The sequence below is a fragment of the Microbulbifer sp. S227A genome, assembly GCF_049800935.1.
The window spans coordinates 1-56,833 of the sequence record NZ_JBNAFZ010000017.1; the positions used below are offsets into that span (position 1 = coordinate 1).

General features: G+C 61.6%; 51 protein-coding genes and 1 pseudogene. 31 read left to right on the forward strand and 21 right to left on the reverse strand.

Translation table 11 applies throughout. From position 1 onward, the window contains the following. Window positions 1-108: 108 nt before the first annotated feature. On the forward strand, window positions 109-1,608 hold the full coding sequence (istA, locus tag ACP15R_RS23895) for an IS21 family transposase (RefSeq protein ID WP_139246466.1): 1,500 nt from the start codon (window positions 109-111) through the stop codon (window positions 1,606-1,608). After that, entirely contained in the window at window positions 1,605-2,369 is a 765-nt protein-coding gene (istB, locus tag ACP15R_RS23900; protein WP_058317429.1) for an IS21-like element helper ATPase IstB, read from the forward strand. Before istA ends, istB begins: the two co-directional genes overlap by 4 nt. A 335-nt stretch (window positions 2,370-2,704) precedes the next feature. On the opposite strand, the gene ACP15R_RS23905 is transcribed toward istB, so the two are convergent. After that, window positions 2,705-2,962 carry a hypothetical protein gene (locus ACP15R_RS23905; protein ID WP_424988448.1) on the reverse strand — a complete coding sequence of 86 codons (258 nt, stop codon included), beginning with the start codon at window positions 2,960-2,962 and terminating at the stop codon, window positions 2,705-2,707. Window positions 2,963-3,549: 587 nt separating this feature from the next. On the opposite strand from ACP15R_RS23905, the gene ACP15R_RS23910 reads away from it, so the two are divergent. The 8 genes from ACP15R_RS23910 to ACP15R_RS23945 all read left to right on the forward strand — a co-directional run bounded on the left by ACP15R_RS23910 (window position 3,550) and on the right by ACP15R_RS23945 (window position 12,310). Next, a complete protein-coding gene (locus tag ACP15R_RS23910) occupies window positions 3,550-4,314 on the forward strand; it encodes a FadR/GntR family transcriptional regulator (protein WP_424988449.1) in 765 nt (254 codons plus the stop codon). Window positions 4,315-4,499: 185 nt separating this feature from the next. Continuing rightward, window positions 4,500-5,561: a sugar ABC transporter substrate-binding protein gene (locus tag ACP15R_RS23915; protein ID WP_424988450.1), complete on the forward strand. Its 1,062-nt coding sequence runs from the start codon at window positions 4,500-4,502 to the stop codon at window positions 5,559-5,561. A gap of 11 nt (window positions 5,562-5,572) precedes the next feature. Beyond that, a complete protein-coding gene (locus ACP15R_RS23920) occupies window positions 5,573-6,388 on the forward strand; it encodes an ATP-binding cassette domain-containing protein (protein ID WP_424988451.1) in 816 nt (271 codons plus the stop codon). Next, window positions 6,378-7,595 (forward strand): sugar ABC transporter permease, encoded by a 1,218-nt coding sequence (locus ACP15R_RS23925; RefSeq protein WP_424988452.1) that lies wholly within the window; start codon window positions 6,378-6,380, stop codon window positions 7,593-7,595. Before ACP15R_RS23920 ends, ACP15R_RS23925 begins: the two co-directional genes overlap by 11 nt. A gap of 9 nt (window positions 7,596-7,604) precedes the next feature. Continuing rightward, the gene (locus ACP15R_RS23930) at window positions 7,605-8,066 is read left to right on the forward strand and encodes a hypothetical protein (RefSeq protein ID WP_424988453.1); all 462 of its coding nucleotides are present in this window, start codon (window positions 7,605-7,607) and stop codon (window positions 8,064-8,066) included. Then, window positions 8,063-9,682 (forward strand): GMC family oxidoreductase, encoded by a 1,620-nt coding sequence (locus ACP15R_RS23935; protein ID WP_424988454.1) that lies wholly within the window; start codon window positions 8,063-8,065, stop codon window positions 9,680-9,682. Before ACP15R_RS23930 ends, ACP15R_RS23935 begins: the two co-directional genes overlap by 4 nt. Before the next feature lie 7 nt (window positions 9,683-9,689). Continuing rightward, window positions 9,690-11,150 carry an aldehyde dehydrogenase family protein gene (locus ACP15R_RS23940; protein WP_424988455.1) on the forward strand — a complete coding sequence of 487 codons (1,461 nt, stop codon included), beginning with the start codon at window positions 9,690-9,692 and terminating at the stop codon, window positions 11,148-11,150. After that, a complete protein-coding gene (locus ACP15R_RS23945) occupies window positions 11,147-12,310 on the forward strand; it encodes a mandelate racemase/muconate lactonizing enzyme family protein (protein ID WP_424988456.1) in 1,164 nt (387 codons plus the stop codon). The genes ACP15R_RS23940 and ACP15R_RS23945 overlap by 4 nt, the downstream gene beginning before the upstream one ends. 66 nt (window positions 12,311-12,376) lie before the next feature. Here the strand turns inward: ACP15R_RS23945 and ACP15R_RS23950 are convergent, their stop codons facing one another. After that, the gene (locus ACP15R_RS23950) at window positions 12,377-12,889 is read right to left on the reverse strand and encodes a MarR family winged helix-turn-helix transcriptional regulator (RefSeq protein ID WP_424988457.1); all 513 of its coding nucleotides are present in this window, start codon (window positions 12,887-12,889) and stop codon (window positions 12,377-12,379) included. A gap of 126 nt (window positions 12,890-13,015) precedes the next feature. Here ACP15R_RS23950 and ACP15R_RS23955 point away from each other — a divergent pair, with 126 nt between their 5' ends. From ACP15R_RS23955 to ACP15R_RS23975, 5 genes are all read left to right on the forward strand, one after another. After that, on the forward strand, window positions 13,016-14,284 hold the full coding sequence (locus tag ACP15R_RS23955; protein ID WP_424988458.1) for a cytochrome P450: 1,269 nt from the start codon (window positions 13,016-13,018) through the stop codon (window positions 14,282-14,284). 31 nt (window positions 14,285-14,315) lie between these two features. Continuing rightward, window positions 14,316-14,639 carry a 2Fe-2S iron-sulfur cluster-binding protein gene (locus tag ACP15R_RS23960; protein ID WP_424988459.1) on the forward strand — a complete coding sequence of 108 codons (324 nt, stop codon included), beginning with the start codon at window positions 14,316-14,318 and terminating at the stop codon, window positions 14,637-14,639. A 14-nt stretch (window positions 14,640-14,653) separates the two neighbouring features. Continuing rightward, complete coding sequence (locus tag ACP15R_RS23965) at window positions 14,654-15,880, forward strand: NAD(P)/FAD-dependent oxidoreductase (protein ID WP_424988460.1); 1,227 nt, start codon at window positions 14,654-14,656, stop codon at window positions 15,878-15,880. Window positions 15,881-16,053: 173 nt separating this feature from the next. Next, entirely contained in the window at window positions 16,054-17,583 is a 1,530-nt protein-coding gene (locus ACP15R_RS23970; RefSeq protein WP_424988461.1) for a sulfatase-like hydrolase/transferase, read from the forward strand. Between the two features lie 3 nt (window positions 17,584-17,586). Beyond that, a complete protein-coding gene (locus tag ACP15R_RS23975; RefSeq protein ID WP_424988462.1) occupies window positions 17,587-18,735 on the forward strand; it encodes an alpha-hydroxy acid oxidase in 1,149 nt (382 codons plus the stop codon). Window positions 18,736-18,784: 49 nt separating this feature from the next. On the opposite strand, the gene ACP15R_RS23980 is transcribed toward ACP15R_RS23975, so the two are convergent. After that, window positions 18,785-19,531, reverse strand: coding sequence for a MarR family winged helix-turn-helix transcriptional regulator (locus ACP15R_RS23980; RefSeq protein WP_424988463.1), 747 nt, complete (start codon window positions 19,529-19,531; stop codon window positions 18,785-18,787). Here ACP15R_RS23980 and ACP15R_RS23985 point away from each other — a divergent pair. The 4 genes from ACP15R_RS23985 to ACP15R_RS24000 all read left to right on the forward strand — a co-directional run bounded on the left by ACP15R_RS23985 (window position 19,488) and on the right by ACP15R_RS24000 (window position 26,045). Next, the gene (locus ACP15R_RS23985) at window positions 19,488-20,444 is read left to right on the forward strand and encodes a tripartite tricarboxylate transporter substrate-binding protein (RefSeq protein ID WP_424988464.1); all 957 of its coding nucleotides are present in this window, start codon (window positions 19,488-19,490) and stop codon (window positions 20,442-20,444) included. The genes ACP15R_RS23980 and ACP15R_RS23985 overlap by 44 nt on opposite strands. A 56-nt stretch (window positions 20,445-20,500) precedes the next feature. After that, window positions 20,501-21,073 (forward strand): hypothetical protein, encoded by a 573-nt coding sequence (locus ACP15R_RS23990; RefSeq protein WP_424988465.1) that lies wholly within the window; start codon window positions 20,501-20,503, stop codon window positions 21,071-21,073. A 1-nt stretch (window position 21,074) separates the two neighbouring features. Next, window positions 21,075-22,694 carry a tripartite tricarboxylate transporter permease gene (locus ACP15R_RS23995; RefSeq protein WP_424988466.1) on the forward strand — a complete coding sequence of 540 codons (1,620 nt, stop codon included), beginning with the start codon at window positions 21,075-21,077 and terminating at the stop codon, window positions 22,692-22,694. Between the two features lie 120 nt (window positions 22,695-22,814). Further along, entirely contained in the window at window positions 22,815-26,045 is a 3,231-nt protein-coding gene (locus ACP15R_RS24000; RefSeq protein ID WP_424988467.1) for a reductive dehalogenase, read from the forward strand. A gap of 54 nt (window positions 26,046-26,099) precedes the next feature. Here ACP15R_RS24000 and ACP15R_RS24005 read toward each other — a convergent pair whose 3' ends face one another. From ACP15R_RS24005 to ACP15R_RS24035, 7 genes and pseudogenes are all read right to left on the reverse strand, one after another. Further along, entirely contained in the window at window positions 26,100-27,077 is a 978-nt protein-coding gene (locus ACP15R_RS24005; RefSeq protein ID WP_424988468.1) for a methylenetetrahydrofolate reductase, read from the reverse strand. Continuing rightward, complete coding sequence (locus tag ACP15R_RS24010) at window positions 27,074-27,541, reverse strand: methylenetetrahydrofolate reductase C-terminal domain-containing protein (protein WP_424988469.1); 468 nt, start codon at window positions 27,539-27,541, stop codon at window positions 27,074-27,076. The genes ACP15R_RS24005 and ACP15R_RS24010 overlap by 4 nt, the downstream gene beginning before the upstream one ends. 79 nt (window positions 27,542-27,620) lie before the next feature. Continuing rightward, a pseudogene (locus ACP15R_RS24015) lies at window positions 27,621-27,907 on the reverse strand (formyltransferase family protein); the annotation flags it as partial. Then, a complete protein-coding gene (locus ACP15R_RS24020; protein ID WP_424988470.1) occupies window positions 27,880-28,011 on the reverse strand; it encodes a hypothetical protein in 132 nt (43 codons plus the stop codon). The pseudogene ACP15R_RS24015 and the gene ACP15R_RS24020, both read right to left, overlap by 28 nt. A gap of 110 nt (window positions 28,012-28,121) precedes the next feature. After that, a complete protein-coding gene (locus tag ACP15R_RS24025; RefSeq protein WP_424988471.1) occupies window positions 28,122-29,474 on the reverse strand; it encodes a hypothetical protein in 1,353 nt (450 codons plus the stop codon). A gap of 94 nt (window positions 29,475-29,568) precedes the next feature. Beyond that, window positions 29,569-30,354 carry a helix-turn-helix transcriptional regulator gene (locus ACP15R_RS24030; RefSeq protein ID WP_424988472.1) on the reverse strand — a complete coding sequence of 262 codons (786 nt, stop codon included), beginning with the start codon at window positions 30,352-30,354 and terminating at the stop codon, window positions 29,569-29,571. A gap of 272 nt (window positions 30,355-30,626) precedes the next feature. Then, window positions 30,627-31,172 (reverse strand): TetR/AcrR family transcriptional regulator, encoded by a 546-nt coding sequence (locus ACP15R_RS24035; protein WP_424988473.1) that lies wholly within the window; start codon window positions 31,170-31,172, stop codon window positions 30,627-30,629. Between the two features lie 69 nt (window positions 31,173-31,241). Here ACP15R_RS24035 and ACP15R_RS24040 point away from each other — a divergent pair, with 69 nt between their 5' ends. The 3 genes from ACP15R_RS24040 to ACP15R_RS24050 are packed head-to-tail and all read left to right on the forward strand — an operon-like array spanning window position 31,242 to window position 34,043. Then, window positions 31,242-32,288, forward strand: coding sequence for an alcohol dehydrogenase family protein (locus ACP15R_RS24040; RefSeq protein WP_424988474.1), 1,047 nt, complete (start codon window positions 31,242-31,244; stop codon window positions 32,286-32,288). Beyond that, complete coding sequence (locus tag ACP15R_RS24045) at window positions 32,285-33,628, forward strand: MmgE/PrpD family protein (RefSeq protein ID WP_424988476.1); 1,344 nt, start codon at window positions 32,285-32,287, stop codon at window positions 33,626-33,628. Before ACP15R_RS24040 ends, ACP15R_RS24045 begins: the two co-directional genes overlap by 4 nt. A gap of 1 nt (window position 33,629) precedes the next feature. Continuing rightward, window positions 33,630-34,043, forward strand: coding sequence for a hypothetical protein (locus ACP15R_RS24050; RefSeq protein WP_424988477.1), 414 nt, complete (start codon window positions 33,630-33,632; stop codon window positions 34,041-34,043). A gap of 20 nt (window positions 34,044-34,063) precedes the next feature. On the opposite strand, the gene ACP15R_RS24055 is transcribed toward ACP15R_RS24050, so the two are convergent. After that, window positions 34,064-34,972, reverse strand: coding sequence for a LysR substrate-binding domain-containing protein (locus ACP15R_RS24055; protein WP_424988478.1), 909 nt, complete (start codon window positions 34,970-34,972; stop codon window positions 34,064-34,066). A gap of 94 nt (window positions 34,973-35,066) precedes the next feature. Between ACP15R_RS24055 and ACP15R_RS24060 the strand changes: the two genes are divergently transcribed. The 3 genes from ACP15R_RS24060 to ACP15R_RS24070 all read left to right on the forward strand — a co-directional run bounded on the left by ACP15R_RS24060 (window position 35,067) and on the right by ACP15R_RS24070 (window position 40,124). Next, a complete protein-coding gene (locus tag ACP15R_RS24060; protein WP_424988479.1) occupies window positions 35,067-36,587 on the forward strand; it encodes a trimethylamine methyltransferase family protein in 1,521 nt (506 codons plus the stop codon). Window positions 36,588-36,649: 62 nt separating this feature from the next. Further along, window positions 36,650-39,118 carry a GcvT family protein gene (locus ACP15R_RS24065; RefSeq protein ID WP_424988480.1) on the forward strand — a complete coding sequence of 823 codons (2,469 nt, stop codon included), beginning with the start codon at window positions 36,650-36,652 and terminating at the stop codon, window positions 39,116-39,118. Between the two features lie 16 nt (window positions 39,119-39,134). Next, window positions 39,135-40,124: a GlxA family transcriptional regulator gene (locus tag ACP15R_RS24070; protein WP_424988481.1), complete on the forward strand. Its 990-nt coding sequence runs from the start codon at window positions 39,135-39,137 to the stop codon at window positions 40,122-40,124. A 28-nt stretch (window positions 40,125-40,152) separates the two neighbouring features. On the opposite strand, the gene ACP15R_RS24075 is transcribed toward ACP15R_RS24070, so the two are convergent. The 10 genes from ACP15R_RS24075 to ACP15R_RS24120 all read right to left on the reverse strand — a co-directional run bounded on the left by ACP15R_RS24075 (window position 40,153) and on the right by ACP15R_RS24120 (window position 50,540). Continuing rightward, complete coding sequence (locus ACP15R_RS24075) at window positions 40,153-41,622, reverse strand: class I adenylate-forming enzyme family protein (protein ID WP_424988482.1); 1,470 nt, start codon at window positions 41,620-41,622, stop codon at window positions 40,153-40,155. Between the two features lie 165 nt (window positions 41,623-41,787). Beyond that, window positions 41,788-42,384 (reverse strand): TetR/AcrR family transcriptional regulator, encoded by a 597-nt coding sequence (locus tag ACP15R_RS24080; protein WP_424988483.1) that lies wholly within the window; start codon window positions 42,382-42,384, stop codon window positions 41,788-41,790. Beyond that, entirely contained in the window at window positions 42,381-43,250 is an 870-nt protein-coding gene (locus ACP15R_RS24085) for an alpha/beta fold hydrolase (protein WP_424988484.1), read from the reverse strand. The genes ACP15R_RS24080 and ACP15R_RS24085 overlap by 4 nt, the downstream gene beginning before the upstream one ends. After that, complete coding sequence (locus ACP15R_RS24090; protein ID WP_424988485.1) at window positions 43,157-44,215, reverse strand: branched-chain amino acid ABC transporter permease; 1,059 nt, start codon at window positions 44,213-44,215, stop codon at window positions 43,157-43,159. The genes ACP15R_RS24085 and ACP15R_RS24090 overlap by 94 nt, the downstream gene beginning before the upstream one ends. 1 nt (window position 44,216) lies before the next feature. After that, on the reverse strand, window positions 44,217-45,248 hold the full coding sequence (locus ACP15R_RS24095) for a branched-chain amino acid ABC transporter permease (protein WP_424988486.1): 1,032 nt from the start codon (window positions 45,246-45,248) through the stop codon (window positions 44,217-44,219). Between the two features lies 1 nt (window position 45,249). Beyond that, window positions 45,250-45,972, reverse strand: coding sequence for an ABC transporter ATP-binding protein (locus tag ACP15R_RS24100; protein WP_424988487.1), 723 nt, complete (start codon window positions 45,970-45,972; stop codon window positions 45,250-45,252). Further along, window positions 45,965-46,729 (reverse strand): ABC transporter ATP-binding protein, encoded by a 765-nt coding sequence (locus ACP15R_RS24105; RefSeq protein ID WP_424988488.1) that lies wholly within the window; start codon window positions 46,727-46,729, stop codon window positions 45,965-45,967. The genes ACP15R_RS24100 and ACP15R_RS24105 overlap by 8 nt, the downstream gene beginning before the upstream one ends. Before the next feature lie 62 nt (window positions 46,730-46,791). Further along, window positions 46,792-47,964, reverse strand: a complete 1,173-nt coding sequence (locus tag ACP15R_RS24110) for a substrate-binding domain-containing protein (RefSeq protein ID WP_424988489.1) — start codon at window positions 47,962-47,964, stop codon at window positions 46,792-46,794. Window positions 47,965-48,144: 180 nt separating this feature from the next. Further along, window positions 48,145-49,104 carry an ornithine cyclodeaminase family protein gene (locus ACP15R_RS24115; protein ID WP_424988490.1) on the reverse strand — a complete coding sequence of 320 codons (960 nt, stop codon included), beginning with the start codon at window positions 49,102-49,104 and terminating at the stop codon, window positions 48,145-48,147. A 62-nt stretch (window positions 49,105-49,166) separates the two neighbouring features. Beyond that, window positions 49,167-50,540 carry a YjiH family protein gene (locus ACP15R_RS24120; RefSeq protein ID WP_424988491.1) on the reverse strand — a complete coding sequence of 458 codons (1,374 nt, stop codon included), beginning with the start codon at window positions 50,538-50,540 and terminating at the stop codon, window positions 49,167-49,169. A gap of 608 nt (window positions 50,541-51,148) precedes the next feature. Between ACP15R_RS24120 and ACP15R_RS24125 the strand changes: the two genes are divergently transcribed. The 6 genes from ACP15R_RS24125 to ACP15R_RS24150 all read left to right on the forward strand — a co-directional run bounded on the left by ACP15R_RS24125 (window position 51,149) and on the right by ACP15R_RS24150 (window position 56,788). Continuing rightward, on the forward strand, window positions 51,149-51,790 hold the full coding sequence (locus tag ACP15R_RS24125; protein ID WP_424988492.1) for a cysteine hydrolase: 642 nt from the start codon (window positions 51,149-51,151) through the stop codon (window positions 51,788-51,790). Between the two features lie 170 nt (window positions 51,791-51,960). Further along, complete coding sequence (locus ACP15R_RS24130; protein WP_424988493.1) at window positions 51,961-52,929, forward strand: DMT family transporter; 969 nt, start codon at window positions 51,961-51,963, stop codon at window positions 52,927-52,929. Then, window positions 52,920-53,957 carry an ornithine cyclodeaminase gene (locus ACP15R_RS24135; protein ID WP_424988494.1) on the forward strand — a complete coding sequence of 346 codons (1,038 nt, stop codon included), beginning with the start codon at window positions 52,920-52,922 and terminating at the stop codon, window positions 53,955-53,957. Before ACP15R_RS24130 ends, ACP15R_RS24135 begins: the two co-directional genes overlap by 10 nt. Before the next feature lie 3 nt (window positions 53,958-53,960). Further along, window positions 53,961-55,136 (forward strand): acetylornithine deacetylase, encoded by a 1,176-nt coding sequence (gene argE / locus ACP15R_RS24140; RefSeq protein WP_424988495.1) that lies wholly within the window; start codon window positions 53,961-53,963, stop codon window positions 55,134-55,136. Between the two features lie 4 nt (window positions 55,137-55,140). Next, window positions 55,141-55,452 (forward strand): quaternary ammonium compound efflux SMR transporter SugE, encoded by a 312-nt coding sequence (gene sugE, locus ACP15R_RS24145; protein ID WP_424988496.1) that lies wholly within the window; start codon window positions 55,141-55,143, stop codon window positions 55,450-55,452. A gap of 184 nt (window positions 55,453-55,636) precedes the next feature. Next, entirely contained in the window at window positions 55,637-56,788 is a 1,152-nt protein-coding gene (locus ACP15R_RS24150) for an amidohydrolase (protein ID WP_424988497.1), read from the forward strand. The last annotated feature ends 45 nt before the right edge of the window (window positions 56,789-56,833 follow it).

A 56,833-nucleotide genomic window follows, 5' to 3' on the forward strand; every position in this document is an offset into this window, starting at 1 on the left:
TGTGAACGGCGGAGCAATACTCGGCCACGGTAGCGACGGCATAGTGTTGTCGCGGGCGGCGTAAAAGTCGTCCACTTTTGCCCTTTCGGATTTCGGGAGGGCTTGGGGATATACACCGTGGACTTGTATTTGAAGGTGCGTCACGCTCATTTCCAGGATGGATTGAGCGGGCGTCAGATTGCCCGGGATTTTGGGATCAGCCGGGACAGTGTTGCGAAGATGTTGGCCTATTCGGAACCGCCGGGATATCGGCGGACAGCGCCGATCAGGCGCCCGAAGCTGGATGCGTTCACCAGCCAGATGGACCAATGGCTTGCTGAAGACAGGAGCCGCCCTCGCAAGCAGCGTCACACCGCCAAGCGTATTTTCGAGCGGTTGCGGGACGAGTGCGGTTTTGATGGCAGCTACACCATCGTCAAGGATTACGTTCGAGACCGGAAGCGGACCGGCAAGGAGATGTTCGTGCCGCTGAGCCATCCGCCCGGTCATGCACAGGCCGATTTTGGTGAAGCGCTTGTCGTGATCGGCGGCGTCGAGCAGAAGGCACACTTCTTTGCCCTCGATCTGCCGCACAGCGACGCGTGCTACATCCGGGCCTATCCTGCGGCCAATACCGAGGCGTGGCTTGACGGCCATGTCCATGCCTTTGCGTTCTTCGGCGCGGTTCCCCAGTCGGTTCTTTATGACAATGACCGCTGCCTGGTTGCCCGGATTCTGCCGGATGGCTCCCGGCAAAGAACCCAGCGGTTCAGCGCGATGTTGTCGCATTACGTGATCCGGGACCGCTATGGCCGTCCCGGCAAGGGCAATGACAAAGGGGCCGTGGAGGGGCTGGTCGGCTACGGACGTCGCAACTTCATGGTGCCGATCCCGTCCTTTCCGGACTGGCACGCGTTCAACGCTCACCTGGAAGAGCAGTGCCGCAAGCGCCAGGGTGATGTTCTGCGTGGCCACAAGGTCAGCATCGGGGAACGGCTGAAGGCCGATCTCGCGGCGATGCGGGATTTGCCCGGCACCCCCTTTGAGGCCTGTGAGTTGCAAAGTGGCCAGGTCACATCGACATCGGTGGTGCGTTATCGCGGCAATGATTACTCGGTGCCGGTTGCCTACGGCCACCGTGCGGTCTGGATCAAGGGCTTCGTGACCCGGGTTGTCATCGGCTGCGGCGCCGAGGTGATCGCTGAGCATTCGCGCTCCTATGACACCGGCGACATGGTGTTTGATCCACTGCATTACCTGGCGCTGATCGAACGCAAGATCATGTCCTTCGATCAGGCCGCGCCTCTGCAGGGCTGGGAGTTGCCCGAAGCGTTCAAAACCCTGCGCCGACTGCTGGAAGCCCGGCAGGGAAAGGCCGGCAAGCGCGAGTATGTGCAGGTCCTGCGCCTTCTGGAGCGCTTCGAGATTGACGTGCTGCATCTTGCCGTCAAAGATGCCCTGCGAATGGGAGCGGTCAGCTTCGATGCAATCAAGCACCTGATCTTGTGCAGGGTCGAGCAAAGGCCTCCGAGGCTGGATCTGGATGTCTATCCCTTCCTGCCCAGAACCAACATCACCACCACCTCCGCCGCATCCTACATGAGCCTGCTGGCAGGAGGTGGGGCATGACGGATGCACCCGAACTGCTGCTGGCCCACCATCTCAAAACGCTTCGGCTGCCCACGTTCCTGCGTGAACATGACAAGCAGGCCCGTATCTGCGCCGCTGAAGGCGTAGATCACGTGCGTTACCTGGCCCGGCTGACCGAGCTGGAACTGATCGACCGGGAACGGCGCATGGTGGAACGCCGGATCAAGGCCGCAAAGTTCCCGACCATCAAAAGCCTGGACAGCTTCGACTTCAAGGCGATCCCGTCGCTCAACAAGATGATGGTGCTGGAGCTGGCGCGCTGCGAATGGATCGAACGCAAGGAGAATGTGATCGCGCTCGGTCCCTCCGGCACCGGCAAGACCCATGTCGCCCTCGGGCTGGGACTGGCTGCCTGCCAGAAAGGATTGCCTGTCGCCTTCGTGACCGCCGCAGCCCTCGTGCACGAGATGATGGAGGCCCGCGACGAAAAACGCCTCCTGCAACTCCAGCGCAAACTCGCCAAGGTCAAACTGCTGATCATCGACGAGCTGGGATTCGTCCCCTTGAGCAAAACCGGCGCCGAGCTTCTGTTCGAGCTGATCTCACAGCGCTACGAGCGAGGGTCGACCCTGATCACAAGCAACCTGCCCTTCGAGGAGTGGACCGAAACCTTCGGCACCGAACGCCTGACCGGCGCGCTGCTGGACCGGCTGACACACCACGTCAACATCCTCGAGATGAACGGCGAAAGCTACCGCCTCAATCAAAGCCGCGCCCGCCTCGCCGCCGCTAACAAATGAACCTCACAGAATTGGCCTGACGGCCAATGCGCCTTGGACCGGGCTTGCTATATGAGGGCCGCACGCTCCAAGGCGCTCGCCCCAAACTGGCCGACTTTTGCTCCGCCACAATGGCCGAATTTTACTCCGCCGTTGACAACCGGCTCTGATGATGAAGCTGAGCTATGATCAATCCTATCGCCTGACGCGGCTCAAGGACACGCTTGGAACGACGGTATTGCGCGATGTCAACCTTGGCTGGACCAATCGGGACAACCTCTTGTCAGTCACCGACAGCGTCGTGAGCACGATTTCAGAGAGCTATAGTTACAATCAACGGGAATGGCTGAAAGGAGCTAGAGCGTGTTGCGCCGATTCCGATTCAGGATTCCCATAAGGCTTGATCTGTGTTTGCCTGTCTGTAGGTCAGGGTCAACAATCATCAACTTGGTGATGAAGGGGAAGCCGGCGGCCTCTTGGGTGATTTCACCTTCCCACAGGTTCTGTGTATTCGCGGGTCCGGTTGTGTTGAAAGCCAGGACAATAGCGGACAAACCGCCCAGAATGGATGACCACCTGGATGCCTTGCCCTGGATGAAAGCCAGAATGGTCATGATGTTCCTCCGAGTTGCTGGGGTGGCCGCATGCGTGGGCTGATTGAGGCGGGCGCGCTCTGATGATTTTCGCCGCTTGCCAAGGCTAAGCCGGTTTTGCATCCCAAAATCTATATTCTTCCGGAATATGTACCGAATTTTTAGATCTATGGGCATTATTGGATCCCAAGTTGGTGGTTCTGAGGCAGATGGGACGCAAGCAACAGCGAAAGATGTCTCGCCGCCGACCTGTGCAGAATGCTTGCAAGGTTCACCTGCCTCGGAGCCTTTTTCGCATGCGGTGGGGCGGCGAGCGCGGTGGTCAAGGTCTGCCCATGGTGCGCCGGGGGTGGCGCGGGTGTCTCGTCCGTCAAGTGTGTCGTGGATGCCAGTCGGTGCCCGGACGACGGCCGGACCGAGGTCGAAGGTCGCCTTGCCGACCCGATCCGCCCGAGGGGCCATGAATGAAGATTTCCCCGGGTTTCACGGATCGGGATGGCCTGCAAGGCGGGCGGGGATCGGCATGGTTACCGCTCACTGATCTGCGCCCCGGTCTGAAAGGTTCAAAAATGAGTGGACAGGAAACATCAGATGTTTATCTTAGTCATATGAATGAGATTCTTTACTACGACCTCAAAAACGTGAATGCGTTGACGCCTGGTCTGGCCGCCCAGGTCTGTCGCGAGATCGGACGGCGCATTGTCGGAGGATATTGCCGGGAAGGCGAGCTGATCGAGGATGAGACCAAGCTTGCCGGGAGATACGGGGTCAGCAAGTCGGTCATTCGCGAGGCGGTCAAGCTCTTGGTGGGTAAAGGCTTGCTCGAGGTAAGGCGGGGCAGCGGTACCCGTGTGCGACCGCGCACGAGCTGGGCGTTGTTGGACGATGACGTCCTCGCCTGGCACCTGTCGGTCGATATCAAGCCCGATTTTCTCAGGCAGCTGATGGAAATCCGCCGGGTGATGGAGCCCAAGGCGGCAGCCTGGGCGGCGGAGAACGGAACCAAGGCGCAGCACCAGAAAATCTGTGAGGCGCAGGACCGGATGGAGCGCAGCGGCGCGTCGGCAGAAGATTACGTTGTCGCCGATGCTGAGTTTCACCGCGCGATCTTTCGGGCCGCCAACAACGAAATCCTGCGTTCGATGGAGGGTGTGATCTTTTCGGCGTTGCTCAGTTCGATCCGGCTTACCAATGCGGATCCGCGTGACAATCCACAGTCGATCGAATTCCACCGCGAGGTGCTGGACGCGATCCTGGCGCGCGATGCGGGTACCGCCGAGGAAAAGATGTTTCTGCATCTGGAAAACACAAGCGAACGACTGGGGGCGGCGCTGGAAGACCGCGCGCGCCAGGGAGGAAAAACAAGTTTCTGATACGGACCGGCGGGCGGGGCCTGTCATTCCGATCTGAAAAACGCCGCTGGTTCGAAATGGTGGACGAACAAGTGGCGGTGCCGGGATCTGCGTCAACAACTCACGGCACCAACATGCTCGAACAGCAATTTGCCACCTGATCTTCAGGCGCTGCGAGGCGCCAAAACATCAACGAGGAGGATATGATGTTTTCCCAATATAAAAAAGGCCTTTTGGCCGGTAGCGTTGCGGTGGCGGCGCTAACGAGTGCCGCGCCCGCGATGGCCGCGGACATGGTTGCGCTGCTTCTGCCGGAAAATGTCAATCCCCGCTGGGAACAGCAGGATGCCGCCGCTTTTGTCGCAACGATGCAAGAAATCGCACCTGACGTGAAGGTCGAGGTCTACAACGCCAACAACGACACCTCGGTGCAACAGCGGCAGGCGGAGCAGGCGCTGACACAGGGGGCAAAAGTTCTGGTTGTCATTCCGATCGATGGCGAAAGCTCGGCCATCATTGCCGATACCGCGGCAGAGGAAGGCGTTCCCACGATTGCCTATGATCGCATGATCAATTCGCCCAATACCAAGTTCTGGGTGCAGGCGGACATGTTCGCCACGGGCGCTGCGCAGGCACAGCACGTTGTCGACAACACCAAGCCGGGCGATACGCTGGTTCTGCTCAAGGGTTCGCCGACCGACCCCAATGCCGCCGTGATCCATGCGGGCCAGGTTTCGGTTCTGCAGCCGCTGTTTGACGCGGGCGAGCGGGTTATGGGGTACGAGAACTGGACCCCGGGTTGGGACCCGGCGATTGCGCGCCGCTCGATGGACCAGGCGCTGACCCAGCTGAACAACAATGTGCAGGGCGTGGTGTCTTCGAACGACGGCAATGCCGGTGCTGCCATCGCCGCGATGGAAGAGCAGGGCATGGCCGGCACGGTGCCGGTATCCGGTCTGGATTGCACGGTTCAGGCGCAGCAACTGATGCTTCTGGGCAAGCAGACCCAGTGTGGCTGGCGTCCGCTGCACGAAATGGCTGCTGCTGCCGCCAATGTTTCGGTTCGTCTTCTGAACGGGGATGACTATTCGGATCTGGCGACCGAAGTGGTGCAGAACGGCGTAGGTGCCGATGTCGCGTTCGTCCCGGTCGACAGCTATTCGGCGGTTGGTGCCGAGGGCGTCGGCTATGTGATCGAGAATGATCCGTCGATCACCAGGGACATGGTTTGCCAGGGCGAAGCCGCGGCAACGGGTTTCTGTAGCTGACTGGTCGCACAATGACGTCTGAAAACAATCAGGCGGAGCATCATGCCCCGCCGCCTCACCTGCGCGTGGCCGGAATTCACAAGCATTTTGGCGGCGTACATGCCCTCCGCGGGGTCGATTTCGAAGTGGCGCGCGGCGAGGTCATGGCACTTGTCGGAGACAACGGCGCGGGCAAGTCGACCCTGATGAAAACACTCGCCGGCGCCCATGTCGCCGACGAGGGCGCGTTCTTCCTCGATGGGCAACAGGTGTCGATCCACAGCCCGAATGACGCCACGGATCTCGGGATCCAGATTGTCTATCAGGACCTCGCGCTCTGCGAGAACCTGGACGTGGCGGCCAACCTGTCGCTTGGCGTTGAGCCGGTCAAGCCGGGCTGGACGTTCTTGCCGCGCCTGTTGCGCCCGCTGGATACGCTGGAGATGGAGGTCAAGGCCAAGAAGGCGATTGACCGTCTCGAGGTGCGGACCCTGAAATCGGTGCGCGCCAAGGTCGGCGGGCTGTCCGGCGGTCAGCGACAGGCCATTGCCATCGCGCGGGCCGTTGGCGCCGAAAGCGGCGTCGTGATGCTGGATGAGCCGACCGCCGCCTTGGGTGTGGCGCAGACACGGCAGGTGCTGGAAGTGGTCAAGCGGCTGCGGGAAACCAACCATGCCGTTGTCTATATTTCTCACAACATGCGCGACATTTTCGAAGTTGCCGACCGAATCTGTGTGCTGCGGCATGGCGGCAATGTCGCGACCTACAGAACAGCCGAAACAACCCCGGACGAAATTGTCGTGGCGATGACGCGCGGCCTTGACGATGGATCGAGCAATGCAAGCTGACGCCAGACTTTCTTTCCTCGACCGGTTCCGCGCGATGCGCGAGACCCGGTTCGGTGCCTTCGTGCCGGTACTTCTGGCGCTGGCGGCGATCTGGCTGTATTTCGGTCTGGTCTTGCCGTTCGTCGACTATGCCTTTGGCGATGCTGACGAATTCCGGCTGATTTTTCTCAGCCCCCGCAACATTTACAACCTGTTCATGCAATCGGCCGTGATTGCCACCCTTGCCGTTGGCATCACGATGGTTCTGTTGCTGGGTGATATCGACCTGTCCGCGGCGGCCACGGCCGGGGTTTGCGCCGCGCTTTTGGGGGTGATGCTTCTGGCGGGTGTGCCAGGCTGGCTGGCCTGTCTGATCGTCATGGCCGTGGGTATCGTGATGGGCGCGGCGCAGGGGGTCCTCGTGGCCTATGTCGGCATCCCGTCCTTTGTCGTGACGCTGGCCGGTCTGCTTGGGTATCAGGGCCTGATGCAGAAGATCCTGCCGACCGGGAACCTCAATGTCGGGGACGAGTTCGTGCGGGGAATCGCGCGGGTGCTGATCCCTGACATGTGGGGGGTCGTGCTGGCAGTGGTCTGTGTCGCGGCCTTTGCCTATGTCAACCTGCGCCAGCAGGCGCAGCGCAAGGCGCGCAATCTCGATCTCGAGTCGCCAATGGCACTCTGGGGGCAAGTGATCGTCTTTGGTCTTCTCGTGATCGCCGTCGTGCTGACGTTGAACGCCTATCGCTCGCTGCCGTTGCTGATCGTGCTGTTGATCGGGATCACCGCGCTGTTGGGTTGGGTGACGACCTCGACCCCGTTTGGCCGGTCGCTGTTCGCGGTTGGCGGCAACCAGGAAAGTGCGCGACGGGTTGGTATGAACGTCAAGCGCATCCGCGTGGCGGCCTTCGGGATCGTCGGGTTGATGGCGGCCATCGGCGGCATCTTTGGTGCGTCGCGGTTCGGGTCGGTGTCCTATACGGCCTTTGCCGGGGGGTCGCTGCTGCTCGAGGCGATTGGCGCGGCGGTTATCGGTGGCACGTCGCTGTTTGGCGGGCGCGGCTCGGTCTGGAACGCGATCCTTGGTGCCCTTGTCATCGGTTCGCTGGGCAACGGGCTGGACCTTACCGGTGCCAGCGCGGCGGACAAGCTGATGGTATCGGGGGCGATCCTGCTTCTGGCCGTGGCCATCGACGCGGTGTCGCGGTCCGGTGCGGACGGGCGATAGGAGATCGAGATGGCCAGAGCCTTTGACACCGTTGATCGCGAGCTTCTCGACACGCTTCTCGATCAGCTTATTCCGGCCAATTCCAAGCGCGGCATCCCCGGGGCGGGCGAGTTTGGTGTGGCGGAATTCATCCTTGCTGAATCCGCGGTTGACCCCGCTCTCGGAAGTGCTGTTGCGGCGGTCGCGGGCCATGCCCGCAAGCTGGCGGGCGGTATGTCTCCCGATACGGTCCGCCAGCTGGAACGCGACCTGCCCGAGGCGTTTCAGGAGCTGCTGGCCGCCACATACAAGGGCTATTACAGCCGCCCCGAGGCGCGTGGCTTTGTCGGCGTCGGCACGCAACCCGTACACCCAAAGGGCTATGAGGTTGTCCGGGAAAGCGCCGAATTCATGGCCGATCTGACGGCACCGGTGCGGGCGCGCGGCCCAATCTATCGCGACCCGACAGGCAGGATAGAGGACAAGTCATGAGCCAGGACCCGGTTGACGTTCTGATCATCGGTGCGGGCGCATCGGGCGCTGCCATTGCGTGGTCGCTTCTGGAAACGCGGATGCGCATCCTGTGTCTCGAGCAGGGACCGCATCTGGCGGACACGGACTTTCCCTCGCGCCGTGAGGATTACGAACTGGCGCGCTATGGTGATTTTTCCTGTGATCCCAACGTGCGCGGGTTGAAGCAGGATTACCCGATCAATTCCAGAGACAGCTGCATCACGCCGGTCAACTGGAACGGCGTCGGCGGGTCGACAATGAACTTCCTTGGCCACTGGCCGCGGCTGCGCCCGTCGGATTTCCGCGCCCGGTCGCTGGACGGGGTCGGCGCGGACTGGCCGGTGGACTATCACACGCTGGAACCGTTTTACGAGCTGAACGACCGCAACACCGGCGTGTCCGGACTGGGCGGCAATCCGGCATACCCGCATTATGAACCGGAACTGCCCCCCATCCCCATCGGCAAGCTGGGCCAGACGCTGGCCCGCGGGTTCAACCGCAAGGGCTGGCACTGGTGGCCGTCGGATGTCTCGATCCTGAGCCGCGATCACGATGGCCGGCAGAAATGCGTCAACGCCGGCACCTGCGATCTTGGCTGTGCGGCGGGGGCCAAGGGGGGAACCAATTTCACCTATTGGCCAATGCTGGAAAACGCCGGTGTCGAGCTGCGCACAGGCTGCCGCGTGCGCGAGGTTCTCATTGACCAGGCCACCGGGTTCGCGACGGGTGTCCTGTACCACGGGCCGAACGGGCAGGTGTATGAGCAAAAGGCCGAACTGGTGATCATGGCCAGCAATGGGGTCGGAACGCCGCGCCTGTTGCTGCACTCAAAGTCAAAGCTGTTCCCCGACGGGCTGGCCAATCGCTCGGGGCTTGTCGGAAAGAACCTGATGTTTCACCCGCTAACCGGCGTTTCGGGAGTGTTTGACGAGCCGATGCGGGGGCACGAAGGGCCGATGGCCTGTTCGATCCTCAGCCAGGAATTTTATGAATCCGACCCCTCACGCGGTTTCGTGCGCGGCTATGGGCTTCACTCCGGACGCTCGACCACCCCGATGACCTTTGCCCTCGGTGGCTTTGGCATCGACAACCCGATCCCCTGGGGTGCTGAACATCGCGACGTCATGGACAACGTCTATCCGTATCTCGCAAGCCTTACCGTGGTGACCGAAGACCTGCCGGAAGAGGTGAACTGCGTTACGCTCGACCCCGATCTGACCGACAGCGATGGCATTCCCGCGCCCAGGATAACCTATCGCCTTGGCGAAAACACCAAGGCCATGTTGAAACATGGCACGGCGCGGGCAGAAGAGCTTTTGCTGGCGGCCGGGGCCAGGACGGTGATCTCGAAGACTGACGACGAGGTCTGGTGGCGCGCTGGCTGGCACCAGATGGGCACCTGCCGCATGGGTGATGACCCGGAACGCTCGGTGGTCAACAGCTGGGGCCGCAGCCATGACGTGAAGAACCTGTTTATCGTCGATGGTTCGATCTTTGTAACCACCGGAGCCGTCAACCCGACCTCCACGATCCAGGCGCTGGCGCTGTATATCGGCGACAGCATCAAAACCAATATCGCAACACTGTTTGATTGAGGCCAAGATGCGTTTTCCAACCCGCATGTATATCGATGGCGCGCTGACCGGCGGGCAGGGACAGATCGACGTGTTCAACCCGGCCACCGAGGACCGCGTGGCCACCGTTGCAGCCGCCGGTTTCGATGACGCAGAGCGGGCGCTGGCCGCCGCGCGCGATGCTTTTCCCGGCTGGGCCGCAACCCCGATCGCCGCGCGCCAACGCTGGATGCGCCGCTTGCGCGACGAGGTGATCGCGAACGAAGAGTACCTGAGGGCCTGCGTGCATCACGAGATGGGCAAGCCCTGGGCGCAGACCGAAGAAGACTGGGACCGCGTGGTCGCGTCGCTGGATTTCTACGCCGAGGAAATCGCGCGGCTTCAGGAATTCGGCCTGCCAGACCGGGCCGGAACCCATTCGCACCGCATGGTCTGGGAGCCGGCGGGGGTGGCGGTGGCGTTCCTGGCGTGGAACTTCCCGTTGCTGAACCTTGCCTTCAAGCTGGGCCCGGCGATGGCGGCAGGGTGCCCGATCATCATCCGGCCCTCGAACGAAACACCGATCTCGGCCTATGCCATTGGCGAAATCTGCGCCCGTATCGGGTTGCCCGGAGGCGTGGTGCAGGTTCTGGCGACAGAGACCCATGCCACGGCGGATGCGCTGTCGGCCTCGGCGATCCCGGCAGTGCTGACGATGATCGGTTCGACCGAGACCGGCAAGCACGTGATCCGCACCGGCGCTACCTCGATCAAGAAATACGCAATGGAACTGGGCGGCAACGCCCCGGTTCTGGTATTCGATGACGCCGATCTCGATCTTGCGGCGGATGTGGTCTGTGGCGTGAAGTTCTCGAACGCGGGGCAGATCTGCGTTTCGCCCAACCGGGTCTATGTCCAGCGGTCGGTACTGCAGGCCTTCACCGACCGGGCCGTGGCGCGGGCCAGGGCCGCCAAGATCGGTTTTGACCGCGAGGCCGACATCACGACCGGCCCTCTGATCAACGCTCGCGCCCTTGGCCGGATCAAGGGGCTGGTGGACCGCGCGGTGCAAGATGGCGCCACCCTGCTGGCGGGCGGTGATCGTCCCAAGGGGTTGGATCGTGGCCATTTCCTTGCGCCGACCGTTCTGGGCGATGTGACCGAAACGATGGACGTCTATCGCGACGAAACCTTTGGTCCAATTGTCAGCATCATCCCCTTTGACACCGAAGACGACCTGTTGCGGCAAGCCAATGATTGCGGGCAGGGCGGGCTGACGGCCTATGTCTTTACCCGCGATCTGGCCCGCGCGGAACGCTATGCCGCCGCGCTGCGCTATGGCGAAGTGCAGATCAACGGCGTGAAATACGACATCGACCTGCCTCATGGTGGCATCGGATATGCCGGGGTCGGGCATGACTGCTCGTATCTGGCGCTGCATGACTATCTTGTCCTCAAGCGCATCACCCGTGCGCGGGACACCACCCTCTTTGAAAGCGTAAACCCATGAAGATCACCCGGATCACCAGCCACGTGCTGCAATATGACCTGCCTTCCGAACTGGGCTATTCGCAGCAGTATTACACCCGCCGCACCGCGCATATCGTCGAGGTTGAGACGGACGAGGGCATTACCGGCTGGGGCGAGTGTTTCGGGCCGGGCAACGTGGCGATCGCCAACAGGACCATCGTCGAGCAGGTGATCCAGCCCCTGGTTCTGGGCATGAACCCGCTGGACCGGGACGTGGTCTGGCACAAGGTCTATAACCTGTTGCGCGATCACGGCCAGAAGGGCATGCCCCTGCAATCGCTGTCCGGGGTGGACATCGCGTTGTGGGATATCGCCGGCAAAGTGGCGGGTCTGCCCCTGTGCCAGCTTGCCGGTGGGCGTCACCGCGACCGGGTACAGGCCTATGGCTATGGCATGATGCTGAAACGCCAGAGCGTTGCCGATCACATTGCCCGCTTCAGGGACGAGGCGGCGATGATCCGCGACATGGGGTTTGCCGCGACCAAGATGAAGGTCGGTCTTGGTCCGCGCGACGACGTCAAGCTCTGCGCCGCGGTGCGCGAAGGGGTCGGTGCCGACTTCCGTTTCATGGTCGATGCCAATCATTGCTACACCACCGCGGATGCCTTTCATGTCGGCCGCGCGCTGGACGAGCTTGATGCCTATTGGTTCGAGGAACCGGTCGCGCCCGAGGATCTGGACGGCTATCGCGAATTGCGTGCCGGGCTGAAGGTCAATATCTCGGGTGGCGAGGCCGAGTTCAATCGCTGGGGCTGGCGGCAGATCCTGGAAAACCGCGGACTTGATATCGCTCAGCCCGAGGTCTGCGCCCTTGGCGGGATCAGCGAATACCTGCGGGTTCTGGCGCTGGCACACGCCCATCACACGCCGGTTGTGAACCATGTCTGGGGGTCCGCCATTGCCGTGGCCACGAACCTGCATCTTCTGGCGGCCATGCCGCCTCTGCCGGGCGGGCTGTTCCCATGGGAGCCGCTGTTGGAGTTCGACACCACCGACAACAAATTTCGCGACGACCTGCTGGCCGAACCCCTGGACATTCAGGGTCAGGTCAAGGCCACCGGCGGCTATGTGGCCATCCCCGAAGGGCCGGGGCTGGGCGTGACGCCGGACCGGGATTTCCTGAAACACTACGCGATCTGAGGGAGCCGCTCCGTCGCGCGGCCTGCATGGCGTACCTCCACGCCGGCCAAGTCGCCGGGCACCGACCTAGATCCGGTCCTTGTCGTCGAGATTGACCAGAAAGCGCCGCAGCAGGTCGCAGAGGGTTTCGATCTCGTGCATCTCGAATCCCCGAAACAGATCTTTCTGCCGCTCAATCGAGATCTTCAGCCCTTTGTCGTGAAGCTGCTTGCCGGCTTCGGTCAGATACCACCCCCGGCTGCGGCCATTGCTGTGCAAGTCGCCGGAACGGACATGGCCTGCCTTTTCCAGCCGATGAATGCTGCGGCTGATTGCACCCTTGTCGAAACCAGTGGTCTCACAGGCCCGCGCTGCCGTTGCACCGGGCTCTTGGGTGAACATCACCAGCATGCGCCAATCCATTGCAGGCAGTCCCAGCTTTTCGGCAAAGATCGGCACCCCATAGCGCGCGAACCTGCCGGCGGCAAAATTGAGCAGGACGGTAGGAGAACGCTCAAAGCTGAGCGTTTCCCTGATCTCTCCGGTGTCAGGGTCTTCAAGCTGCACCGTGAACAGGTCGTCTGGAAGGTCCGTTGTCATCATGGTTCCGTTCTATGGTGTCTGGCCAATGGCAACAACCCGGTCAGGCTTGATGTGTTGCCGTGGCAACTTAATGTTGACACGACAACATCGGGAATGTAGATCGACCACAACGATACACAGCGCATGGTGAAAGAGATGGAAGGCAAAGACTCTCGGAACGGAACCTGTCCGTTTCACAACGCGGGCCAGGATCACCAGCCGTTTGAACACGACGGCATGTATGAATTCTTTGCCAGGATCCGCCCCGAGGTGCGTGTCTTTCATTCTCCCGAGATCGACTATTGGGTCGTGACGCACCAGAATGACATCAAACCCATTCTACAGGATTCAGAGAATTATTCGGCCGCGATCGCGACCCGACCGATCTGTCCGTGGCCGCAAACCATGCGGGATTATCTGGACCAGCGGGACTTCAGGAATGAATCCGTGCAGGTGGCCTGCGATCCGCCGAAACACACCCGCATCCGCCATATTGCCGCGCGCTTTCTGAATATCCGGCAATTCTCGTTCTACGAAGACCAGCTGAGGGAACTGGTGCGCGGATATCTCGATCGGATGGCGCAAAAGGATGAGGTCGACCTGGTCGAGGAGATCTTTTATGAATTCCCCGCCCAGGCCGTTTTCCTGTTGCTGGGTGTGACCGATTTCGATCCGCGCAAGATCAAGGAATGGGGCGATCTGCGGATCAAGACGATCTTTGGCCGCCCAACTGAACAGGAGCTGAACGAGGCCGCCCGGGATATCGCCGATTTCTGGGATTTCAGTTCCGCGCTGGTTGATGCCCGCGTAGAGGAACCGGGTGACGATTATCCCAGTGTTCTGCTCAAGCTGCGCGATGGCGACGACGAAAAGCTGACCATGAACGAGCTGCGCAACCTCGTGTTCGGGCTGCAACTGGCCGGGCACGAAACGACGACGAATGCGGCGGGGAACCTGTTTTACGAATTGATGCGTCATCCCGATCAATGGCGGAAACTGGTTGCGGATCCGGGGCTCATTCCGAATGCCGTCGAAGAAGGGCTGCGTCATGCATCCTCGGTTGTTGCCTGGCGCAGGATTGCCAAACGGGAGGTCGAGGTGGCTGGCAAGCGCTTTCCCGAAGGCACAAAGTTCCTGCTGTCGCTCGGATCGGGAAATCACGATGACGAAGTGTTCACCGACCCCGAAACCTTTGACGTGAGCCGCGACAACGCCCGCCGTCACATTGCCTTTGGCAACGGTCTGCACACCTGTCTGGGCGCCCCTCTGGCACGTCTGGAGTTGCGGATCCTTCTGGAAGAACTGACACAGCGGTTCCCGCGTATGGAATTTGTCCCCGGCCAGGAAATCTCGTGGACCAAGACGCTGTCTTTCCGAGGCCCTTCGGCGCTGTGCGTGCGCCTGAATGCCTGATCCCAACCCCATGCAGAAAGGAACTGATATCGTGACCAAACTTGTATTTGTGGAACCCGGAGGGGCGCGTCGTGAAGTAGAGGCCACCGATGGCCATACGGTCATGGAGGCCGCCATTGCGCACGGCATCAATGGGATTGTAGCGGAATGTGCCGGGTCGTTGGCCTGTGCGACATGCCATGTCTTTGTCGATGAGACATCATTCCAAAAGCTCGCGGAACGTAACACCATCGAGCAGGATATGCTGGAATTTGCCGCGTGTCCGGTTCGGGCAACCAGCCGGTTGTCCTGTCAGATCACGGTCTCTGAGGACCTGGCAGGGGCAGTCTTCGAACTTCCCGACGCGCAGTACTGAGCCGGCCATTTGCAATGTCCAATTCCATTGGTTCGGATTTCGGCACGGTTATCATCGGTGCCGGGCAATCGGCGCTGACAGCTGCCGAGCAGCTTCGCCGCCGCGATTATGGTGCACCGATAACGATCATCGGCGAGGAAGCCGTTGCCCCCTATCAGCGTCCCCCCTTGTCCAAGACCTATCTGCTGGGCGACGTGCCCTTGAACCGAATAGTCCTGAAACCGGAGAGCTGGTACGAGGACAACCGGATCGCTCTGATTAAGAACACTCGGGCCATGAAAGTGGATCGCGAAACCGCGTCGGTCTCACTCTCTGACGGCAGGACCATCTCTTATGGCAACCTGATATTCGCAACCGGAGCGAAACCGCGCAGATTACCGGGGGCCGTGGGGGGCGGGTTGAAAGGTGTTTTCACCATCCGGGGCATCGAGGACATTGATGCCATTCGGCCTTACCTGAAGTCGGGAAACCGGCTTCTTGTCGTGGGTGGCGGGTTTATCGGGTTGGAAATGGCGGCGGTGGCCAGGAAAATCGGGCTGTCCGTCGTGCTGATCGAAGCCCAGAACAGAATACTGGCCAGGGTCGCCGGCGCGCAGACTGCAAACTGGATCGCTGACTTGCATGCGAGTCGGGGCGTGGAGATCAGGACGGGGATCGGGCTTGAACGGTTGGAGCGTGAACAAGGTGTAATCAGTGCCAGGTTGACCGACGGTCATGTTCTGAATGTCGAGTGCGCGGTTGTTGGTATCGGTGCCGAGCCGGCCTGTGACTTGGCCAGGGATGCCGGGTTGCCCTGTGACAACGGAATTTCCGTAAACAGCATGGGACAGACCTGTGACCGGCGGATTTGGGCGGTCGGAGATTGCGCGCGCTACCATCTGGACACGGGACCGGTTCGGTTCGAGAGCGTTGGAAACGCGATTGATACGGCCAATATCGTCGCGGCGAATATCAGCGGAACGGAAACCCGCTATGTGCCCCGCCCGTGGTTCTGGTCCGATCAGTATGATTTCAAACTTCAGATGGCGGGCCACTCCACCGCCGATTGCGACGTCTTGGTGCGCGATGTCAAGGAAGAGGGGCGCTCCCATTGGTATTTCAGGGGAAACACGTTTGTTGCGGTCGATGCCCTGAACGCACCCAGAGCTTACATGATCGGAAGGCGCCTTCTGGAGGCTGCGAACAGCCCGTCCAGGCAGGAGATTGCAAACCCTCATGTACATCTGCGGAACCTGCTGTGAGTGTCTCTCCCGTGAACCGGTTGGGGCTTTGACGCCTAAATCGAAAAGATATGCCATAGCAACAATAATGTTGCAGAAACATCATAAATGCACTAGATCTTGGTGATCACTCCGGGCGTCGATGATCGGGTGCCCGGCGATGCCGACTGTCTTGCCAGCTACCGGAGAAAACCGTGCCCCAACCGAATTTCATCTTTATCACGGCCGATCAGCATCGTGGAGATTGCCTGGGTGTGGAAGGGCGCAATATCCGTACGCCACACCTGGACCAGCTGGCCCGTGAAGGCACCCGCTTTGCGTCGGCGATCTGTCCTTCGCCTGTGTGCCAGCCGTCTCGGGCGGCAATCCTGACCGGCCAGTTGTGTCGGACCAATGGCGTGCATGACAATGGTATCGATCTTGATCCCGAAGTCGGCGAGAAGGGCTTTGCCGGGGCGCTTGGCGCCGCGGGATATGATACTGCATTTTTCGGAAAGGCCCATTTCTCCAGCTATGACGCCCGCGAAAAGACCGGTTCGCCCGAAAGCGTGCTGTCGTCCGAGGATTTTGACGACACCTGGTCCGGACCCTATATGGGGTTTGAGCATGTCGAGATCATGCTGCACGGCCATAACTGGTTCACGCCTCAAAAGCCGCCCCGAGGTCAGCATTACGAGCGGTTTTATTATGGCAGCGGGCGCGGCGACGAACTGAATGCGCTTTATGCCCAGGGCGGCAGGGACACCGGGGGCGCGGCCCAGACCTGGCACAGCCAATTGCCTCTGGCCTATCACAACACGCCCTGGACGGCGGACCGCGCGATTGACTGGCTGAACTACGGGCGCGACGCCGACAAACCCTTCATGACCTGGATCAGCTTTCCTGATCCGCACCATCCGTTCGATTGCCCGGAACCATGGTCGCTGTTGCATGATCCGGCAGAGGTGGATTTGCCCGAAAACCGCAGCCGCGACTTTGACAATCGCCCCTGGTGGCACCACGCGGCGGTGGCAAGCGAACCGCAGGGCAATTCGGCCGAGGTTGAAATCCGCAAATCCTATTCGCGGATCCCGCCGCAGACCGATGACCAGCTGCGCGAGATCATTGCCAATACCTATGGGCAGATCTCGCTGATCGACCATCATGTCGGGCGCATCCTGAATGCGCTGCGCCAGGCGGGTCTGGATGACAACACTTATGTCATCTATTCCGCCGATCACGGCGACTGGCTGGGCGATCACGGCTTGGTGCTCAAGGGTCCGATGTTTTACGAAGGATTGTTGCGAGTGCCATTGATTGTGCGCGGGCCGGGGGTGGCCGCGGGGCAGGTGGTGGATGAGCCTGTCTCGGTGCTCGATCTGGGTCCGACCCTGTATGACCTTGCCGGTGTCTCAGCCTTGCAGACGCAACATGGCACCAGTTTGCGCCCCCTTATGGAGGGGCAGGCCGCGCCGCGCGACTTTGCCATGAGCGAATGGGAACTGTTGCCCAATCGCGTCGGGGTGGCGCTGTCCTTGCGCTGTGTGCGCACGCGGACCGACAAGCTGACGATGGATATGCGGTCGGGGGTGGGCGAGATGTATGACCTGCTCCGCGATCCGCAGGAAATGATCAATGTCTTTGACGATCCGGCCTATGCCGAACGCCGGCAAACGCTTGAAGGTTTCCTGGCCCGAAGGCCGGATGATATCGGACCAAACCGGATCCCTGTGGGGCCTGCCTGAGCCATGGCCAATCTGGCAGACAGCTATCCATCAACCTGGCATCTGGCGGCGCGTGCAAAGCGGCGTATGCCGTTCTTTGCGTGGGAGTATCTGGACAGCGGCACGGGCATGGAGCGGTTGGTGGACCGAAACCGCGCAGCACTTGACGCCGTTCGGATCGTGCCGCGGGTCATGCAGGGGCGTTACACACCGGATGTCGCGACCCGTCTTATGGGGCGTGACTATGCCGTGCCTTTCGGCATTGCGCCGGTCGGCATGTCGGGGCTGATGTGGCCCGGCGCCGAAAACATGCTGGCCCGCGCAGCGCAGACCCATTCCTTGCCCTTTGGCCTGTCGATGGTCGCCAATGAAACGCCAGAGATGGTGGCCGGGCACGCGCCGGACATGACTTGGATGCAGATCTATCCGCCCCGCGAAGCGGACGTGCTGGACGATCTGTTGGCCCGGGTCCGGGCGGCGGGGATTGACACGATCATTGTCACGGTGGACGTGCCGGTTGGCAGCAGACGGGAACGGCAACTGGCCGCCGGGTTGACGGTGCCGCCCAGAATGACCCCCCGAACTTTTTGGAGGGTGGCGAAACGGCCGCATTGGGCGCTGGCGACGTTGCACTATGGCCAACCCCGGTTCCGAACGCTCGAACGCTATTTCCCCGCGGCGTCGATGAAAGAGGCGGCAAAGCTGATTGGCACGATCGTTGATGGGCGCCCGAACTGGGACGACCTGGATCGTATCCGTGCGGGATGGGAGGGCAATCTGGTGGTCAAGGGTGTCTTGCATCCCGCCGATGCCGAAAAGGTGATTGCCCATGGTGCCGATGCGATTTGGGTGTCGAACCACGGCGGCCGGCAGTTTGACGGCGCACCCGCAGCCATTGATGCCCTGCCAGGTGTTGTCAAGACGGTTTCAGGCCGGGTGCCGGTCCTCTTTGACAGCGGTATTCGCGGCGGGCTTGATATCCTGCGGGCATTGGCCCTGGGCGCTGATTTCTGCTTTCTCGGTCGTGCGTTTCTCTATGCGGTTGCTGCTTTGGGGGATCGGGGCGCGGATCACGCCTGTACGATCCTGCGCCAGGATCTTGAGAACAACATGATCCAGATCGGTGCACGGTCTATCGCTGATATTGGTGGCCGCGTAATCATTGATGAGTAGACTGTGTCCTGATCACCTTGGCGTTTTCCTGCTGCTCGGCGCGGGGTGTTCATTGCGCAACCTGCTCTGTCAGAATGTTGATCATCTCGATAAGCTGCTCGCGCCGTTCCGGGCCAAGCAGGGTGTCGAGCTTGCTGTTGCGCTCAAGAAACCTGGGCTTCACAGCTTCAAGGAGTGTTCTTCCGCTGTCCGAAATCCTGACCAGTTTCTTGCGTTTGCTATCCGGATCACTGAGAAACTCGACAAGGTGCTGCTTCTCCAATTGAACCGCGGTGCGGCTGACCTGGCCCCGATCAATGGCGCAAAAGCGGCTTATGTCGGAAATCGAGACATCGCCGAAGGTCGTGGTGACATTCAGGATGCGATAGGCGGTCAGGCTGAGACCGGTTCCCTCGAGCAATCCGATCGCTTCCTGATCCAGCAATTTGCTCAGAATTGACAAACGAAAAGTCAGCCTGTCTTCAAGCGCCCGGACGCCTTCAAGCTGATGTTCAAGGTGTTTTGCTGATATGTGCATGTTCCCTCTTAATGTTGTTTCGACAACATAGATGTTGCGCAGATGCCTATTATACAGTATCACCAAGATAATTGATGGCCAAGCATCACCGAACCTTTGGGAGGAGCTCAAGGTGGGAAGGTCACCGCAATATATGGCGGTTACCATGGTCAGAGAACACAACGCGAGAACACAAGGCGAGGGCACAGTGATTTCTGCCGAGCCACCGCAAAACTGATCCAGGGAGGATTCATCGATGAAATTCCGCGATTTAGCAAAAGCGCTTGCCAGCACGGTCATCCTGGCTTCTGCATCCATTGCCCAGGCACAGGATTGGCAGCCGGGCGGACCGATCAAGATGATGATCGCGTTCCAGCCGGGGGGTGGTGTCGATACGATGGGCCGCCTGCTTGCCGAAGAGCTGGGCACCCGTCAGGGTTGGGAAATCATCCCCGAAAACCTGGCCGGCAAGGGTGGGGCCACCATGGCCAACGCGTTGAAGGACGAACCCAACGATGGCCTTTCGATCGGCATCAGCATCGCCGAAGCCTTTACCTATACCATCCAGGCCAGCCGCGATCCCGGATATGAGCGGGACGATTTCGACTATATTTCGATCCTGACGGGGTCGCAGATGGGCATCGTTTCCAAAACTGACCGTGGCTGGGCGACATTGGACGACGTGCTGGCGGACATGAAGACCGGCACGTCGGTCTCTTTTGGTGCCATGACCCAGAAACTCGCCGATGTCGCCTATCTGATCGGTGAGAAGAACGGTGTCGAGTTTACCATCGTGATGGTCAAAGGGGGCAAGGGGGGCATGAACGGTGTCGTGGCCGACGATATCGACATTGCCTGGGCCGCCGGTGTTCAGGCCGAGGCCGTGCGGTCGGGCGATCTGGTCAATCTTGTCTCGGCAGAGGATGCGCCTCTCAAGCTGTCTCCCGATGCGCCGATGCTCGCCGATTTCGGGGTGCCTTATGCGCTTGGCTCGAAATTCGTCGTGGTGGCCCCCGCGGGTCTGCCCGATGACGTCAAGCAGAGCTACATGACGGCCATTGCCGATATCCTGAATGATCCCGACAGCAAGGTGAATGCCTTTGTGACCAAGCTGTTCTCGGGGCCGGAGGTCGTTCAGGGTGACGAGTTCAGAGCGTTCATCGACAGAAGCCATGACGCAGAAGCCGCGCTTTTGGCCGAAACCTCTAACTAACCAGAGTTGCAGGCGGCCCTGACCGGTCTCCTGGACCCTTCGAAGTCGAGGGCATCATGCTTGGTCGAAACACAGAAATCTGGCTGGCGGCGACATGCCTTGGCCTGTCATTGGCGGCTGCCCTCATCTGGGTGCCGCTGGATACGGACACGACCCCGATCTACAGCTTCCGGCGTCAGACCTACATCGGTGACGCGATGTTGCCGATGATCGCGGCGGCCGGGATAGCGGTGTGCTCGGGGCTGCACCTCGTCTTATGCCTCAGGCGCGCGACCGACGGCACAAGGCCGCCCTTCGATGGATATTCCGGGGTGTTCCTGCTGATGTTTTCGGCGGTCGTATGTGTCGCCCTCGGGGTGATGTTCTGGGCGGGGCCGCTGTCGGTGGCGCTGTTCGGCCCCACGGGTGAAGAGGCTGTCGGGTATCGCCAGCTCAGGGGATCGGCCCCCTGGAAGTATATCGGATTCGGGCTCGGTGGCTTTCTGATGGTTTTCGGTCTTTGCGCCCTGTGCGACGGGCGATTTTCTCTGCGCCGGGGGCTGATGGCAATGCTGGCCGTGGCCGGGTTGATCCTGGTCTTCGATGTGCCCTTCGACACGATCCTGCTGCCCCCCAACGGAGATTTCTGAGATGGGTGTGTTCGACTATGTCTGGGCGGGCATCATGGCTGTTGTCGCCGGACCCGCCGCCTTCGAGATCCTCGGGATCGGTATTCCGCTGACGGTCCTGATGGTGCTCGGGGGGTTCCTTGTCGGCATCATCGGCGGCGCGACACCTGGGCTGGCCGGGCCGTTCCTGATGGCGGTTTCGCTGCCGATCCTTCTGTCTATCTTCGGCTTTACCCCGGATGCATTGCTGCCGGTGCTGGGCTTTCTCGTGGGGATCATGAAAGGGGCCACGGTCGGCGGTGCGGTTCCTGCAATCCTGTTCAATACCCCCGGCACGCCCGATGCGGTGATGACGACGCTGGACGGATACCCCATGGCCCAAAACGGGCAGGCGGGCAAAGCCCTGCGCACAGCACATTTTTCGTCGGTTTCGGGGGATACCTTTTCGGATCTGGTCCTGTTCACCTGCGCCCCGTTCCTGGCCATCGTGGTAGAAGCCTATCTGGGTTTCAGCGAAAAGGCGGCGCTGATCTTTCTGTCCCTTGCATTCGTTTCTGCCGTTGTCGGCGCGTCCCCGATGAAGGGCATGATCGCGGCGTTCCTGGGGCTGTTCATCGCGTCGATCGGAACCGGAGAGGACAACTACTCGCGCCTGTCATTTGGCACCGGCGCTCTGGAAAACGGTTTTCCGATGATCACCGTGATCATGGGGGTCCTGATCCTGGGCGAAGTCATCCACGGCATGGAGCAGATGTGGCGCGACCGCCGCGGGAACATTCGCAAAAGAGAAATCCCGCAATCCGGCGATAATGGGCTGAGCTGGGCTGAGCGGCGCAAGTTGATGCCGTATATCGGCATATCCGCTCTGGCCGGCACATTTGTCGGAACACTTCCGGGGATCGGGTCCACGCTGGCGGCAACGCTTGGATATTCTCTGGGGCAAAAGCGTCACACGGGGCCGGTGCCCTTTGGCAAAGGCGCGCCCGAAGGCATTGCCGCGACCGAAGCGGCCAATAGCGCGGTGTCCGGATCCAACCTGATCCCGGTGCTGTCGCTGGGCATTCCGGGTAATGTGGGCGCGGTGTTCATCATCCTTGCGGCGGAATCCATTGGTGGGTTCAACCCGGGGCCGGGGGTGTTCCGCTTTACCACTTCGGAAGTGAACCCCGAACTGGTCATCGCCTTTGGGCTGTTCACCACCATGATGATCGCCAATATCATCAACTGGCTGATCGGCGGGCGGTTCATGCGCGCCTGTGGCGTCATGGCGCGGATCCCCCTACAGCTGCTGTTGCCGATTGTGTTCCTGCTGACCCTGACGGCGATCTATGTGCAGGAAACCAGCTTTGAGGTCATCTATTTCGCGCTCGCCTTCGGGTTCCTGGGCTATCTGATGCGCAAGCTGGCCGTGCCGACGCTGCCGTTTGTCATTGCCTTCATCCTGGCGGGCAACCTTGAAACGAGCTTCCGGCAGGCTTTCGCGGTTTCCGGGGCCGATCCATTCTTCCTGTTCAAAAGCCCCCTCGCGGTGCTGTTCCTGGCACTTTCGGTGTTCGTGGTTTTCTATTTTGCCCGCCCCAATGGCCCCGCCGCCGGGTCGACCGCATCGCCTAACCGCAATGCCCGAGGCCCCGCGCGATAAACACCACGGGATACGGGCTGCCACTTTGGACGGGACGCAAATTCAGCACGGTGCCGCCGGGGATATGTCCACCGGCGAACCCAGTCTTCATTCCATGCTTTCAGCCGAAGGAACGCACTCATGACGACCCCATTCTTTTCGAACCGTAGCAGGCCGTTCCACCTTGGCCCGTTTCCGTTGGAACGTCTGCTGCGTGTCGCCGCGCCTGTCGGGCCGGAGGCGGTGCCGCCGATGAAACCGGTGGAGTTCGACCGCGCGGAAACCCCGGAATCGCTAGTGAATGCCCTGAGCGAATACCAGGCGATGCTGGATGCGCTTGGGGATGGGTTGGTCAGCAAGGTCAAGGCGAAATGTCCCGACGATCCGCAGGAACGGGCGCGGCACATCAAGTCCTTTGGCTATTTTCAGGACGCGCCAATGGCGGGGATCGCGCGGTTCGACAGCTCCATGCTGCTGGCAGAGCCGATCCGAAATCCCGAGGTCGGCCGGCTGGCCGAGGATCTGAAAACCCGGCAAGTCAAATCGCTGGCCGCGGGGATCGACGGGTTGATGGCCGACCTGCGGGACAGCATGGCGGCACCTCCGCGTACCATCGACGGGCATACCCATGCGGTTGTGTTGCTGTACAACTACAACCGCGACCCGGACCCGGATGAGCCGGGGTTCGACTGGATCGGCGATGCCCAGGCCCAGCGTGCCTGTGTCCGGGGCAGCGAAACCGCGGTGATCCTGGCGAATTACCTGCGGGTTCTGGGCTATGACGCAAAGGCGCATAGCGGGTCCTCCTCGGATGTCGATCTGAACAGGCTGGCGGTTGCGGCGGGCCTTGCGACGGTCGATGACGGGCGGCTGGTCAACCCCTTTGTCGGCGACAGGTTCCAGATCCTTGCGGTCACGACGAATTTCGAAATGGCCCCCGACGCTCCACTGGCGGCAATGGCCGATCAGCCGGGGTCGCTGACCGGCGGGCTGGCCTGGAAAACCGGCTGGGGATCGCCCAGGAATGCCCTGACTGCCGATCCCTTTGCCAAGCGCCAGTATGCGGCGGGCATCCACCCGCTTGAAAAGCTCAATCGCGTCGACAAACCCACGACCTATATCGACGAAACACGGGTCGCGCGGGTGCCCAAACGGGCGGATATGTTTGCCCGTTCCAAGTTTGGAGACATGGGCAAAGCCAACCAGGAGGCCGCGCGGGGAGGGTACTTTGCGTCGAAATCGCCGGTTTCACAGGCCGTGCGGCGGCCGCTGGGGGCGTTCATGCTGTTGCAGGACGGGGTGCCCGCCACCGAGATTTCCGCAGGCGCGAAAGATGCCCGGCGCAATGCCGATGCGGTAAAGGCTGCCGCCTATTTCCTGGGCGCGGATGCGGTCGGGATCTCTCGCTGTCCGGAATGGGCGTGGTATTCCCATGACGCGATAGGCGAGCCGATCGTCCCGACCCAGCACAATGCCATCAGTTTCATCATCGACCAGGGTTTTGACACCACCGAAGGGTCTTCGGGCGATGACTGGATCGCGGTGTCGCAATCCATGCGCGCCTATCTGCGGTTTTCCCTGCTGGGGGGGATCGTGGCCAAGCAGATCCGCAACCTTGGCTATTCGGCCCGCACCCACACCAGCATGGACGGCAATGTGCTGCAACCGCCCTTGCTGCTGTTGTCGGGGCTGGGCGAGGTCAGCCGTATCGGCGAAGTGATCGTGAACCCGTTCCTCGGCCCGCGCCTGAAATCGGGTGTGATCACCACCGATATGCCGCTGGCCCATGACAAGCCGATCGACTTTGGCATGCAGGCGTTCTGCGAATCCTGCAACAAATGCGCCCGCGAGTGTCCGTCGGGGGCGATCACCGCCGGGCCCAAGCTGATGTTCAACGGCTATGAGATCTGGAAATCCGACAGCCAGAAATGCACGACCTACCGCATCACCCAAAAGGGCGGCGCCATGTGCGGGCGCTGTATGAAAACCTGCCCCTGGAACATGGAAGGCCTGCAACACGAAAAGCCGCTGCGCTGGATGGCGATGAATGTGCCTTCCATGGCCGGGGTTCTGGCCAAGATGGACGATCTGGTCGGCAATGGCCGCATCAACCCGCAAAAACGCTGGTGGTGGGATCTCAAGGTCAACCGTGACGGGACCTGCGAGATGGTCAACCCCGAGCAGGAGCCGCCAAACTATCGGGAATTGCAGACCGATCTCAAACTGAAATACGAGGAACAGACCCTGGCGGTCTATCCCGCCGACCTTGCCCCGCATCCCTGGCCCTTTCCGTTTCCGATGGATCGTGAAAAAGGGATCGAAGCCTATCAGGCGATGATCACGGCAAAGGAATACCAGCGGCGTCTGGATGCCGGGCAGGTGGATGACGTTGTTCACCGGTATCAGAACACCGGCGAATCTCCGGTGATCCAGGTCGAGATCACCAAAGCGCAACAGATGACCGACCGTGTGACCAAATACGAGTTTCAAGCCGTGAATGGCGAAACCCTTCCCGAATGGGCCGCGGGCGCGCATTTGGACATCGTCGTCGCGCCCGAGTACTTTCGCCAATATTCCATGAGCGGAGATCCGGCGGATCGTTCAAAATATCAGGTCGGTGTCCTGCGCGAAGACGAGGGCCGGGGCGGTTCGAAGCTGCTGCATCGAATCTTTACCGAAGGGCGCAGGATATTCGTGTCAAAGCCAATCAACCATTTCCCGCTGGCCGCCGATGGCACCCGGCATTTTCTGATGGGCGGCGGGATCGGTATCACGCCGATGATTGCCTTTGCCCATGAGTGCCATGCCAAGGAGGTCGATTTCGAGCTGCATTATTCTGCGTCCCGGCGGTCGGATGCCGGTTTTCTGGAGGATCTGGCCGTCTTTCCCTGGGCCGACAAGGTGACGCTGCATTTTTCCAAGGATGGAACACGGGCGGATCTGGATGAAATCCTAAGGGGGTATCAAGCGGGCTGGCATGTCTATACCTGCGGGCCGGACCGCTACATGACCAGCGTGATGGAGGCCGCCGAGCGTCAGGGCTTTCCCGAGGAGGCCCGCCATCTGGAATATTTTTCGGTCCCCGAGATGCCGGAATATGAAAACCACGAATTCACCCTGCGCCTGGCCAGATCGGGGCGGGATCTGGTGGTGCCTGCGGATAAATCGGCGGCGGATGTGCTGTTGGAAAACGGGGTTCACGTGGACCTGAAATGTGCCGACGGGATTTGCGGCGTGTGCAAATGCGGTCTGGTGTCAGGCGACGTTGAACACCGCGATTTCGTTCTGTCCAAGGCGCAGCGTGAAAGCTCGATCATCCTGTGCCAGTCAAGGGCGGCCGACCCGTCCGGCGTCATCGAGATTGACGCCTGATGCGGTGATCCAACCCCCCGTTTCCTGTCTTTTGACGGCGAAACGGGCGGGAAATCAGGGGGTGTCGTCGCGGGATATGCCGGCTTCCTCGACGATCTCGGCCACCAGATGTTCGCGCCGGTAGGCCATGATATGGACGCCCGCAACGCCGGCGATGTCGCGTATCTGCTCGATCAGCTCGATGCAGATCCGTTTGCCTTCCGCGCCGGGGTCCGGGGCCTTTGCCATCCGGTCGATCACGCTGTCGGGGATATGTATGCCGGGTACGTTTGACCGCATCCAGCGCGCCGCCCGGGCCGAGGCCAGGGGCCCGACGCCGGGCAGGATAAAGACCCGCCGGTCCAGCCCCATGTCGCGCACGCGGGCCATGAAGGCGGCGAAAACCGGGATATCGTAGATATAGTTCGTCTGGATGAACTGCGCCCCGGCCTCGATCTTTTTGGCCAGCCGTTCTGGCCGCCATTCCAGCGGCGCCACACAGGGGTTTTCCGCGGCTCCAAGGAACAGGTGCGGTGGTTTGACGATCTTTCGGCCCGACAGGAACACCCCGTCATCGCGCATCGACCGGATGGTGCGCAGCAGGGTCATGGAATCGAGGTCGAACACCGGTTTCGCCCCCGGCTGATCGCCCGCGCCGACCCCGTCGCCGGTCAGGCACAGGACGTTCCTGACCCCCATGGCAGCAGCCCCCAGCACGTCGCCCTGAATGGCAATCCGGTTCCGGTCCCGGCAGGACACCTGATAAACCGTGCCCAGACCTTTGCGGGTCAAGAGCGCGCACATGCCGATGGACGACATATGGCAATTGGCACCCGAGGCATCCGTCAGGTTGATGGCATCGGCAACCCTGGCCAGCGGTTCGGCGGCCAGAAAGACATCCGCTGGATCGGCGCTGTCGGGCGGGTTCATTTCTGCGGTAACGGCAAATCTCCCTGATCGGAGTACGCGTTCCAACCGGCTATCGGTGTCATGCCCCGGGGGCGGGGCCTCGTAGGTGCGGATGACGTCGGGATCGGTCCAGCGCAGGCTCATGGGCGTGGCTTTCGGCGTGTGGCGGATTTTTTCCGGCAGACCCGAAGCCAGGATGAGCGTCCCTCAAGGCGGCGATCCACGGGCGGCAGAACCCTGTTGATGTCGCCCCCGTGCTTCATTCGCGCCGCGCCGTCCCATGCCAGCAGCCAGACGCACCGCATGTCGGGGTCCACTTCGCAGTAACCGCCCGGCCGGACACCGCCACAGGGGCCGTTGCGCAGCTGTTTGGGGCAATTCATCGGGCAGGACATGCCGGTCGAGGACAGCACGCATTGACCACACATCCGACAGTCGAATAGCGCGCCCTTGATGCCGCGTTCGATCAGGGCTACGGGTGCCTCGATCCGGTCATATCCGATGCGCGACAGGATCGGATCGAGCGCCACGAGCACCCGCTCGAACTGGCGATAGACCCATTCAAAGCTGCGGGCATGGCGAATGGCAAACAGACGCGCTTTGTACATATCAGCCCTTTCGGGTTAGTTGCGGAACAGGATTGTCTTGTTCCCGATAATCAGAACCCCGCGCTCCAGAAACGGCGCCACGGCCCGTGGTGACCAGATCGCCGGGCGTGTCGGCATGGCTGACCTGTTCGACATCCTGCGCGATGATCGGGCCTTCGTCGAGATGCTCGGTAACGTTATGTGCGGTCGCACCGATCATCTTGACCCCGCGCCGGTGCGCCTGGTGAAAGGGTTCGGCCCCTTTGAAGCCCGGCAGGAAAGAGTGGTGGATGTTGATGCAGCACCCCGAAAGACAGGAGACATCTCGTCCGGGTGGATCTGCATGGTCCGGGCCAGACTCACCAGATCGGGGCCGGTGGTCCCGACGGCGCAGCCCCGAGGTCGCCACCGGTCTTGGCCGGAAAACCTGCAATGGTGGCGACAATTCCGGGCCTGTTCTTGCAGCTCACCGTAACAATGTAATCGGCCATGGGCGGGGATCTCCGGGGCGGATCGGGGTTTTTCGATCTGCGACTTTGCGATCCCGCCCGAGGGGGTGAGGTCGGGCGGGATCGGCGCGTGTTGAAAACGCGCTCCGGTGTCAATCTCGCTTGATCGGTTCGGGATCGACCGTCACCCGCACCGTCTTTTGGACATGCCGTTCAACCGACAGCTTTCCCGAGCCGCCCTCCGGCTCGCCCCAGACCAGCTCCAGCTGCCGGCCCTGGACCGCCAGATCAGACCGGATGGAAGCCAGCGAGATACAGGCGCGGTCGGCCTCGGAATAGACGGGATAGAAGGACACGCCGACCGTTTCGCCGTTCAGCTCTACCCGGTCATTGAGCGACGTGGCATAGTTGCCGACCGGCATCTCGATCTTCTTGAACTTGTCGCCCGGCTTGAACCCGCTGGCATAGATGTCGACGACATCTTCGGCGTTCCAGATCAGCCGCACCTTCTTTTGCTTCTGTTCAGGCCGCAGAGCTTCGAGCGCGGCGCGGCCGATAAATTCATGATCGAATTTGATCATGAAACCATATCCCAGATCATAGGGGGTTCGATACAGATCCTCGACCTTGCCGGACCCCAGCGACCCGCCGATGGACTGCTTTGCCTCGACTCCGCTGGCGGGCAGCCATTCGCGATAGGCCTGCATCCTTTCGCCGGTATAGACCGCGGGCAGGATCGCGCCGACCCAACCCGATACCGCCGCCGTCACGGGATAGGTGCGCCCGCCGATGGGGGTCAGATCGTATTTCTTTCCGGCCTTCAGGATCAGGTCGCGCACCTCTTCTCCGACGGCGGACGGCCCCCAGAATTCATATCCCGGTGCGCCGGACATGCGGTGGTTCAATGCGGTGACTTCATGGGGGCCGATGTTGAAACGACCCATCTTGAAGAACGGGATATCGGGCAGCGGCCCGCCGTTGAGTTCCTCAAGCAGCTTGTCGGCATTCGGCCCCTGCACCTGATAGCGGAACACGCGCCGGTCCGACAGGTTCGGCGAGGCCGGGTCGATATGTTCGACCGTGACATCATAATCCCCGGTTTCGGCGTGGTAGCGGACCCAATTCGCCGCCATTAGCTTGCCCACGATGCTGACTTTGTTCTCTTCCTCGCAGAACAGAACCGCATCCCCGATGATATGGCCGTCATGGTTGCAGACGACATATTGCTTGGCCTGCATCGCCCCGAACCCGTCGAAGGAATTGATGCCCAGATCCGTCAGCAGGCGGACGGTATCCGGGCCTTGGAAATAGACGTCGGTCATGTGATGGGACATGTTCTGAAAAATGACCGAATTGCGCCAGGCGCGCTGTTCATCGATCCAGTTGGAAAACTCCGGCCGGACGGGGAACTGGAATTTCTGCTCGGGCGAATTGTACAACATGCCCCAAAGATCGCCATGGGCGTCGATCTTGTCCTGTAGCGATGTGATCTGGGTGTCTTTCATTTTGTCCTCCTCGGGCTTTCCATGACAGATAGACCGGAAGGCAGCGGGAGATATGTCATCCGGATGGATGACGTGGGCCACGGCGGCGGGGCCGTCATCGGGAATCCAGGAACAGCGCCATCAATTCTGTTGCTGAGCCGACGCCCAGCTTGCGATAGGCGCGTTGCCGAAAGGTTCGGACCGTGGTTTCGGACAGGTTCAGCTCCACAGCCGTTCCGGCCACCGATCGCCCATCCAACAATTGATCACAGACCTCGGCTTCGCGCTGTGACAGGGCGGCAAACCCGGTGACATTGCGTTCCTTCAGGCTCGAGGCTCTCTGCTGTGCCGTGAACTGCAAATTCTCGGCGCCGATGATCTGGTGGCGCAGCGCGACGAGCCCGTGAACGATGGGAACCAGCCGGGTCAGATCGTCATACTGCGTGTCGGTCATCCAGCCATCCGCCGCCCCCCTCAGATAAAACGATTCAAACCCCGACCCTTCGTCACGGGAAAAAACCGCTACACGCTCGATGATCTTGGCGCGGTCAAACACCTGACGGCGCGGGTCGTTTTCGGGAGGATGCCATCGGTCGATATGCACCCCGTCCCGCGGAGCGTTCCGGATCTGGGCAACCTTTTGACGATTGATATCCGGATCACCGAGCAACGCATCCGCGTTCTTTTGAAACCAATAGTCGCTGATGCGTCCGGACCAGATTGACAGAACCAGCCTGGGACGTGCCAGATCGGGAATGTAGTAGGCCCCGAAATTATCGATACGCGCCGCCGTCGACAGATACTGCAACGCGGTTTGGCCAAAGTCTTTTGTGGCGACCTTGGCCACCACCGCGGCCGCCCCCTCCAGGGGGTGGGTGGCTGAATACGTCCTGTTCTCCATCCCGTCGTCAGGCACCTTTCGGGCCAAGCATGCAAAGGCTTGGTTGCGCAAGTCCGGTGACGGGCAGACCTTGCCTTTCGCCAGACGGATTTATCCTACAGGCTCAGTGACATGTATGCCAAGGGCGGTGCAGCGGTTGAGCATGGTGGCGCGGTTCTGGATTTCCACCCCGCGACCATTGCCTCTTCGCAACCTCATGGCGTCGCGTCCGCTCAGACGGCGCGCAGATCCGGGCCGGCCAATCGGCTGAAATAGCAGCCTGCAAGACGCCCTCAGGAGCCGCCCTCGGCTGGCTCCGGCCGGTGGTATTGCAGGCACTCCGCCAGCCTGCATGCGCTGTCGGCGGCGGCCGGTCCGAGCAAGGGCCAGCTCTGAGTCAGACCCTCGAAGATGAACGCGATATCCGTGACCTTGTTTTCCAGGCGGGCCGCCCTGGCGGCACGTTCGGCAATCTCGCTCTTGTGCCGTTTCAACAGGTCCATCAGCCGGTGATCCTGCGGGGCGGCGGCGACGGCGGCGTGGAACAGGCAGCCATGGGGGGCTTCGGTTGCCATCCAATCGGCAATCCGGTCGATGATTGCGCCAAGGGCCGTTCGCTCGTCGCCGGGAAGCCCGCCAAAAACCCGATCCAGATAGCGTAGATGCCTGAATTCCAACGCGGTCAGCACCATGTCATCGCGCGACGGCGTGTATTTGTAGAGCGTTCGCAGGCTGACACCCGCCGCGCTTCGCAGGGTTTCGACATTGGGTTCGGCAAAGCCGTGGGTGACAAATGCCTGCTCCAGCCCGGCGGCGATCTTGGTTGCGGTGTCCATCATGCTTGACCATGTAGAGAGGTTGCTCTACCACGGCAAGTAGAGGATTCATTCTACCCAAGGAGCAATGCCGTGACGCAGGGCAACAAGATGAGTGGCGTGGTGCTGATGGGCCATGGCGGACCCGAGATGCTGGGCTGGCGCGATGACCTGACGATGCCGGAACCGGGGCCGCAGGACGTGGTTATCCGGGTGCGTGCGGCGGCTGTGAACAACACCGATGTCAACACCCGCATCGCCTGGTATTCCAAGGGCGAGGCCGAGGCGGATGACGCCAGCTGGTCAGGCAAGCCGCTGGAGTTTCCACGGGTTCAGGGCGCGGATGTCTGCGGAGAGATCGTGGCCGTCGGACAGCAAGTCGACCCGGGCCGGATCGGCGAACGGGTGCTTGTCGAGCCCTGCATCCGCGAGGCGGAGGGCACATTGCAGGATCCGCCCTGGTATTTCGGATCGGAATGCGATGGTGGGTTTGCCCAGTTCACGCGGGTTGCCGCGCGGCATGCCTATCGGGTTGAAAGCGACCTGTCCGACGAGGAACTGGCGTCTTTCCCCTGCTCTTATTCGACCGCCGAGAACATGCTGACACGGGCGGCGGTGCGCGCGGGCGAGACCGTTCTGGTTACCGGTGCGTCGGGCGGCGTCGGGTCGGCGGCGGTACAGCTGGCCCGGGCACGTGGCGCAAAGGTCATTGCGATCACCAGTCCGGCCAAGGCCGAGGCCCTGCGTGATCTTGGCGCGGCCACGACGCTTGGTCGCGACGATGACATCCTCGCCGCGCTTGGTGCCGCGAGCGTCGACGTGGTGGTCGATCTGGTCGCCGGGCCGAACTGGCCGGTGCTGCTGGATGTGCTGCGCTCGGGCGGGCGCTATGCGGTGGCGGGGGCGATTGGCGGGCCGATGGTCGAGCTTGACGTGCGCACGCTTTACCTCAAGGATCTCAGCTTTTTCGGCTGTACGGTGCTGGAGCCCGAGGTGTTCGGCAACCTGGTCGGGCGCATCGAGCGGGGCGAGATCAAACCGCTGGTCGCCGAGACCCATCCGTTGCGAGATATCGGCAAGGCCCAGCAGAATTTTGGCGAAAAGGGTCATATCGGCAAGATCGTTCTGCAAATCCCATGACCGCCGCCAGCCCGACCGCCCCGGCCTTTATCCATGAGCTGACCGTCGCGGATTTGCCCGCCGGGGTGCTGCACATGGCGCGGCGGTGTCTGGTGGATACAATTGCCGTCTGGGCCGCCGGGAGCGCAACCGGGGCCAGCCGGATCGTCCGCGATCACGCCGCCCGGCGATACCCGGGAGACCGGGTGTTGCCTTTTGACGGCCGCCCGGTCAACCCGGTGGGATTCGCCTTTGCCGGAGCAGCGAGCATTGATGCGCTTGATGCCCATGACGGGCATCAACTGTGCAAGGGTCACGCCAGCGTTGCGCTGGTTCCGGCGCTGCTGGGCGGGCTGGACGAAGCGGCCTGTGGTCTGGATGCGCTGCTCTGCCACCTGGTTGTTGGCGAGGAAATTGCCATCCGCGCCGGTCTTTCGCTGCATGCAACCGCGCCGGACTATCATTCGTCGGGGGCGTGGAACGCGGTGGGGTGCGCCGCAATCGCCAGCCGGTTGCGCGGTTTGACCATGGAGCAGACGCGACAGGCTCTTGGCATCGCGGAATATTATGGCCCCCGCGCACCGATGATGCGCTGTATCGACCATCCCGGCATGGTCAAGGACAGCAGTAGCTGGGGAGCGCTGTCCGGTGTTTCTGCCGCTGATCTGGCCGAGGATGGGTTCACGGGGGCGCCGGCGCTGACGGTCGAGGGGTCGGAAGTTGCTGGGTACTGGAGCGATCTTGGCGATCGCTGGCGCATCCTTGAAAGCAATTTCAAGGCGTTCCCTGTCTGCCGTTGGGCGCATCCGCCGGTCGAGGCCGTATTGTCGGTGATGCGCCACGAGACCATTTTGCCCGACGAGATCGGGCGCATCACCATCTCGACCTTTCACGAAGCGACCCGGCTGGCCACGCGCCGCCCCCGGGATGGCGATGCCGCCCAGTACAGCCTGCCGCTTGCCGTGGCCCTGGCCGCGCGCTTTGGCACCATCCTGCCCGCGCATCTGTTGCCGGACGTTTACGATTCACCGGATGTCTGGCGCATCGTGGATGCGGTCGACCTTGAAGAATCCGATGACTGCAACGCGCGCTTTCCCGCCGAGCGCCATGCCCGCGCCACGCTCACCTTGTGTGACGGCCGCCAGTATTCATCGGAGTTCATGGCCGCGCGGGGAAATCACGATGCGCCGCTGCCCGACCGGGAATTGCTGGAGAAACTGGAACACTATTCCGAGGCGGTTCTGGATGCCCAAAGCCGGGCACGGATCGCGGCGATTTTGACCGGCGAAAGCAATGCGCCATCCCCCGCCGAGCTGCTGGCGATGCTGCGCAGGGGGGCGGCGGGCCAAACCGGTTGCTGATTTGGACGACGACGAAATCATGGTGCACGAGGACGAAACCGTTTCGATCTGGACCTGCCGGTACGCGCCGGACGTGGTCTTTGCCCCGCATGAACATCGCATGGGCGTGCAAATCGCCGTCTATCGCGGTGCCGAGGTCGAAGTGCTGTACCGCCGGGAACCGGGCAAGCTGCGTCATGGCGGCAATCATCTGGTCAGGGCGGGCGACGTGGCGCGCCTTGGGCCCCAGGCCATCCACGCGATCACGGCGGATGGTGACGCGCCAAGCATTGCCATCCATGTCTATGAAGGCCCGCTGACACGGATCAAACGCGCCTTGTTCGACTGGACAAGCGGTGAAAAGATTGAGTTCAGCATGGAGAATTTCCACGCCATGGCACGCCGCAAACAGGACATGGAAGAGTTCAGGGGCTGAGCCCGTCTGACCGGGATAACTCAGCCGGTATGCGCCTGTGACAGGAACCAGTCGCGCACGGTTTCCGCCTTGGGGATCAGCGGGCGGGATTTCGACCAGACCAGGTAGAAGCCCTTGCCGGTGGTCCAGCTCCACTCCGGTCGCGCCACGAGCAATCCCTGCCTGACCAGCGGATCGACCAGGTGATGCCAGCCAAAGGCAAACCCTTCGCCTGCCATCGCCGCCTGAAGCACCAGCGCATAGTCATTCAACCGCAGACCGCCACTTGGCGGGGCCTCCTGCACGTCCATTGCATGAAACCATTGTTGCCACGATGGGCGCTCGCGAATGGGTTCCTCGAGATGGATCAATCGCTGTGCAAGGAGTGTTGCGACATTTCGCAGGTTGATCGCCGAGGCCATCACGCGCGGCGCGGCAACCGGATAGATCCGTTCTTCCGCGATCAATGCACAGTCGCAGTCGGTCCAGTCGCCGGTGCCCAGCCGGATGGTCAGGCTGATCGTTTCGGCGTTCAGGTCCGGTTCGCGGTTGCTTGACTGCAAACGCAGGTCGATATCCGGGTGATTGGCCTGAAATTGCCGGAGCCGGGGCAGCATCCAGTAATTGTTGAAGGCCGACGAAGCGCTGAGCGTGACGTGATCGTTGCTGGTGAATTGCTGAATGGCCGCGGCGGATTGCTCCAGCATCTCGAACGCCCGGGTCACGTCGGCAAAAAGACGGCTCCCCGCATTTGTCAGGGTGATCCTGCGATGGCTGCGCCGAAAGAGCATGGTGCCAAGCGAGAACTCCAGCTGTTTGATCGCCATGCTCACCGCAGGTTGCTGAACGTTCAGCTCCTGCGCGGCCTGCGTGAATGACCCGGTGCGCGCTGCGGCCTCGAAAAAGACCAGGTGACGAGGTGAAGACAGTTTGGACCAGAGCTTTTGCATAATCTGTGTTTATCCAAACCATTCCCATTTTCAACCGTCACAAGGGCCTGTTGGAGCGGTAATCATGACTGTGGCTGATTCAGGGAGGATCCCCATGGCGCGTCGTGCACGCATATCAAGGTCGCGGGACGTGGCGCAGAACGGCGCGGCACCGTCTCCGTTCATCCGGCGCAAGATCCCCCATTTCGACATTCTGGATGAAGACCAGCTTGTCCGGCTGGAAGAGCAGGTCGACTGGATCCTGCAAGACGTGGGTATCGCGTTTCGCGATGATCCCGAGGCGCTGGCGCTGTGGAATCGCGAAGGGGCGACCATTCAGGGCGATATCGTCCGCGCCCCGGCAGACTGGATTCGCGCGCTCTGCGCCAAGGCTCCGCGTGAATTCACCCAGCTGGCCCGCAACCGGGATCGCTCGGTCACGATTGGCGGCATGAACCAGGTGTTCGCCCCGATCTACGGCGCGCCGTTTGTGCGGGATCTCGATGGCGGGCGGCGCTATGGCGACATGTCGGCCTTCAAGGACCTGGTGCGCCTGACAAGCTTGCATCCCAACCTGCATCACGGCGGCTTTGTCACCTGTGAACCTTGTGACGTGCCCGTCAGCAAACGCCATCTGGATATGCTGTTTGCCCACATGACGCTTTCGGACAAGCCGCATCTGGGCGCGATCACCGAGATGAGCCGCGCGCAGGACAGCGTCGACATGGCCGAGATCGTCTTTGGGGCCGATGTGATGGCGGAAAACTGTGTCATCATGGGCAATGTGAACACCAACTCGCCCCTGCTGGTCGACAAGGTCGTGACCGAGGCGGCGCGGGTCTATAGCAGCCGGGGACAGGGCCTGATCGTGGTGCCCTTCATCCTTTCCGGCGCGATGGGGCCGGTCTCGACCGCCGCGTCGGTGGCGCAGGCCATGGCCGAGGCGATGATGGTCTGTGCCTATGTCCAGCTGCTCCGCCCGGGCGCGCCTTTCGTTCTGGGAAATTTCCTGTCGTCGATGTCCCTGAAATCCGGTGCACCCACATTCGGGATGCCCGAACCGGTGATCTCGAACTATGCCATCGGCCAGCTGGCGCGGCGGGCCGGTCTGCCGCTGCGCTGTGGCGGGTCGCTCACCGCGTCCAAGATCGAAGACGCCCAAGCCGCCTATGAGAGCGCGGATTCAATGCACTCCACCATGTTGGCGGGGGCGAATTTCGTGCTGCACTCGGCGGGCTGGCTCGAAGGGGGGCTGTGCGTGGGGTTCGAGAAGCTCATCATGGATGCCGACCGGCTGGGTGCCTATCAAAAGGTTCTGGGGCAGGGGCTTGATACCACCGACGACGCTCTGGCCCGCGATGCCTATGGCGAAGTCGAACCGGGCGGGCATTTTCTGGGCTGCGGCCACACCATGCGCAACTACCAGACCGCGTTTTACGACTCCCGGCTGAGCGACAGCGAAAATGTCGAAAGCTGGGAAGACGCCGGTTCGCAGGACATGCGCGCCCGCGCCCATGCCCGCTGGAAACAGATGCTCAGGGACTATCAAGAGCCCCCGATCGACGTGGCCCTGCGCGAGGAACTGGCGGCCTTTGTCGCCAGACGCAAGGAAGAACTGCCCGATGCGTGGTACTGAGATGCCCTCCCTTGCCCCGCAACACCCGGCCGCCGGCCATCACGCACCCGAGGAACCCCAAGATGCCTGACATACAAAAAGATGACACCGCCACCGGCAAACCGCTTCCGTCCCACGCCAAGGTGGTCATCATCGGCGGCGGTGTTGTGGGCTGTTCGATCCTGTTTCACCTGGCCAAGTTCGGCTGGAAAGACGTGGTCCTGCTCGAGCGGGACGAGCTGACCTCGGGTTCGAGCTGGCACGCGGCGGGACAGATCCACACGATCAGCTCTGATCCCAATATCAGCCGGCTGCAAAGCTATACGATCGACCTGTACAAGGAGATCGAAGAGACCTCGGGCCATTCCGTCGGCCTGCATATCACCGGCGGGTTCTATGCGGCCTCGACCAAGGAATGGTATGACTACCTCAAGCGCGAACGGTCCAAGGCGCGGTATATGGGGCTCAATCAGGAGTTCATCAGCCCCAGGGAACTGGCCGAGCGCCATCCGCTGATTGACCCCAAACACTACCATGCGGCGCTTTGGGACGACCAGGACGGTGATCTCGACCCCTCCGGCGCCACCTATGCCTTTGCCAAATCGGCACGCGTCCACGGCGCGCAGTATTTCACCCATTGCGGCGTCACCGCCATGTCGCAACGCCCGGACGGTTCGTGGGATCTGACCACGCCCAGGGGCACGCTCAATGCCGAGCAGATCGTCAATTGCGGCGGGCTCTGGGCGCGCGAGGTCGGGCAGATGTCGGGCCTCCACCTGCCGGTGCAGCCGATGGAGCATCATTACCTCATTACCGAAAAGATCCCGATGATCGCAGAGCGGATGGAGAGCATGGGCGAGGCCGGCCGTCTGCCCGCGGGGATCGATTACGAGGCCAATATCTATTTCCGGCAGGAACGTCAGGGGATGCTCCTGGGTACATACGAGCCGAAATCGACCCCGTGGAAGGTGGGCGGCACGCCGTGGGATTTCGGCCATGAACTGCTCCAGCCCGATCTGGACCGTATCGCCGACCGGCTCGAGATGTCGTTCGAGCGCATCCCCGCCGTCGGCAAGGCCGGTATCAAGGACATGATCAACGGGCCCTTTACCTTTGGCCCCGATGGCAACCCGATGATCGGTCCGGTTCCGGGGATGAAGAATTACTGGGTCGCTGTCGGCGTCATGGCCGGGTTCTGTCAGGGCGGCGGTGTGGGCCTGACCATGGCGGAATGGATGATCGACGGTGAACCGTCGATCGACGTCTGGGCGATGGATGTTGCCCGCTTTGGCGAATTCGCCACCCCCGATTGGGGCACGATCAAGTCCTCCGAGAATTACGAACGCCGTTTCGTGATGACCTTCCCCAACGAGACCCTGCCCAAGGGCCGGATGCAGAAAACCACCGCGCTTTATGATCGTCTGGTGGCCCGTGGTGCGCTGATGGATCAGGGCTTTGGCCTTGAAAGCGCGCAGTGGTTCGCCGATGGCCCCGAGGATGCCCACGAAGATCCGACATTCGAGCGCAACCGCTCTTTTGACTATGTCAAACGCGAGGTCGAGGCGGTGCAGAACGCCGTGGGCGGCATCGAGATCGCCAACTTTGCCAAGCATGAAATCAAGGGCGAGGGCGCGCGCGCCTATCTCGACCGGGCCCTTGCGGGTTATGTCCCCAAGCCCGGCCGTCTGACCCTGACCCCGATGCTGACCCCCAAGGGCAAGCTCTATGGCGATCTGACCGTGGCCTGTCTGGCCGAGGATCATTTCATGCTATTTGGCTCGGGCGCCATGCAGGAGGCGCATCGCCGCTGGTTTGAAAAGGACCTGCCCACAGGTGTGACCTATGCCAATGTCTCGGATGACTGGCACGGGATCGCCCTGTCGGGGCCCAGGTCGCGCGATTTGCTGGCGCGGATCACCCGCGACGACGTCAGCGCCGAGGCCCTGAAATTCCGCGATCTGCGCCAGACCTTTGTCGGCGGCGTGCCGGTGATCCTGAACCGGATCAGCTTTTCGGGCGAGCTGGGCTATGAGATCTATTGCCGTCCGCAATACCTGCTGCGGCTGGCCGAGGCGATCGAAGAGGCCGGGGGTGATCTGGGCTATCGCTGGTATGGCGCACGGGCGCTGCTGTCGATGCGGCTGGAAAAGGGCTGGGGCGTCTGGACCACCGAGTTCCGCCCCGATTTCAACGCGGTCGAGAGCGGCATGGACGCGTTCATCAACTGGAAAAAGGATTTCGTCGGCAAAGAGGCCAGCGAAACCTTCCGCGGCACGGGCGTCAAGCAGAGGCTGGTGACCATGACGATCGACGTGGACGGTATTGACGTGTCGGGCGACGAGGCGATCCTGAAAGATGGCCAAGCGGTCGGCTATGTCAGCTCGGGCGGCTATGCCCACCGGGTCGGCAAATCGATGGCGATGGGCTATGTCGCGTCAGCACTTGCCGAACCGGGGACCGCGTTGCAGGTCGAAATCCTGGGAGAGTTTTACGATGCGGAGGTGCTGGGCGGCCCGATCTACGATCCCGACGGCGCCAACATGCGCTGCTGAACCGGGGAAACGGATCATGGGGCGCACCGAAATCAAAATCGAAACCGCACAAGCCGATCTGGTTCAGGTGGACCGGTTTATATTCCTTCTGCTTCCGGGCTTCTCCTCGCTGGATCTTGGCGCGGGTGTGGACTCTCTGTCGTCGGCCAATGCCGTCGGCGGGCAGCCAAGATTTGTCTGGAACATCGTCGGTGAAACCGGTGCGCCGGTCACGTCGTCCTCGGGCATGACGGTTGCCGTTGACGGGGCTTTGCCGGAAACCCGCAGGGGCGATTGCATCGTCATCTGTGCCCCGCTGGATGAGCAGCAGCCCGCCTCGCCAAAGCTGACCACCTGGTTGCGGCGGGCGCTGCGCTTTGGCGCGCAGCTCTGCGGCCTTGGGGGAAGCGCGGCCTTGCTGGCCCATACAGGATTGGCGAAAGCAAACCGGCTGAGCACACATTGGAAACTCCAGCCGGCACTTGCCGAGATGTTCCCGGGGCTCGACGCGGTCTGTTCGGTGTATGAACAGGAAGGCAAAGTCGCGACCTGTGGCGGCGGGGTCGCGACGCTTGACATTTTTTCCGCGATGATCAGTCACAAATGCGGTGCCGAGGTTGCGTCCCACGTGGCGGATCAACTGTTATACGCCTCTGTTCGTTCAAGCGATGACCGGCAAACCAGAAGCGATCTTTGCCGCCTGGGAAACCGGAACGAAAAACTCGGGCATGCCATCCGGATCATACAGGCCAGCCTTGAGGCCCCGATTTCACCGTCATCGGTGGCCGAGCAAATCGGGCTATCGACCCGGCAGCTTGAGCGTCTTTTCCAGCGCTATGTCGGGTCCAGCCCAAAGATCTACATGACGACCCTGCGGCTTGACAGGGCGCGGCTGCTGCTGCTGCAAACCCAGCTGAGCATCATCGATGTGGCGGTTGCCTGCGGCTTTACGTCATCAAGCCACTTTTCCAAGCTGTACCGCAAGAAATTCGGCATATCACCGCATCTTGAGCGCGGGGTGGCGTGACCGGCGCGGTTTGCCCGGCCATTGCCATTCAAAGGTCTTGGAACTGTGCGATCAGGTCAGGTTTGCGGATCTTGCCGGCGGCGGTGCGTGGGAAATCCTTTACCAGCCGCAAATGGGCCGGCACCTTGTAGGCCGCGAGCCGCGCGCGGCTCCAGGTCCGAAGTTCATCCGGGTCGAGCGTCGCAGCCGGGTGCAGCATGATGAACGCGGCCCCGACCTCTCCCCAGCGATCATCCGGCACGCCCACAACGGCACATTCCAGAATTGATGGATGGGTGTGCAGGGCACGCTCGACCTCTGCCGGATAGACGTTTTCGCCGCCCGAAATGAACATGTCCTTGATGCGATCGACGATATAGTAATACCCGTCCGCGTCCCGGCGCGCGACATCGCCCGTGGCGAGCCAGCCATCCTCCGCGATCACCTTTGCGGTTGCTTGCGGATGTCCGAAATAGCCCGGCGTGATACCGGGGCCGCGCAGGTAAAGTTCTCCTTCGCCGGGCATGCCATCGGCTACGCCTTCAAGGCGAACCTCGGCGAGGGTTTGCGGCTTGCCGACTGAGCCGATCTTGTCCACCGCATGGGCCGGGTCCATCAGGAAAACGGTCGGGCCGCTTTCGGTCATCCCCATGCCGTTCAGAACATAGGCGCCCTTGTCCGCAAAGAACCGGATCAGGTGTTCCGCAAGCGGCGCGCCACCACAGCCGCAGCGGATGTTTGACCAGTCTATCGCATCGATATCCGGCATCAGCGAAAACGCCTGGTAAATGGCCGGAACCCCAAAGAACTGCGTCAGGTTTCCCGATGCCAAAAGGCGGTGAATCCCGGTTTCTGCAAAATTGGGCAGGATCGTCGAATGCCCCCCGGCAAGGAACAGGGGCAGGGTATAAAGGTTGATCCCCGCAGTGTGGAACAGGGGCAGGAAACACAGGCTCCGGTCCGTCGAGGTCAGATCGACGGCATGGCCGATGTTCACCGCATTGGCCCAGGCCATGCGCGCGGTCTGGATGACCGCCTTGGGCAACCCGGTGGTGCCAGAGGTAAAGAGCAGATACCAGGGGCGGGTGGCGTCGATGGCGGCGGACAGATCCGGCCCGCCCGTGTCGATCCACCGCGCGAGATCCTCTTCCAGCGTGCGGCAGGTCACACCGCAGCTTTGGGCAAGCCGTTGCGCCGTTTCCCGATACCCGGCGTCATGCAGCAACAGATCGATGCCGACGGTTTCGATGACATCCGCCAGCTCGGTGGCGGGCGAGCGCCAGTTCAGCGGGCACAGGATCAGCCCGGTTTTCTGGCAGGCGAAAAGCGTCACGAAGAACTCCGCCCGGTTCTGGCAGAGAATGCCGACACGCGCACCGTCTTGCAGGGCTTGGGATTTCAGCCCTGCCGCCACCCCGTTTGCGGCCGTGTTGATCCGCGCGAAACTCCAGTCCTGCCCGGTGCCCGTGTCGTGAAATGCAACCGCATCCGGGGTCAAATCCGCCCGCTTTGCAGCCATATCCGGGATCCGATCAAACATCGGTCCAATCAACGCGCCGGTGAATGCGCGACGGGATCCTGGGCCTGGCGATCCGACGGGCAAATGCCCGGGGCACTGCGCGCGTGGTCCGGCAATGGCGGGGACCGCCCGGCAACATGACCTGTTCCCGCTGCGCCCGTTGGGTCATGGGGCCAGTCCATTGCAGATGAACCTGTGGGCTTCGGTCACGACGCGTTCAATGTCGGGGGAGTCGTCCCACAGCACAAAACGTTCCCCCAGCGTTTTTGCGACACCCATCAGGGCCCAGGCCCGGATTTCGGCATCGCCGGCGGATATTTCGCGCGCCTCGACGGCTTCGTCCAGCTGCTGGGCATAGGCCTGAGCGAATTCGGTATAGTAGGATCGATAGATCTCGGGATCGACGAAACGGGCCTCTTCCACAATCGAATATTGCATGGGGCGGTCGCGAATGACGGTCAGATAGGCCTCAAGCCCGATCCGTTCCGCCTCCAGCCGGTCTTGCGCCGCCTCGATCCGTTCGGCGGCTTGCGCGCGGGTTTTGCGCCCCATGTCCAGAACCAATTCGCGAAAAACCTCGTCCTTGCTCTTGAAGTAGATATAGAAAGTTCCCATTGCCGTGTCGGCAGCCCGGGTAATGTCGGCTATCGAGGCCGCGACAAAACCTTTCTCTCCGATGACCTGCTCGGCTGCAACGAGTATCTTGGCGCGACGCTCCTTGCCCCGCGCGGTTTTGGGGATTGTGCCCGCTGTCTTGGTCATGTCCGACGGCCTTCTTGCAATGCGTGCCCGCGCCGGTCCCGCAGGAAATTTCTCAGGACTTGGCAAAACAAATCGGGCTCTTCCAGATGTGGCGAATGCCCCGAGCCCTCGAACTGGTGAAGCCGGGCATCGCGGGCTTGCGAACAGATCCACTGTGCCGTGGCATCCGAATAAAGACGGCTCTGGCGTCCCGAGCAGACAAGATAGGGGATGTCGATCAGGGGGATTGTCTGGCGTTCATCCAATGTGACAAGATCCTCCCACGCCCGGCTGAGATGCTCGGGGCTCTGCGCCAGCAGCCGCAGCCGGACCTCTTCGGCGGACAGAACCGGCGCGCTGCGGGCGGCGAACATGTTGCGCGAGACGCAGCCTGCCACGCGCGGCCAGTCCGACCTGATGCGCGCCGTCGCGGCGAGTATCGCCCCGGCCCCCGGCGCTTTCATGCCCTTGTCCCAGCCATCGTCCGGCATGATCCTGGGGCTCATGTCGATGGTGATCAACCCGGCAAGGGCCGAGGTTCCCCGCGTCCGGACATACCGCCAGGCGGCCCCGGCCCCCATCGACCAGCCAACCAGAACGGGCCGGTCCAGATCATGAACAAGCGTGTCGACCAGATCGCAGCACGCATCCAGCCCGAGGCGCGAGGTCTGGTTTGATCCATGTCCGGGCAGGTCGGGCGCATGGCATTCGAACCCCGGCCCCAACCGGGCTGCGAGATCGGCGAAAACATCTCCGGTCATGGCCCATCCATGCAGGAAAAGCAGCTGTGTCGTCACGAGCCGCCCCGCTCGCGAAGGCGTCCGACCATGCCGGTGGGAAAGAAATAGACACTGAGAATGAACAATATTCCCAGCCACATCAGCCATCTGTCAGGGTTCAGCAAATGCGGCACAAGCGGCAGGGCAGAGGTGGCCTCGGAAGCGTTGCCCATCAGCGACTGCAAATAGGTCTGGGCCATGATGAAAAGCGTCACGCCGATGACGGCCCCGTACATGGTGCCCATTCCGCCGATCACGACCATCAGCAGCACGTCCAGCATGATCTCAAAGCTCAGCGTCGTGTCGGGACCGACATAGCGCAGCCATACGGCGAACAGGCTGCCGGCCAGCGCGGCGGCGGCGGCCGACATGCAGGTTGCCGCGGTGCGGTACCAGACAACGCGATAGCCAATCGCTTCGGCGCGAAAGTCGTTCTCGCGGATGGCCTGCAGCACCCGCCCGAACGGAGAGTTCACAATCCGCAGCAACAGCAGGAATGTCAGGGTCGAGACGATGAAGATCAGATAGTAGTTCAGCGTCTTGCCGGTGATCCTGGTGCCGAGGAACTCGCCCATCCGATTGGCAGAGGTCAGCAGGCGCGGGATCTTGTAGGTCAACCCGTCCTCGCCGCCCGTGATGGCGGAAAACTGCGATACCAGCACCGCCACGGCGGAAGCCACGGCAAGCGTGATCATTGCAAAGAAGATGGCGCGCACGCGCAGGCTGAAGAGCCCGATCAGCAGCGCAAGAAGCACGGCCGCAATGGCCCCGGTCACGGTTCCGACCAGAATGGCATCAAACCCGCGCCCCATATGGGTCGAGGCCAGCGCCACCCCATAGGCCCCCAGGCCAAAGAACATCGTGTGCGCAAAGCTGACGATGCCGCCGTATCCGAGCAGCAGATCATAGCTGGCCACCAGCACGATGAACACGCAGATCCGGGCCGCCGTATCAAGCGGGCGTACGCCGTCAAAGATAAAGGGTGCCCCGGCAAGGCAGATGAATATCACCAGCAAGAGGGCCGTGAGCACAGCAGAGCGGGGCTGATCGCCAGAGAGCAGTTTTGCAATCATCTTACTTTGCCTTTACCACCGGCAGCATGCCTTGCGGCCGCCACATCAGGATCGCTGTCATCAATGCGATATTCGACACCAAAGCCAGCTTGGGTTCGAGAAATGCCACATAGTTCTGGACCAGCCCCACCAGGAGCGCGCCGATAAAGGCCCCTTCGACCGACCCAAGCCCGCCGATGATCGCCACGATGAACACCAGCACCATCATCTTTTCGCCCATCCCGGCGGTGATCACCTCTTGGTAGAGGCCCCACATCACGCCGCCCAGACCGGCCAGCGCCGAGCCGGCGATGAACACGCCCACAAAGACCAGCCGCAGGCGATATCCTAGGGCTTCCACCATGGGGCCGTCTTCTACACCGGCGCGCACGATCAGGCCGATCTTGGTGCGGCGCAAGACCAGGCGCATTGCCAGAAACAGCACCAGCCCGATGCCGACCGCCAGCAGCCGGTAGGTTTCCATCGCGGCACCCGCAAAGGTGATCGCGCCTTTCAGCATCTCGGGGCGGGTGATGAAAATCTCATCCGGCCCCCAGATCACGTGGATCAGTTGCTCGATCACGATCAGCCCGCCGACCGTGACCAGAATTTGCTTCAGATGCGCGCCATAGACCGGTTTGACGATCACCCGCTCAAATCCCCAGCCCAGCATGCCCGTTACGGCCATCGCGGCCACAACCGCCAGGAAGATGGCGGACATGTTCAGTAGCAGCGACGCCGCCCCGGTCCAGTCGCCAAGCGCAATCAGAACCGACACGCCGACAAAGGCACCGACGGACACAAAGGCACCATGCCCGAAATTGATGACATCCATCAATCCGAACACCAGCGTCAGACCGGAGGCCATGATAAAGATCATCATTCCCATGGCGAGGCCGGACACCGTCAGGGTCAGCCAGGAGGAGGGCGTTCCGATGGCGACGAACCCGATGCATATCAAAAGCGGAACCAGCAACAGCGGCATGGCCTGGCCCAATCGTTCGGATATCGAGATATCCGCAAAGGTCGGTCTGTGATCCGGTGCTGCGGTCATGTCAATGCATCTCCATGCTCAGACCCATCAGGCGTTCCTGAAGGTCCTTGTCGGTGGCAAGTTCGCGCATGGCGCCTGTCCAGATGACATGCCCGTCATCCATCACCGCCGCGGTGTCGCCAAGCGCCTTTGCAACAGAGAAATTCTGTTCGACCAGAAGGATCGAGGCTCCTTGCGCTTTCAACTCGCGCAGCGCCTGTGCCATGGTCGACACAATCGCCGGCGCAAGCCCCTTGGTGGGTTCGTCGATCAGGTACAGCTTGCGGTCTTCTGCCAATGCACGGGCAATCGACAGCATCTGTTTCTGGCCGCCCGACAGGTTTCCCGCCTCGCTGGTCCAGAAGGTACCCAGGGCCGGAAACGCGGTCAGCAACCAATCCTTGCGAACGGGGTCCAGCGGCCCCGAACTGCTGCCCAGGATCATGTTTTCCTCGACGGTCAGGTCGCTGAAGATGCCCATGTTCTCGGGCACAAATCCCAATCCGGCGCGGGCGCGGGCGGCAACCGGCATCCGGGCGATGTCCTGGCCGTCAAACCGGATCTCTCCGGCCTTGGCGGCCCATTGGCCCATGATCGTCCTGAGCGTGGTGGTCTTGCCCACGCCATTGCGGCCCAGCAGCATCGTCACCTGACCGCGCGGCACTTCGAGGTCGACGCCCTGCAGGATATGGTATTGTGCGATATCGGTGAAAACGCCGCGCAGCGACAGGATGGGATCAGACATCTTGCAGTTCCTTGCCCATATATGCCTCTTGCACCACGCTGGATGACATGACCTCTGCCGGAGGCCCGTCAGCGGCCAGCGCGCCATTGTGCAAAACAATGATGCGATCGGCGAGGCTGCGGATCACGTCCAGCTTGTGCTCTACCAGGAGGACCGTGCGTTCCTTGTCTTGCTTGATCTCGGCAATGAGATCGAGGATCACCGGCGCTTCGTCCACGCTCATGCCGGCGGTGGGTTCGTCAAACATGAAGACCTTGGGATCGAGCCCAAGCAGCAGCGCCACCTCGAGCTTGCGCTGATCGCCGTGGGACAGTTCGGACACGGCCTGATCCTTCTGGTCCGCCAACCGGACCCGTTCGAGTATCTCCATCGCGCTTGCGGTCAATGCGGTGTGGCTGTCGGCCATGGACAGCAGGCGAAAACCCATGTTGCGCCGCGATTGAATGACCAGCCGCACATTCTCCAGAACCGATAGCATCGGGAAAAGGTTCGTCAGCTGAAACGCGCGCCCAAGACCGCGACGACATCTGTCGGACACGCCCAGGCGGGTGATGTCCTGACCCATCAGGGTCACCGTTCCCGAAGACGCGGCGATCTGCCCCGAGATCAGGTTGAAATAGGTGGTTTTGCCCGCGCCGTTCGGACCCACGATGGCTGTCAGTTCGCCTGCGTGAAAGGCGCAGGAAACCGCATCAACCGCGAGATGCCCGCCAAAGCGCACACTCAGGGCCTCGGTCTGCAAAAGTATCTGCGACATGGCTTGATCCTTTGTGGATAGGATGAGGCCGCACGCGCCGCCTCATCGCCGCATTCTCGGGATCAGTTGCGGATCGGGATGTCCAATTCATCCATGCCGATCTCACGCACCAGGACGGGCACACCATAATCCTTGCCGTCCTGGATTTCCGTGCGGAAGTGATACATGGATTGCATCGCCTGATGATCCTCCGGGCGGAACATCATCGGCCCCTTTGGGGTCTCCCACCGCATGCCCTTCATGGCCTCGATCAGGGCTTCCGTGTCCTCGGCACCCCCTGCCTTCCTGATGGCCTCGACGATGGCGATCCCGGCGGACATGCCTCCGGCGGTGAAGAAATCCGGCGGGCTGTCAAAGCGTTCGAAATGGGTGTTCACCAGCCAGTCGTTCACCGGGTTCTGCGGAATTTCATAGTAGTAATAGGTCGCGCCTTCCATGCCGGGCAATTCCTTGTAGGCCGTCAGCGCCGCAAGGATGTTGCCACCCGTTGCAATCTCGATGCCAAAACGGCCCGGCTCCATGGCATTGATCTTGCTCATCGGGTTGCCGCCGCCGGCCCAGATGATGAACAGCTTCTTTTCGCCTTCGATGTCGCCCATCGCGGAAAAGATACGCTCGGCGGCGGCGGTGAAATCGGTGGTGTCCGTCGGCACGAACTCCTGATGGGCGATCTTTGCGCCGGTTGCTTCCAGAGCTTCCGAGAACGCCGCCACGCCATCGCGGCCAAACGCGTAATCCTGGGCAAGCGTGGCAACCGTCACGCCCTCGCCGCCCAGGGCGACCGCATTGGAGATCGCGTCCTGCGATGAGTTGCGGCCCGTACGGAAAATATACGGGTTCCAGTTGTCGCCGGTGATCGAATCCGCCACGGCGGGCTCGACGATCAGCACGCGTTCGTACTCTTCCGCCACCGGGAGCATCGCCAGCGCGACCCCGGAGCTGACCGGGCCCACGGCAATATGGGCATCATCGTCGCCATAGGCTTCCTCCAGCAGGGACCGCCCGACATCCGGCTTCAGCTGGGTATCCTTTTCCAGAACAACGATGGGTTCGCCGTCGATCTCCATCGAGCCACCGGTGGCATATTCAAGACCCAGCATCAGCCCGTTATGCGACTGGGCCGCATATGCCTCGAACGGGCCTGTCTTGCCATAGACATGCGCGATGCGAATTTCTGAAAATGCCGCCGTGGATATGAGCGAGCTGGCGGTCGCCAATGCAACTAGGCGCAGCATGAAGAGTCCTCCCTCTTGGTTTGCCAAATATATGAAACATGAATCATGATTCATGTCAAGCGACGGAAATTCCCCGTGCCCGCAAGGACAGGGGGTTGCCGTTCGGCAGAGTTTGGCTATGCGTTGGGCAGGGCGCAGCGGATCGGCGTTGTTGCCACGCCAGTTCCGCGCGGCAAGCGGTCAGGCAGAGTCCGTCGACCGCGCCGGGCTGTGCAATATCAGGTCGGCGGCGGCCAGGTCCTCAAGCGACATGCCAACGGATTTGAACACGGTGCGTTCGTCGGCGCGGCTGCGGCCCGGATGCAGCCCCTGGCACAGAGCTTTGAGATCGGCCTTGATAGAACCCGCGGTGATCGCCCCGGAGCGCAGCGGCGCGTGCAGGTCGCCCGATTTCCCGGCCCCCTCGACGGTATCCACAAACAGGGTGGCTCCGGCGATGGCCTGATCGTCGCTCTCGCGCATGTCGGGCCGGAAGGCACCGATCAGGTCCAGATGGCTGCCGGGCCTGAGCCATTCCCCAAGAACCAGCGGTTTGGTGGACGCGGTGATGGTGCTGATCACATCCGCCCGGGCGCAGGCCTGTTGCAGGTCGCTGACGGCGGTGGCCCTGAGCCCGGCTTGCACCAGCTCCCGTGCCAGCTCCTCGGCCTTGGCGGCGGTACGGCCCCAGACCAGATGTTCCTCGTAATCGCGGACCTGCGCATGTGCTTGCGCCACCGAAACCGCCAGCTGCCCGGTGCCCACAATCAGGTGCGTTCTGGCGTCCTGACGCGCCAGATAACCCGCCGCCAGCGCCGAGGCGGCGGCGGTGCGCCGGGCGGTCAGCGCGTCCCCGTCCATCACCGCCCGCAGCTGGCCGGTTTCGCCATCAAAGACCATATAGCTGGCGTTGATGGTCGCCAGCCCCCTGGCGGGGTTGGCGGGAAAGAAGGTCACGGCCTTCAGGCCAATCGCCTGTCCGGGCACCCAGGCGGGCATGATCAGCAGCGAGGCTTCGGTTCCGTCCGGTTGCGCAATGGCGCAGACCTGGCGTTCGGGGGCCTCGACCTGATCGGCGGCGATCCAGTCTCGCAAATGCGCAATCAAGGCTGACCAGTCCAATGCGGTTTCAACCGCGCGGTGATCCATGAGAGGCGTCATGAGCGGGACCTTTCTGCGTCGAATGCCGGGGCGGTATCGGGGGCGGGTTCAAGACTGGCCGGTCACGACAGCCCGTAGAGACGCCCCATCACCAGCGCAATCGGCACGGCCACAACGGTTTTCAGCAGGAACACCAGCAGCAGGTCGACAAAGCGCACCGGGATGGCCGATTTCAGCAGGATGGCACCTGTTTCGCTCATGCAGATGACGGTGACGGTGCCGGTGATGCAGATCACGAACTTGGTCAGTTGCGATTCGATCCCCTCGGCGGCCAGGAACGGCAGAAGCAGGTCGGCGAACCCCACGAGGAAGGCCGGGGCGGCGTCCTGGGCCTCGGGCAGGCCGATCGCGTTCAGCAGCGGCTCAACCGGCACGGCGATATATTGGAAGACCGGCGTGAACTCGGTGGCGACCAGAGCCAGGATACCAATGACCACGATCAGCGGGAACACGGTCATGTAAAGGTCAAAGGTCGTCAGCACGCCGTTCTTGAGGATCTTGGGCAGGCCGGGGGCTTTCTCGGCCTTTTCATAGGCGATCGCGGCGGCTTTCTGCCATTTGGTCTGCGTGGCGTCTTCCGGTGCATCCAGCATCGGGTCTTTCTTGCCCATGTAATATTCGTCGGATTTCAGCGACAGCGGCGGAACGCGGGCAATGACCATGGTGGTGACGACGCCGACCACAAACAGGGTAAAGAAGAAATAGAGAAAGGTTCCCACGTCGAGGCCGCCGATGCTGGTGGTATAGATGAACACCGCGGGCATGGAGATGGTGCCGAATCCAAGGCAGAGGATGCTGACCTCACGCGCGGAATAGAGCCCTTTCTTGTAGTCGAGATTGGCGGCGATGATCCCGTTGGTGCCAGAGCCGATCCAGGAGGTCGCGGTCAACACCGAGGCGCGGCCGGGCAGCCGGAACATCGTCTTGAACAGGGGCTGCAGATAGACGCCGATGAACTCCACACCGCCAAAATCCAGCAGCAGGGGCAGCAATGTGGTCGCCAGCAGGAAGATCACCAAAAGCGACGGCATCAGCTCAACAACGATGATCTGGCCGGTATAGTCGTTCCAGATCGCCTCGGGGCCCACCTTCCAATAGACCAGGATCGACAGCACCGCGGCGGCAAGCCGGAAGGCCAGCGACACCCAGGTGGTGACGAAGATGGATTTGAAATACCTGTTCATGCCAGCGCCGCCCGTCAGGGTGCCCAGCAGCGATCCGCCAGCGGAAAGAGCCATCAACACGACGATGACCATGGGCAGGCTGCCTTTGACCGGGGCGCTGATGGTGGCCTGCAAAAGCGAGATCAGGATCGTCAGCTCTCCGTTCCATTGGAAGGGGATCATGAAAAAGCCAAAGCCAAACAATGATCCGATGATCATCTTGAACCAGATATGCGCATGTCTTTGCTGGGGGTGAGAAGTGTCCGTTGCCATCGCGTTGTCCCGGGTTATGTCTTGTTATGGTCCGCATGTCCCGGCGCGTGGCCCGTAATGGGCGCTGCGTCCGAGGTCGAGCGGTGTGCCAATGCACGATCTGATCCATCCTGTAAGGCTGAATGGAGCCGGGGCGATTGTTTCACAAAGGTTGAAAATTCAAGAGCGCGTATAACTTTCGCTCAGCGTTGCAAAAAGCGGTTCTGGGATTGGGAGAGGGGGGGGTGCCGTTTTATCCGGGGTTCGGATGGGGGGCTGGCGCGTTCTTATTGCGCAGATGGTATCGTCCGCAGGGATCAGGCCCTCGCCATCAATCGCCGCATCGATCGCCAGCGCAAAGTCGGCAAGGGTCTTGCCGCTCTTTCACCGGGTGCCGCGCAGGGCGGTCAGGTGCCGCAGCGAATTGAACGAGCGAGCACCGTAGGTTTTAGCTTCGGTGAGCACAAGTTTTATCTAATTTCCCAAATTCGCCGCTGATCCTATCCTGAATTCAACCAGGCACAACAAGCCGGCCTGGCTCTTCTTCGGGGTGACTGCCGCCTATGCGGGTAGGGGATCTCGGATACGGCGCAAGAAATGACGCAACTTGATCTGCAAAGGGTAACATCATGGTCAATCCAAACCAAGTTCGCAAAAATCTGATTGAAGGCAAGGCGGCCCTGATCGTGATCGACATTCAGGCCGGCATTTTCCTCGGAAATGACGATGACGAGCGCAGCATTGATCATATGCCGGGCCATGCCGCCCGCCTGCTCAAGGCGCGGGTTGCCATCGACAAGGCCCGCGAATGTGACATTCCGGTGATTTTCATTCAGGAGATCCATCGGGCCAACCTGGTCGATTTCGGCCGCGAGCTGGACGGCGACGAAGACGTGCATTGTCTTGACAACAACCCCAACACCGACATCGCGCGTGAGCAGATGGGCTTTCGCGACGACGACTATCTGATCCAGAAGCGCCGCTACTCGGCCTTTTACGGCACCGACCTGGAGATCCTGCTGAAGGGTCTGAAGGTCGAGACCCTGTTGCTGGTGGGCGGGCTGACCAATGTCTGCGTTCACTACACTTTTGCCGACGGTCACCAGGGCGACTATTACTGCCGTACCATCGAGGATTGTGTTGCCGCCTCCGGGTCCGAAGCCCACGAGGCCGCGCTGAAGCAGATGGAGTATCTGCAGGCCGGTGGCGTGCGCAGTCTGGATGATACGCTTGCGGCGATGGAGGCCTACAAGGCACGGGCCGCGGCCTGAGACCGTCGCGGACGGGCCCCTGAGCCGGGCGGGGATCGGGACCGGCACCAATTGAACGCTCGCACGCCCCAGGTCCGGTGCCCCCTTGCGGGACAGCCTGCGGGCGCGCGGCCTGCGCCGCCCTTCGGGGCCGCCCAGAGGTCAGGTGAGCCTTTGAATGGAACACGCCGATGATACGCCCAAATTCAACGCTGGCCGCGGCTGCTTTGGCGCTGCTTTCCACGGCGATCCTGAGCTTTACGGATAATTTCGTCGCCCCGATCTCTGAAATGGCGGGCCTGTGGCAGTTCCAGGTGATGCGCACGCTGTTTGCGCTGCCGATGCTGCTGGTTGTGGCGCTGGTGTTTGGTGTGACGATCCGGCCCGGCAACCTGCCGGCGCTGATGGGGCGCAGTATCGCGGTTGCCGCCGGGCTGCTGGTCTATTTTGCCACGCTGGGTCTGCTGCCGGTGTCACAGGCCGGGGCGGGGCTGTTCAGCGCGCCCATCTGGGTGATGCTGTTCTCGGTGACGCTTTTGGGCAAGCGCATCGGCCGCCGGCGGGTGATGGCGATGGGGGCCGGTTTCTTGGGGGTGCTGCTGCTGTTGCAGCCGGATGTGACCAATCTGACCGCGCTGTCGGTGCTGCCGCTGCTGGCCGGGGCGCTATATGGGGCGGGGGCGCTGCTGACGCGGCATTTCTGCCAGCGGGAAAGCGCCCCGGCGCTGGCCTTCGGGGTCTTTGCCACCATGGGAGTCAGCAGCCTTGTGCTGTTGCTTTACTTTACCTTTTTCCCGGTTCCTGCTGAAAACCAGCAGTTTTTCACCCGGGGATGGGAGCCGATGAACCCGCGATTCCTGTGGTTGACCTTTTGTCAGGCTGTCGGGGCCACGGCGGCGGTGTCGCTGATTGCGGTGGCCTACCGGGCCGGGGAAACGGATTTTGTCGCGGTCTGTGAATATTCCTTTCTGGTTTTCGCCGCGATCTGGACCTTTGTGCTGTGGGGTCAGAGCACCGGTCTGGTGGCGCAGCTTGGAATTGGAGTCATCCTGATCTCGGGCACGATCATGTTTGTCCTGGATCGAAATGCAAATCGCCGGGCGCAGGATGCTGCGGTTTCCGGCACGCGTGTCTCAAAAGGGGAAACCTCATGGAACTGAAATTCTCTCCGCTGGCCTATGTGCCGTTTGTATCCGTCGAGAACATGATCAGGCTGGTCAAATCGATTGGTGCGGAAACCTTCATGTGTGAACTGGCCGACGAGATCGAAAAGGATTTCAAGCGCTGGCCGCTGTTTGACAAGACCCCGCGCGTCGCCAGCCATTCCGACGTGGGGGTGATCGAATTGATGCCGACCTCGGACGGCGAGATGTATGGTTTCAAATACGTCAACGGCCACCCCAAGAACACCAGGGAAGGGTTGCAGACGGTGACCGCTTTTGGCCTGTTGGCGGATGTCGACAGCGGCTATCCCAAACTGCTGACCGAAATGACCCTGCTGACGGCGTTGCGCACGGCGGCGACGTCGGCCCTGGTCGGGCGGCATCTGGCACCCAAGGGGGCCAAGACCATGGCGATGATCGGCAATGGCGCGCAGTCCGAATTCCAGTGCCTGGCCTTCAAGGCGGTCTGTGGCATCGAAAACGTGCGCCTTTACGACATTGACCCGGCCGCGACGGCCAAATGCGCGGCCAACCTCGCGGCGGCGGATGTGAATGTGGTCAGCTGCAAATCTGCCCAAGAGGCCATGGAAGGCGCCGAGATCATCACCACCTGCACCGCCGACAAGCAATATGCCACCATCCTGACCGACAACATGGTTGGCGACGGTGTGCATATCAACGCCATCGGCGGCGATTGTCCGGGCAAGACCGAAGTGGCCGAGGCGGTGCTGCGCCGATCCGACATCTTTGTGGAATACCCGCCCCAGACCCGCGTCGAAGGCGACATCCAGCAATTGCCCGAAGACCACCCGGTGACCGAATTGTGGCAAGTGATGCGCGGGCAGGCCCGGGGACGGACCCATGATCGCCAGATCACCTTTTTTGACAGCGTGGGCTTTGCCATCGAGGATTTCAGCGCCCTGAAATATGTGCTGACCAAAATCGAGGGCACGGCGTTCATGGATCAGCTTGACATGCTGGCCGACCCGGAAGATCCGCGCAATCTGTATGGTATGTTGGACTGATCCATGCAGGATCAGATCCTTGCCGAAGCTCGGCGCCTGTTGGAGCAGCTGATCGGATTTGAAACGGTCAGCAGCAACAGCAACCTCGACCAGGTCGATTTTGTCGAAGACTACTTGCACGGGCATGGCATTGCATCGGTTCGGGTTGCGGACAAAACGCAACCGAAAGCGGCGCTTTATGCGCATGCAGGGCCGGAAATTGACGGGGGCGTGGTCCTGTCGGGCCATTCAGATGTTGTGCCGGTCAAGGGGCAGGACTGGACCAGTGATCCATTCCAGCTGACAGAACGGGACGGAAAGCTGTTTGGCCGCGGGACCTGCGACATGAAGGGCTTTGTCGCCCTGTCGCTGGCCGCCATGCCGGTTGCCAAGGCGCGGGGGCTGCAGCGCCCTGTGCAATTTGCACTGAGCTATGACGAGGAAATCGGCATGACCGGAGCGCCGCCGATGATCGCGCATATGCTGGAAAGTGGCCTGCCCAAAGCCAGATCGGTGATTGTGGGGGAACCCACGGGGATGGACGTTGTCACCGCGCATAATGGCGGCTTCGGCTATCAGGTTCATGTCAAGGGGTTTGAGGTACATTCCTCGATCATGCACCGGGGCGTGAGTGCGGTGATGATGGCGGCGCGTCTGATCGAATGGGCCAATCAATGCAATGATCGCGGCGCTCAATGTCCCCCTGCTGGACTAAGCAAAGACTTTGATCCGCACTATACAACCATTCATGTAGGCAAGATCAATGGCGGCACCGCGCTGAATATCACTGCCAAAGATTGCGAATTTGTCATCGATTTCCGCGTGGTGCCAGGGGATGACTTTGCCGAACTCATCGCCGAGTTCGAGGCCGAGGTCGTCCGGTTGGATGCTCAAATGAAATCGGTGCACCCGCAGGCGGGCATCGAGCTTGATCGCGACTTCTACGCGCCGGGTCTGATGCCGGAACCGGATGGCAGCGCCCGCAGGCTGGCGCGGCAGCTCTCAGAAGATCGGCCCGAGCGGGTGGTTAGTTTTCTAACCGAAGCCGGGTTGTTTCAGGAGAGCGGTTACTCCACTGTTGTCTGTGGCCCCGGCGATATCGCGCAGGCCCATCAGCCAGATGAATTCATCACGCTGGCGCAATTTTCGCTCGGGGCAGGATTCATGGCCCGGCTGATCGACACCCTTCAAGGAGCATAGAAACATGTCTTGGTTCATTCTGGTTCTGGCCGGGTTGTTCGAAGTGGGCTGGGCCGTGGGGCTGAAATACACGGACGGGTTCACCCGGTTGTGGCCGTCACTGCTGACGGCGGGGTCCATGGCGGTCAGCGTGTTCCTGCTGGCGGTTGCGCTGCGTCAGATCCCGCTGGGCACCGGCTATGCGGCCTGGACCGGTATCGGCACCATTGGCACGGTCATCTTTGGCATTGCCTATTTTGGAGAGCCCGCCACGGTGATGCGTCTGGCCTGTATCGGATTGATCGTCACCGGAATCGTCGGGCTGAAACTGGCGTGACCGCCTGTTTCCCGGTGCCAGGTGGCGGGTGGCGGACTGTCCGGCAGATCCTGGGCGCGCTGTCGGTTTTCCGGTTGCTCAGCGTTGGAATTTCATGGGCTGATTGGCCGGCGTATCATGCAATTGTGGGCAAGGATTTCAATGATGAGGACCGGCCTCTGTGCCCCGCGGAAAGGAACGCGACATGCTGACGAATTCTGATCTGGTTGAATTGACCTCCTTTCGGCGTGAATTGCACAAGCGCCCGGAGCTGTCGGGCGAAGAACGCGAGACCGCGCGCGCGATCGCCGGGGCGCTCAGGGCGCTGAACCCCGGCAAGATCCTGACCGGATTGGGCGGTCATGGCGTGGCGGCGGTGTTTGACAGCGGTGTCGAGGGTCCGACGGTTCTGTTTCGTGCGGAACTGGATGCCTTGCCGATTCAGGAAATCTCTGACCACCCGTGGAAATCCGAGATCGACGGCAAGGGGCACCTGTGTGGCCACGATGGTCACATGACCATGCTGCTGGCCCTGGGGCGTTTGTTGCAGCGTCAACCGGTTGCCCGTGGACGGGTGGTGCTGATGTTCCAGCCCGCCGAAGAAGACGGCAGCGGGGCCAGGGCAGTGGTGGCTGATCCGGCCTATGAAGAGATTCGCGCCGATTGGGCCTTTGCCATTCACATCGAACCGGGTCGGCCCTTTGGCTATGTGTCCACCAAGGAGGGGCTGATCAATTGCGCCTCGAAAGGGCTTGAGATCAGGCTGACCGGGAAAACCGCCCATGCCGCGGATCCCGAAGACGGGGTATCGCCCGCACAGGCGGTGGCCAGGCTGATCCCGGCTTTGGCCGGCCTGGGGCAGGGGGGGCGTCTGGATGATGATTTCCGGCTGGTGACCATCACCCATGTACAGGTTGGCGAGCCGTCCTTTGGGGTCGCGCCGGGAGAGGCGGTGATCTTTGCCACCCTGCGCACGGCCCATGACGCGGCGATGGATGGCATCGACCGGGACGCCCGCGCGCTGGCCCGGGCGGCGGCGCAGGAGGCCGGTCTGACGGTGAGTTTCGATGTCTGCGATGCCTTTGCCGCCTCGATCAACCATCCCGAGGCCACCGAGGTGGCGATTGCCGCGATGGATGCCATCGGGGTCGACAATGGCAGCTATGGTCTGCCCATGCGCGCGTCAGAGGATTTCGGCGTGTTCGGCTGGGGGGCCAAGGCCGCGATGCTGTGCCTGGGGCCGGGGGAAGATTATGCAGCCCTGCACAATCCCGACTATGATTTCCCGGATGATCTGATCCCCGTTGGGGCGTCGATTTTCGAACGGATCGCCCGTGACCTTCTGGGTCGCGCCTGAGAGAACCCAGAGGAGAACACCGCATCATGGTCAGGGTGATTGGTC

What these genes read in the sequence shown, in the direction of transcription:
- ACP15R_RS23990 (WP_424988465.1), top strand. Translation starts at nt 20,501, where the DNA reads ATGCTTGGTCGAAACACAGAAATCTGGCTGGCGGCGACATGCCTTGGC.
- ACP15R_RS24000 (WP_424988467.1), top strand. Translation starts at nt 22,815, where the DNA reads ATGACGACCCCATTCTTTTCGAACCGTAGCAGGCCGTTCCACCTTGGC.
- ACP15R_RS23955 (WP_424988458.1), top strand. Translation starts at nt 13,016, where the DNA reads ATGGTGAAAGAGATGGAAGGCAAAGACTCTCGGAACGGAACCTGTCCG.
- ACP15R_RS24125 (WP_424988492.1), top strand. Translation starts at nt 51,149, where the DNA reads ATGGTCAATCCAAACCAAGTTCGCAAAAATCTGATTGAAGGCAAGGCG.
- ACP15R_RS24090 (WP_424988485.1), bottom strand. Translation starts at nt 44,215, where the DNA reads ATGATTGCAAAACTGCTCTCTGGCGATCAGCCCCGCTCTGCTGTGCTC.
- argE (WP_424988495.1), top strand. Translation starts at nt 53,961, where the DNA reads ATGCAGGATCAGATCCTTGCCGAAGCTCGGCGCCTGTTGGAGCAGCTG.
- ACP15R_RS23905 (WP_424988448.1), bottom strand. Translation starts at nt 2,962, where the DNA reads ATGACCATTCTGGCTTTCATCCAGGGCAAGGCATCCAGGTGGTCATCC.
- ACP15R_RS24020 (WP_424988470.1), bottom strand. Translation starts at nt 28,011, where the DNA reads ATGGCCGATTACATTGTTACGGTGAGCTGCAAGAACAGGCCCGGAATT.
- ACP15R_RS23975 (WP_424988462.1), top strand. Translation starts at nt 17,587, where the DNA reads ATGGCCAATCTGGCAGACAGCTATCCATCAACCTGGCATCTGGCGGCG.
- ACP15R_RS24045 (WP_424988476.1), top strand. Translation starts at nt 32,285, where the DNA reads ATGACCGCCGCCAGCCCGACCGCCCCGGCCTTTATCCATGAGCTGACC.
- ACP15R_RS23950 (WP_424988457.1), bottom strand. Translation starts at nt 12,889, where the DNA reads ATGACAACGGACCTTCCAGACGACCTGTTCACGGTGCAGCTTGAAGAC.
- ACP15R_RS23995 (WP_424988466.1), top strand. Translation starts at nt 21,075, where the DNA reads ATGGGTGTGTTCGACTATGTCTGGGCGGGCATCATGGCTGTTGTCGCC.
- ACP15R_RS23940 (WP_424988455.1), top strand. Translation starts at nt 9,690, where the DNA reads ATGCGTTTTCCAACCCGCATGTATATCGATGGCGCGCTGACCGGCGGG.
- ACP15R_RS24085 (WP_424988484.1), bottom strand. Translation starts at nt 43,250, where the DNA reads ATGGCTGATGTGGCTGGGAATATTGTTCATTCTCAGTGTCTATTTCTT.
- ACP15R_RS24005 (WP_424988468.1), bottom strand. Translation starts at nt 27,077, where the DNA reads ATGAGCCTGCGCTGGACCGATCCCGACGTCATCCGCACCTACGAGGCC.
- ACP15R_RS24120 (WP_424988491.1), bottom strand. Translation starts at nt 50,540, where the DNA reads ATGGCAACGGACACTTCTCACCCCCAGCAAAGACATGCGCATATCTGG.
- ACP15R_RS24130 (WP_424988493.1), top strand. Translation starts at nt 51,961, where the DNA reads ATGATACGCCCAAATTCAACGCTGGCCGCGGCTGCTTTGGCGCTGCTT.
- ACP15R_RS24075 (WP_424988482.1), bottom strand. Translation starts at nt 41,622, where the DNA reads ATGGCTGCAAAGCGGGCGGATTTGACCCCGGATGCGGTTGCATTTCAC.
- ACP15R_RS24055 (WP_424988478.1), bottom strand. Translation starts at nt 34,972, where the DNA reads ATGCAAAAGCTCTGGTCCAAACTGTCTTCACCTCGTCACCTGGTCTTT.
- ACP15R_RS23985 (WP_424988464.1), top strand. Translation starts at nt 19,488, where the DNA reads ATGAAATTCCGCGATTTAGCAAAAGCGCTTGCCAGCACGGTCATCCTG.
- ACP15R_RS23945 (WP_424988456.1), top strand. Translation starts at nt 11,147, where the DNA reads ATGAAGATCACCCGGATCACCAGCCACGTGCTGCAATATGACCTGCCT.
- ACP15R_RS23915 (WP_424988450.1), top strand. Translation starts at nt 4,500, where the DNA reads ATGTTTTCCCAATATAAAAAAGGCCTTTTGGCCGGTAGCGTTGCGGTG.
- ACP15R_RS24095 (WP_424988486.1), bottom strand. Translation starts at nt 45,248, where the DNA reads ATGACCGCAGCACCGGATCACAGACCGACCTTTGCGGATATCTCGATA.
- ACP15R_RS23925 (WP_424988452.1), top strand. Translation starts at nt 6,378, where the DNA reads ATGCAAGCTGACGCCAGACTTTCTTTCCTCGACCGGTTCCGCGCGATG.
- ACP15R_RS23930 (WP_424988453.1), top strand. Translation starts at nt 7,605, where the DNA reads ATGGCCAGAGCCTTTGACACCGTTGATCGCGAGCTTCTCGACACGCTT.
- ACP15R_RS23910 (WP_424988449.1), top strand. Translation starts at nt 3,550, where the DNA reads ATGAATGAGATTCTTTACTACGACCTCAAAAACGTGAATGCGTTGACG.
- ACP15R_RS24065 (WP_424988480.1), top strand. Translation starts at nt 36,650, where the DNA reads ATGCCTGACATACAAAAAGATGACACCGCCACCGGCAAACCGCTTCCG.
- ACP15R_RS23980 (WP_424988463.1), bottom strand. Translation starts at nt 19,531, where the DNA reads ATGACCGTGCTGGCAAGCGCTTTTGCTAAATCGCGGAATTTCATCGAT.
- ACP15R_RS23920 (WP_424988451.1), top strand. Translation starts at nt 5,573, where the DNA reads ATGACGTCTGAAAACAATCAGGCGGAGCATCATGCCCCGCCGCCTCAC.
- ACP15R_RS24110 (WP_424988489.1), bottom strand. Translation starts at nt 47,964, where the DNA reads ATGCTGCGCCTAGTTGCATTGGCGACCGCCAGCTCGCTCATATCCACG.
- ACP15R_RS24010 (WP_424988469.1), bottom strand. Translation starts at nt 27,541, where the DNA reads ATGTACAAAGCGCGTCTGTTTGCCATTCGCCATGCCCGCAGCTTTGAA.
- ACP15R_RS24135 (WP_424988494.1), top strand. Translation starts at nt 52,920, where the DNA reads ATGGAACTGAAATTCTCTCCGCTGGCCTATGTGCCGTTTGTATCCGTC.
- sugE (WP_424988496.1), top strand. Translation starts at nt 55,141, where the DNA reads ATGTCTTGGTTCATTCTGGTTCTGGCCGGGTTGTTCGAAGTGGGCTGG.
- istB (WP_058317429.1), top strand. Translation starts at nt 1,605, where the DNA reads ATGACGGATGCACCCGAACTGCTGCTGGCCCACCATCTCAAAACGCTT.
- ACP15R_RS24080 (WP_424988483.1), bottom strand. Translation starts at nt 42,384, where the DNA reads ATGACCAAGACAGCGGGCACAATCCCCAAAACCGCGCGGGGCAAGGAG.
- ACP15R_RS24105 (WP_424988488.1), bottom strand. Translation starts at nt 46,729, where the DNA reads ATGTCGCAGATACTTTTGCAGACCGAGGCCCTGAGTGTGCGCTTTGGC.
- ACP15R_RS24060 (WP_424988479.1), top strand. Translation starts at nt 35,067, where the DNA reads ATGGCGCGTCGTGCACGCATATCAAGGTCGCGGGACGTGGCGCAGAAC.
- ACP15R_RS24150 (WP_424988497.1), top strand. Translation starts at nt 55,637, where the DNA reads ATGCTGACGAATTCTGATCTGGTTGAATTGACCTCCTTTCGGCGTGAA.
- ACP15R_RS23935 (WP_424988454.1), top strand. Translation starts at nt 8,063, where the DNA reads ATGAGCCAGGACCCGGTTGACGTTCTGATCATCGGTGCGGGCGCATCG.
- ACP15R_RS24035 (WP_424988473.1), bottom strand. Translation starts at nt 31,172, where the DNA reads ATGATGGACACCGCAACCAAGATCGCCGCCGGGCTGGAGCAGGCATTT.
- ACP15R_RS24115 (WP_424988490.1), bottom strand. Translation starts at nt 49,104, where the DNA reads ATGACGCCTCTCATGGATCACCGCGCGGTTGAAACCGCATTGGACTGG.
- ACP15R_RS24025 (WP_424988471.1), bottom strand. Translation starts at nt 29,474, where the DNA reads ATGAAAGACACCCAGATCACATCGCTACAGGACAAGATCGACGCCCAT.
- ACP15R_RS24100 (WP_424988487.1), bottom strand. Translation starts at nt 45,972, where the DNA reads ATGTCTGATCCCATCCTGTCGCTGCGCGGCGTTTTCACCGATATCGCA.
- ACP15R_RS23965 (WP_424988460.1), top strand. Translation starts at nt 14,654, where the DNA reads ATGTCCAATTCCATTGGTTCGGATTTCGGCACGGTTATCATCGGTGCC.
- ACP15R_RS24030 (WP_424988472.1), bottom strand. Translation starts at nt 30,354, where the DNA reads ATGGAGAACAGGACGTATTCAGCCACCCACCCCCTGGAGGGGGCGGCC.
- ACP15R_RS24070 (WP_424988481.1), top strand. Translation starts at nt 39,135, where the DNA reads ATGGGGCGCACCGAAATCAAAATCGAAACCGCACAAGCCGATCTGGTT.